This window comes from Streptomyces bicolor (assembly GCF_000719285.1).
GTDB classification, from domain to species: Bacteria; Actinomycetota; Actinomycetes; order Streptomycetales; family Streptomycetaceae; genus Streptomyces; species Streptomyces bicolor.
In genome coordinates this window covers 55,772-108,035 of record NZ_JOFS01000016.1, presented here as the reverse complement: position 1 = coordinate 108,035, position 52,264 = coordinate 55,772, and the positions used below count along the sequence as shown (strand labels likewise).

60 protein-coding genes and 2 pseudogenes (2 of these 62 cut by a window edge) are annotated in these 52,264 nt (G+C 70.2%); 25 read left to right on the top strand and 37 right to left on the bottom strand.

Translation table 11 applies throughout. The features are described from left to right. Nucleotides 1-228, top strand: partial view of an MDR family MFS transporter gene (locus IF78_RS0121850; RefSeq protein WP_031479032.1) — the final stretch only. The gene continues 1,029 nt to the left of window position 1, outside the view; only the last 228 of its 1,257 coding nucleotides appear in the window; its start codon lies beyond the left edge, outside the window; the stop codon is at nucleotides 226-228. Nucleotides 229-271: 43 nt separating this feature from the next. Here IF78_RS0121850 and IF78_RS0121845 read toward each other — a convergent pair whose 3' ends face one another. Next, entirely contained in the window at nucleotides 272-709 is a 438-nt protein-coding gene (locus IF78_RS0121845) for a DUF2000 domain-containing protein (RefSeq protein ID WP_031479034.1), read from the bottom strand. 49 nt (nucleotides 710-758) lie between these two features. On the opposite strand from IF78_RS0121845, the gene IF78_RS0121840 reads away from it, so the two are divergent. Then, nucleotides 759-1,580, top strand: coding sequence for a helix-turn-helix transcriptional regulator (locus IF78_RS0121840; protein ID WP_031479036.1), 822 nt, complete (start codon nucleotides 759-761; stop codon nucleotides 1,578-1,580). 4 nt (nucleotides 1,581-1,584) lie between these two features. Here IF78_RS0121840 and IF78_RS0121835 read toward each other — a convergent pair whose 3' ends face one another. Both IF78_RS0121835 and mshA read right to left on the bottom strand, forming a co-directional pair. Further along, a complete protein-coding gene (locus IF78_RS0121835) occupies nucleotides 1,585-2,085 on the bottom strand; it encodes a type III secretion system chaperone family protein (RefSeq protein WP_031479039.1) in 501 nt (166 codons plus the stop codon). Continuing rightward, on the bottom strand, nucleotides 2,078-3,397 hold the full coding sequence (mshA, locus tag IF78_RS0121830) for a D-inositol-3-phosphate glycosyltransferase (RefSeq protein ID WP_031479041.1): 1,320 nt from the start codon (nucleotides 3,395-3,397) through the stop codon (nucleotides 2,078-2,080). The genes IF78_RS0121835 and mshA overlap by 8 nt, the downstream gene beginning before the upstream one ends. 165 nt (nucleotides 3,398-3,562) lie before the next feature. Here mshA and IF78_RS0121825 point away from each other — a divergent pair, with 165 nt between their 5' ends. From IF78_RS0121825 to IF78_RS0121815, 3 genes are all read left to right on the top strand, one after another. Next, on the top strand, nucleotides 3,563-4,381 hold the full coding sequence (locus IF78_RS0121825; RefSeq protein ID WP_199921372.1) for a class I SAM-dependent methyltransferase: 819 nt from the start codon (nucleotides 3,563-3,565) through the stop codon (nucleotides 4,379-4,381). Nucleotides 4,382-4,548: 167 nt separating this feature from the next. Beyond that, nucleotides 4,549-5,640: a C40 family peptidase gene (locus IF78_RS0121820; protein ID WP_031479045.1), complete on the top strand. Its 1,092-nt coding sequence runs from the start codon at nucleotides 4,549-4,551 to the stop codon at nucleotides 5,638-5,640. Between the two features lie 285 nt (nucleotides 5,641-5,925). After that, nucleotides 5,926-7,227, top strand: coding sequence for a PP2C family protein-serine/threonine phosphatase (locus tag IF78_RS0121815; protein ID WP_031479046.1), 1,302 nt, complete (start codon nucleotides 5,926-5,928; stop codon nucleotides 7,225-7,227). 212 nt (nucleotides 7,228-7,439) lie between these two features. Here IF78_RS0121815 and IF78_RS0121810 read toward each other — a convergent pair whose 3' ends face one another. From IF78_RS0121810 to IF78_RS0121800, 3 genes are all read right to left on the bottom strand, one after another. Beyond that, nucleotides 7,440-7,772 (bottom strand): DUF2516 family protein, encoded by a 333-nt coding sequence (locus IF78_RS0121810; RefSeq protein WP_031479048.1) that lies wholly within the window; start codon nucleotides 7,770-7,772, stop codon nucleotides 7,440-7,442. Between the two features lie 141 nt (nucleotides 7,773-7,913). Next, complete coding sequence (locus tag IF78_RS0121805; RefSeq protein ID WP_031479050.1) at nucleotides 7,914-8,612, bottom strand: hypothetical protein; 699 nt, start codon at nucleotides 8,610-8,612, stop codon at nucleotides 7,914-7,916. 156 nt (nucleotides 8,613-8,768) lie between these two features. Beyond that, the gene (locus IF78_RS0121800; protein ID WP_031479052.1) at nucleotides 8,769-9,386 is read right to left on the bottom strand and encodes a helix-turn-helix domain-containing protein; all 618 of its coding nucleotides are present in this window, start codon (nucleotides 9,384-9,386) and stop codon (nucleotides 8,769-8,771) included. Nucleotides 9,387-9,751: 365 nt separating this feature from the next. On the opposite strand from IF78_RS0121800, the gene IF78_RS0121795 reads away from it, so the two are divergent. Together IF78_RS0121795 and IF78_RS49755 are read left to right on the top strand one after the other, a co-directional pair. Beyond that, nucleotides 9,752-10,492, top strand: coding sequence for a VOC family protein (locus tag IF78_RS0121795; protein WP_031479054.1), 741 nt, complete (start codon nucleotides 9,752-9,754; stop codon nucleotides 10,490-10,492). Between the two features lie 84 nt (nucleotides 10,493-10,576). Beyond that, nucleotides 10,577-10,708 (top strand): annotated as a pseudogene (locus tag IF78_RS49755) (ATP-binding protein); the annotation flags it as partial. On the opposite strand, the gene IF78_RS0121790 reads toward IF78_RS49755, so the two are convergent. Both IF78_RS0121790 and IF78_RS0121785 read right to left on the bottom strand, forming a co-directional pair. Beyond that, on the bottom strand, nucleotides 10,709-11,080 hold the full coding sequence (locus tag IF78_RS0121790; RefSeq protein WP_031479056.1) for a VOC family protein: 372 nt from the start codon (nucleotides 11,078-11,080) through the stop codon (nucleotides 10,709-10,711). A gap of 117 nt (nucleotides 11,081-11,197) precedes the next feature. Then, the gene (locus IF78_RS0121785) at nucleotides 11,198-12,031 is read right to left on the bottom strand and encodes an SDR family oxidoreductase (RefSeq protein ID WP_031479058.1); all 834 of its coding nucleotides are present in this window, start codon (nucleotides 12,029-12,031) and stop codon (nucleotides 11,198-11,200) included. Nucleotides 12,032-12,320: 289 nt separating this feature from the next. Between IF78_RS0121785 and IF78_RS0121780 the strand changes: the two genes are divergently transcribed. Further along, on the top strand, nucleotides 12,321-13,325 hold the full coding sequence (locus IF78_RS0121780; RefSeq protein ID WP_031479060.1) for an esterase/lipase family protein: 1,005 nt from the start codon (nucleotides 12,321-12,323) through the stop codon (nucleotides 13,323-13,325). Nucleotides 13,326-13,468: 143 nt separating this feature from the next. Beyond that, on the top strand, nucleotides 13,469-14,407 hold the full coding sequence (locus IF78_RS0121775; RefSeq protein ID WP_031479062.1) for an NAD-dependent epimerase/dehydratase family protein: 939 nt from the start codon (nucleotides 13,469-13,471) through the stop codon (nucleotides 14,405-14,407). A gap of 134 nt (nucleotides 14,408-14,541) precedes the next feature. Here IF78_RS0121775 and IF78_RS0121770 read toward each other — a convergent pair whose 3' ends face one another. Continuing rightward, the gene (locus IF78_RS0121770; protein ID WP_031479064.1) at nucleotides 14,542-14,889 is read right to left on the bottom strand and encodes a winged helix-turn-helix transcriptional regulator; all 348 of its coding nucleotides are present in this window, start codon (nucleotides 14,887-14,889) and stop codon (nucleotides 14,542-14,544) included. Nucleotides 14,890-14,939: 50 nt separating this feature from the next. Here IF78_RS0121770 and IF78_RS0121765 point away from each other — a divergent pair, with 50 nt between their 5' ends. Continuing rightward, nucleotides 14,940-15,845, top strand: coding sequence for an NAD(P)-dependent oxidoreductase (locus tag IF78_RS0121765; RefSeq protein ID WP_031479066.1), 906 nt, complete (start codon nucleotides 14,940-14,942; stop codon nucleotides 15,843-15,845). Here the strand turns inward: IF78_RS0121765 and IF78_RS0121760 are convergent. From IF78_RS0121760 to IF78_RS0121740, 5 genes are all read right to left on the bottom strand, one after another. Continuing rightward, complete coding sequence (locus IF78_RS0121760; protein ID WP_031479068.1) at nucleotides 15,814-16,344, bottom strand: HAD domain-containing protein; 531 nt, start codon at nucleotides 16,342-16,344, stop codon at nucleotides 15,814-15,816. The genes IF78_RS0121765 and IF78_RS0121760 overlap by 32 nt on opposite strands. A 24-nt stretch (nucleotides 16,345-16,368) precedes the next feature. Then, nucleotides 16,369-18,387: a HelD family protein gene (locus IF78_RS0121755; protein WP_031479070.1), complete on the bottom strand. Its 2,019-nt coding sequence runs from the start codon at nucleotides 18,385-18,387 to the stop codon at nucleotides 16,369-16,371. Nucleotides 18,388-18,503: 116 nt separating this feature from the next. Next, the gene (locus IF78_RS0121750; protein ID WP_031479072.1) at nucleotides 18,504-19,130 is read right to left on the bottom strand and encodes a TetR/AcrR family transcriptional regulator; all 627 of its coding nucleotides are present in this window, start codon (nucleotides 19,128-19,130) and stop codon (nucleotides 18,504-18,506) included. Nucleotides 19,131-19,162: 32 nt separating this feature from the next. Then, a complete protein-coding gene (locus IF78_RS0121745) occupies nucleotides 19,163-20,044 on the bottom strand; it encodes a hypothetical protein (RefSeq protein ID WP_031479074.1) in 882 nt (293 codons plus the stop codon). 83 nt (nucleotides 20,045-20,127) lie between these two features. Continuing rightward, nucleotides 20,128-22,281 (bottom strand): aminoglycoside phosphotransferase family protein, encoded by a 2,154-nt coding sequence (locus IF78_RS0121740; protein WP_051828067.1) that lies wholly within the window; start codon nucleotides 22,279-22,281, stop codon nucleotides 20,128-20,130. A 58-nt stretch (nucleotides 22,282-22,339) separates the two neighbouring features. Here IF78_RS0121740 and IF78_RS50900 point away from each other — a divergent pair. Next, a pseudogene (locus tag IF78_RS50900) lies at nucleotides 22,340-22,486 on the top strand (hypothetical protein); the annotation flags it as partial. Between the two features lie 53 nt (nucleotides 22,487-22,539). Here the strand turns inward: IF78_RS50900 and IF78_RS0121735 are convergent. The 3 genes from IF78_RS0121735 to IF78_RS0121725 form a co-directional block, all read right to left on the bottom strand. Further along, entirely contained in the window at nucleotides 22,540-23,385 is an 846-nt protein-coding gene (locus IF78_RS0121735) for a winged helix-turn-helix domain-containing protein (protein WP_234439764.1), read from the bottom strand. A 384-nt stretch (nucleotides 23,386-23,769) separates the two neighbouring features. Then, nucleotides 23,770-24,489, bottom strand: coding sequence for an HAD family hydrolase (locus IF78_RS0121730; RefSeq protein WP_031479080.1), 720 nt, complete (start codon nucleotides 24,487-24,489; stop codon nucleotides 23,770-23,772). Nucleotides 24,490-24,521: 32 nt separating this feature from the next. Further along, complete coding sequence (locus IF78_RS0121725; protein ID WP_107049987.1) at nucleotides 24,522-25,400, bottom strand: winged helix-turn-helix domain-containing protein; 879 nt, start codon at nucleotides 25,398-25,400, stop codon at nucleotides 24,522-24,524. A gap of 153 nt (nucleotides 25,401-25,553) precedes the next feature. Between IF78_RS0121725 and IF78_RS0121720 the strand changes: the two genes are divergently transcribed. Next, nucleotides 25,554-25,742, top strand: a complete 189-nt coding sequence (locus IF78_RS0121720; protein WP_031479084.1) for a hypothetical protein — start codon at nucleotides 25,554-25,556, stop codon at nucleotides 25,740-25,742. Nucleotides 25,743-25,796: 54 nt separating this feature from the next. Here the strand turns inward: IF78_RS0121720 and IF78_RS0121715 are convergent, their stop codons facing one another. Beyond that, on the bottom strand, nucleotides 25,797-26,714 hold the full coding sequence (locus IF78_RS0121715) for a GntR family transcriptional regulator (RefSeq protein ID WP_078662538.1): 918 nt from the start codon (nucleotides 26,712-26,714) through the stop codon (nucleotides 25,797-25,799). Between the two features lie 132 nt (nucleotides 26,715-26,846). On the opposite strand from IF78_RS0121715, the gene IF78_RS0121710 reads away from it, so the two are divergent. Beyond that, complete coding sequence (locus tag IF78_RS0121710; RefSeq protein WP_031479088.1) at nucleotides 26,847-27,026, top strand: hypothetical protein; 180 nt, start codon at nucleotides 26,847-26,849, stop codon at nucleotides 27,024-27,026. Nucleotides 27,027-27,187: 161 nt separating this feature from the next. Here IF78_RS0121710 and IF78_RS0121705 read toward each other — a convergent pair whose 3' ends face one another. After that, the gene (locus IF78_RS0121705; protein ID WP_031479090.1) at nucleotides 27,188-28,450 is read right to left on the bottom strand and encodes a GNAT family N-acetyltransferase; all 1,263 of its coding nucleotides are present in this window, start codon (nucleotides 28,448-28,450) and stop codon (nucleotides 27,188-27,190) included. 83 nt (nucleotides 28,451-28,533) lie between these two features. Beyond that, a complete protein-coding gene (locus tag IF78_RS0121700) occupies nucleotides 28,534-29,187 on the bottom strand; it encodes an RsiG family protein (protein ID WP_031479092.1) in 654 nt (217 codons plus the stop codon). Nucleotides 29,188-29,345: 158 nt separating this feature from the next. Here IF78_RS0121700 and dtd point away from each other — a divergent pair, with 158 nt between their 5' ends. Beyond that, nucleotides 29,346-29,771, top strand: coding sequence for a D-aminoacyl-tRNA deacylase (gene dtd / locus IF78_RS0121695; protein ID WP_031479094.1), 426 nt, complete (start codon nucleotides 29,346-29,348; stop codon nucleotides 29,769-29,771). 8 nt (nucleotides 29,772-29,779) lie between these two features. On the opposite strand, the gene ygfZ is transcribed toward dtd, so the two are convergent. The 6 genes from ygfZ to IF78_RS0121660 all read right to left on the bottom strand — a co-directional run bounded on the left by ygfZ (nucleotide 29,780) and on the right by IF78_RS0121660 (nucleotide 34,522). Continuing rightward, a complete protein-coding gene (gene ygfZ / locus IF78_RS0121690) occupies nucleotides 29,780-30,745 on the bottom strand; it encodes a CAF17-like 4Fe-4S cluster assembly/insertion protein YgfZ (RefSeq protein ID WP_031479096.1) in 966 nt (321 codons plus the stop codon). Between the two features lie 10 nt (nucleotides 30,746-30,755). Next, on the bottom strand, nucleotides 30,756-31,193 hold the full coding sequence (locus IF78_RS0121685; RefSeq protein WP_031479098.1) for a Fur family transcriptional regulator: 438 nt from the start codon (nucleotides 31,191-31,193) through the stop codon (nucleotides 30,756-30,758). A gap of 16 nt (nucleotides 31,194-31,209) precedes the next feature. Beyond that, nucleotides 31,210-31,785 (bottom strand): heme-binding beta-barrel domain-containing protein, encoded by a 576-nt coding sequence (locus IF78_RS0121680; protein WP_031479100.1) that lies wholly within the window; start codon nucleotides 31,783-31,785, stop codon nucleotides 31,210-31,212. 243 nt (nucleotides 31,786-32,028) lie between these two features. Continuing rightward, nucleotides 32,029-32,901, bottom strand: a complete 873-nt coding sequence (locus IF78_RS0121670) for a hypothetical protein (protein ID WP_031479104.1) — start codon at nucleotides 32,899-32,901, stop codon at nucleotides 32,029-32,031. Then, nucleotides 32,898-33,779: a hypothetical protein gene (locus tag IF78_RS0121665; protein ID WP_234439765.1), complete on the bottom strand. Its 882-nt coding sequence runs from the start codon at nucleotides 33,777-33,779 to the stop codon at nucleotides 32,898-32,900. Before IF78_RS0121665 ends, IF78_RS0121670 begins: the two co-directional genes overlap by 4 nt. Beyond that, nucleotides 33,776-34,522, bottom strand: a complete 747-nt coding sequence (locus tag IF78_RS0121660; protein ID WP_234439766.1) for a hypothetical protein — start codon at nucleotides 34,520-34,522, stop codon at nucleotides 33,776-33,778. Before IF78_RS0121660 ends, IF78_RS0121665 begins: the two co-directional genes overlap by 4 nt. A 154-nt stretch (nucleotides 34,523-34,676) precedes the next feature. On the opposite strand from IF78_RS0121660, the gene IF78_RS0121655 reads away from it, so the two are divergent. After that, entirely contained in the window at nucleotides 34,677-35,039 is a 363-nt protein-coding gene (locus IF78_RS0121655) for a DsrE family protein (protein ID WP_031479110.1), read from the top strand. On the opposite strand, the gene IF78_RS0121650 is transcribed toward IF78_RS0121655, so the two are convergent. From IF78_RS0121650 to IF78_RS0121615, 9 genes are all read right to left on the bottom strand, one after another. Continuing rightward, entirely contained in the window at nucleotides 35,033-35,419 is a 387-nt protein-coding gene (locus tag IF78_RS0121650; RefSeq protein ID WP_031479112.1) for a VOC family protein, read from the bottom strand. The two genes, IF78_RS0121655 and IF78_RS0121650, sit on opposite strands and share 7 nt — an antisense overlap. A gap of 10 nt (nucleotides 35,420-35,429) precedes the next feature. Beyond that, nucleotides 35,430-35,690, bottom strand: a complete 261-nt coding sequence (locus IF78_RS0121645) for a DUF3099 domain-containing protein (RefSeq protein ID WP_031479114.1) — start codon at nucleotides 35,688-35,690, stop codon at nucleotides 35,430-35,432. Between the two features lie 95 nt (nucleotides 35,691-35,785). After that, nucleotides 35,786-36,076 (bottom strand): DUF1416 domain-containing protein, encoded by a 291-nt coding sequence (locus IF78_RS0121640; protein ID WP_004000115.1) that lies wholly within the window; start codon nucleotides 36,074-36,076, stop codon nucleotides 35,786-35,788. A 64-nt stretch (nucleotides 36,077-36,140) separates the two neighbouring features. Continuing rightward, complete coding sequence (locus IF78_RS0121635; RefSeq protein WP_031479117.1) at nucleotides 36,141-36,980, bottom strand: sulfurtransferase; 840 nt, start codon at nucleotides 36,978-36,980, stop codon at nucleotides 36,141-36,143. 129 nt (nucleotides 36,981-37,109) lie between these two features. After that, complete coding sequence (locus tag IF78_RS50895; protein WP_350751515.1) at nucleotides 37,110-37,190, bottom strand: Ms5788A family Cys-rich leader peptide; 81 nt, start codon at nucleotides 37,188-37,190, stop codon at nucleotides 37,110-37,112. Nucleotides 37,191-37,388: 198 nt separating this feature from the next. After that, entirely contained in the window at nucleotides 37,389-38,126 is a 738-nt protein-coding gene (locus tag IF78_RS0121630; protein WP_031479119.1) for an LmeA family phospholipid-binding protein, read from the bottom strand. Nucleotides 38,127-38,296: 170 nt separating this feature from the next. Then, nucleotides 38,297-39,580 (bottom strand): hypothetical protein, encoded by a 1,284-nt coding sequence (locus IF78_RS0121625; RefSeq protein WP_031479121.1) that lies wholly within the window; start codon nucleotides 39,578-39,580, stop codon nucleotides 38,297-38,299. A gap of 2 nt (nucleotides 39,581-39,582) precedes the next feature. Continuing rightward, a complete protein-coding gene (locus IF78_RS0121620; RefSeq protein WP_031479123.1) occupies nucleotides 39,583-39,837 on the bottom strand; it encodes a MoaD/ThiS family protein in 255 nt (84 codons plus the stop codon). Between the two features lie 37 nt (nucleotides 39,838-39,874). Continuing rightward, the gene (locus IF78_RS0121615) at nucleotides 39,875-40,735 is read right to left on the bottom strand and encodes an alpha/beta hydrolase (RefSeq protein ID WP_031479125.1); all 861 of its coding nucleotides are present in this window, start codon (nucleotides 40,733-40,735) and stop codon (nucleotides 39,875-39,877) included. 171 nt (nucleotides 40,736-40,906) lie between these two features. On the opposite strand from IF78_RS0121615, the gene IF78_RS0121610 reads away from it, so the two are divergent. The 8 genes from IF78_RS0121610 (at nucleotide 40,907) to IF78_RS0121575 (ending at nucleotide 48,187) form a co-directional block, all read left to right on the top strand. Then, nucleotides 40,907-41,686, top strand: a complete 780-nt coding sequence (locus tag IF78_RS0121610) for a winged helix-turn-helix transcriptional regulator (protein ID WP_031479127.1) — start codon at nucleotides 40,907-40,909, stop codon at nucleotides 41,684-41,686. A gap of 126 nt (nucleotides 41,687-41,812) precedes the next feature. Continuing rightward, nucleotides 41,813-42,835, top strand: a complete 1,023-nt coding sequence (locus IF78_RS0121605) for a LacI family DNA-binding transcriptional regulator (RefSeq protein ID WP_031479129.1) — start codon at nucleotides 41,813-41,815, stop codon at nucleotides 42,833-42,835. A gap of 141 nt (nucleotides 42,836-42,976) precedes the next feature. Next, nucleotides 42,977-43,936, top strand: coding sequence for a serine hydrolase (locus tag IF78_RS0121600; protein ID WP_234439767.1), 960 nt, complete (start codon nucleotides 42,977-42,979; stop codon nucleotides 43,934-43,936). Between the two features lie 151 nt (nucleotides 43,937-44,087). Continuing rightward, nucleotides 44,088-45,152 (top strand): S1C family serine protease, encoded by a 1,065-nt coding sequence (locus tag IF78_RS0121595; protein WP_031479133.1) that lies wholly within the window; start codon nucleotides 44,088-44,090, stop codon nucleotides 45,150-45,152. Nucleotides 45,153-45,163: 11 nt separating this feature from the next. Further along, entirely contained in the window at nucleotides 45,164-45,352 is a 189-nt protein-coding gene (locus IF78_RS0121590) for a hypothetical protein (protein WP_031479135.1), read from the top strand. Between the two features lie 84 nt (nucleotides 45,353-45,436). Further along, the gene (locus tag IF78_RS0121585) at nucleotides 45,437-46,174 is read left to right on the top strand and encodes a response regulator transcription factor (protein ID WP_031479137.1); all 738 of its coding nucleotides are present in this window, start codon (nucleotides 45,437-45,439) and stop codon (nucleotides 46,172-46,174) included. After that, complete coding sequence (locus IF78_RS0121580) at nucleotides 46,171-47,601, top strand: sensor histidine kinase (protein ID WP_031479139.1); 1,431 nt, start codon at nucleotides 46,171-46,173, stop codon at nucleotides 47,599-47,601. Before IF78_RS0121585 ends, IF78_RS0121580 begins: the two co-directional genes overlap by 4 nt. A gap of 34 nt (nucleotides 47,602-47,635) precedes the next feature. Next, nucleotides 47,636-48,187, top strand: coding sequence for a hypothetical protein (locus IF78_RS0121575; protein ID WP_234439768.1), 552 nt, complete (start codon nucleotides 47,636-47,638; stop codon nucleotides 48,185-48,187). A gap of 48 nt (nucleotides 48,188-48,235) precedes the next feature. Here the strand turns inward: IF78_RS0121575 and IF78_RS0121570 are convergent, their stop codons facing one another. Both IF78_RS0121570 and IF78_RS0121565 read right to left on the bottom strand, forming a co-directional pair. Then, nucleotides 48,236-49,342, bottom strand: coding sequence for an ABC transporter permease (locus IF78_RS0121570; RefSeq protein WP_234439769.1), 1,107 nt, complete (start codon nucleotides 49,340-49,342; stop codon nucleotides 48,236-48,238). Beyond that, entirely contained in the window at nucleotides 49,339-50,067 is a 729-nt protein-coding gene (locus IF78_RS0121565; protein ID WP_031479145.1) for an ABC transporter ATP-binding protein, read from the bottom strand. The genes IF78_RS0121570 and IF78_RS0121565 overlap by 4 nt, the downstream gene beginning before the upstream one ends. Before the next feature lie 463 nt (nucleotides 50,068-50,530). Between IF78_RS0121565 and IF78_RS0121560 the strand changes: the two genes are divergently transcribed. Both IF78_RS0121560 and IF78_RS0121555 read left to right on the top strand, forming a co-directional pair. After that, nucleotides 50,531-51,415, top strand: a complete 885-nt coding sequence (locus tag IF78_RS0121560) for a hypothetical protein (RefSeq protein WP_037640937.1) — start codon at nucleotides 50,531-50,533, stop codon at nucleotides 51,413-51,415. A gap of 88 nt (nucleotides 51,416-51,503) precedes the next feature. Further along, on the top strand, nucleotides 51,504-52,264 hold the 5' portion of the coding sequence (locus IF78_RS0121555) for a pectinesterase family protein (RefSeq protein WP_031479149.1). 1,336 nt of this gene lie beyond the right edge of the window; only the first 761 of its 2,097 coding nucleotides appear in the window; the start codon lies at nucleotides 51,504-51,506; the stop codon falls past the right edge of the window.

The following is a 52,264-nucleotide window of genomic DNA, read 5'->3' as shown; positions in this document are numbered from 1 at the left end:
TACCAGGGCATGTACACCCTGTCCTGGTCGGTGGCGGCCCTGGTGGCGCCCCTCATGTCCGGATTCGTTATCGACCGGTTCGGTGCCGAGTGGCTGTGGGGACTGTGCGCGGTCGTCGGGACGGCGGCGGCGATCGGGTACGGCGCCCTGATGCGCCGGCTGCCCGCCGAGGCACCGGCCGCCGCCGAGACCCCGGCCGACGCGAAGCCCGAGGTCAGCGCGGCCTGAGCCCGTGCCGCCCTCGCAGCCACTCAACAGCCGTGGCGGGCGCTCACGGGTGCATGTGCGCCCCCTTCATCACCTTGTCCACCGCGTTCCGCGGCCCGTACACCGCCAGCCCCACCAGGTCCAGCTCGCCCGTGCCCACGGCCCGCACGGCCGCCCGGTTGTCACGGTCGTTGCCCGTCGCGAAGAGGTCGGAGGTGAAGACCGCGCGCGGGAGGGAACGCGACAGCACGCGCGCGTGGGCCGTCGTCAGCGTCTCCTTCGTGCCCTCGAAGACCAGCACCGGCTGGCGGAGCATCGGCAGGTAGGGCACGCCGCCCGCGTCCTCGTACGGCTCCCCGATCACCTCCGGAAGCTGCGTTCCCAGGCCGCTGACCAGGAACGCGGTGACGTTCAGCCGCTGCCAGGTCTCCAGGTCCTCGCGCAGCAGCACGGCGATCTTCGTGTCGAAACGAACAGGGGGTTCAGCACTCGTCTCACTCATACGACGAGACTGGCGGCCGCCGTACGGATCGGTCTTGTACGTTCTTTGCATGGCCACCCGGCAAGTCACCCGCCAGGCCACCCGGCAGGAAGTGACCGCGTGGCGTCCCCGTGTCCCGGGCGTCACCGAGGTCTTCCACGCCCACTTCACCGAGTACGCGTACCCGATGCACGTCCACGAGGCCTGGACGCTGCTCATCGTCGACGACGGCGCCGTACGTTACGACCTCGACCGGCACGAGCACGGCACCCCGCACGACACGGTGTCCCTCCTCCCGCCGCATGTCCCGCACAACGGCTCCCCCGCCACCCCGCACGGCTTCCGCAAGCGGGTCCTGTATCTGGACGGCACGCGACTGGGTGACGACCTGATCGGCCCGGCCGTCGACTCCCCCGACCTGCGCGATCCCGTCCTGCGGTTGCGCGTCGGCCAGTTGCACTCCGCCCTCGCCCACCCCGGCGACGAGCTGGAGGCCGACAGCAGGCTCACCCTCATCGGCGACCGGCTGCGCGCCCATCTGCGGCCCGGAGCCGGCCCGGACGCCCCCCGCCGCGACCCCGTCCTCGCCCGCCGGCTACGCGAACTCCTCGACGAGCGGGTGGTCCAGGGCATCGCCCTCGACGAGGCGGCGGCACTGCTCCAGGCCCATCCCGCCCATCTCGTACGGTCGTTCAGCACCGCGTACGGCATCGCCCCGCACCAGTACCTGATGTCCCGCCGCGTCGACCGCGCCCGCCGGCTGCTCCTGGAGGGCCGGCCGCCGGCCGAGGTGGCCGTCGCGACCGGGTTCCACGACCAGTCCCATCTCACCCGGCACTTCCGGAAGCTGGTGGGGGTGCCGCCGGGGCGTTACCGGAACAGCGCGCGCTGAGAACTCAGTCGGCGGGGCGCTGGGTCAGGTGAGTGAACGCGTCCAGGTTCCGTGTCGACTCGCCGCGCGCGACTCGCCACTCGTACTCCTTGCGGATCGCGGACGCGAAGCCCAGCTCCAGGAGGGTGTTGAAGGCTCCGTCCGCCGCCTCCAGGACCTGGCCGAGGAGGCGGTCGATCTCGTCGGGGGTGACGGCGGCGAGCGGGAGCTTGGCGGTGACGTAGACGTCGCCGAGCCGGTCGACGGCGTAACTCACGCCGTACAGCTTGAGGTTGCGCTCCAGGAGCCAGCGGTGGACGCCGGGTTCGTTCTCGTCGGGGTGGCGGATGACGAAGGCGTTCAGGGAGAGGGAGTGGCGGCCGACGAGCAGGGAGACCGTCGTCGACAGCTTGTGGGTGCCGGGGAGCTTGACGACGTAGGTGCCGGGGGCGGGGCTCTCCCACTCCAGCTCGGCGTCCTTCAGGGCCCCCTCGACGACCTGCGCCGCCTTCTGTGCGTCAGCCATGGTGGGAGCGTACGCGACGCCGGTGGGCGTGGCTCGCGGCCACATAGACGTCCGCCGTGGCGGCCGCCGCCGCGTCCCAGCCGAAGGACTGGGCGTGCCTGGCCGCGGCCTCGCCCATCCGTGGGGACAGATGGGGGTCGTCGGCGAAGGCGCCGAGCACGCGCGCGTAGTGGGCCGGATTGTGGCCCTGGACCAGGAAGCCGGTGTGGCCGTCCCGCACGGCCACCGGCAGGCCGCCCACCGCTGCCGCCAGCACGGGTGTGCCTGCCGCCTGCGCCTCGATGGCCACCAGGCCGAACGATTCGCTGTACGACGGCATCACCAGCACCGATGCCGCCCGGAACCAGTCCGCGAGCTGGTCCTGGCCGACGGGCGGGCGGAACCGTACGACGTCCGCGATGCCCAGGCGGGCGGCCAGCTTCTGCAGGCCCTCGGGCTTGGCGAGGCCGCTGCCGCTGGGGCCGCCGACGACCGGAACGAGGATGCGGGAGCGGAGCTCGGGGCGTTCGTCGAGGAGGACGGCCACCGCGCGCAGGAGGATGTCGGGGGCCTTCAGGGGCTGGATGCGGCCCGCGAAGAGCGGGATCAGGGCGTCCTGGGGGAGGTCCAGGCGGGCTCGGGCGGCGGATCGGCCGTCTGCGGGCGAGAAGCGGGAGAGATTCACGCCGGGGTGGACGACGGCGACCTTGCCCCGGTCGGCGTGGTAGTGCCGTACCAGTTCGTCGGCCTCTTCGGAGGTGTTGGCGATGAGGCGGTCCGCGGCCTCGACGATCTGCGTTTCGCCGATGACGCGGGCGGCGGGTTCGGGGGTGTCGCCGTCGGCCAGGTTGGCGTTCTTGACCTTGGCCATGGTGTGCATGGCGTGCACCAACGGGGCGCCCCAGCGCTGGGCCGCCAGCCAGCCGACGTGGCCGGAGAGCCAGTAGTGGGAGTGGACCAGGTCGTAGTGGCCGGGGCGGTGACCGGCCCAGGTCTGCATCACACCGTGTGTGAAGGCGCAGAGCTGGGCGGGGAGGTCTTCCTTGTTGAGGCCCTCGTAGGGGCCCGCGTCGATATGGCGGACGAGGACGCCGGGGGACAGCTCGACGGTGGGCGGGAGGTCGGCGGCGGTCGTGCGGGTGAAGATCTCCACCTCGATGTTGATCGCGGCGAGGCGCTGCGCGAGCTCCACGATGTATACGTTCATGCCGCCGGCGTCGCCTGTGCCGGGCTGGTGGAGCGGGGAGGTGTGCACGGAGAGCATGGCTACGCGGCGGGGGCGGCGATGGAGCCTCAGTCGGCTCACGTGGCGGTCCTCCTTGGCTGCGGGCATGCCGGACGGAGGGGGTGGGGCCCTCCACGGGGGTGCAACAGCGGAGGGAGGGGTTCCCATTCCGGGTGGGGTGGTTTTTACCCAGGAATTACCGGGGGTCGCTCAACTGTTCGGGGCTTGGGTGCGTGGCGGGCGGCCCGCTTCTCGCCGCTTACCCTCGTATGCATGTCATCCCGCGCCTCCGCCCGACCCGTGGGCACTGTCACGCGCGGGACCACCAATCCCAATCGGCTGCGCCGTATGGACCGGTGGATCGCCCATGTGCACGGGGCCGAGCTGCGGCGGGCGGCGGATCCTGTCGCCGTCGATCTCGGGTACGGGGCCGCCCCCTGGACCGCCGTGGAGCTGCTCGGGCGGCTGCGTACCGTGGCGCCACGCGCGCGTGTGGTCGGTGTCGAGATCGAACCGGCCCGGGTGGCCGCCGCCAGGTCGTACGAGCGGGAGGGCCTGGTCTTTCGGCACGGGGGGTTCGAGATTCCGATTCCCCAGCGGCCGGTGCTCGTGCGGGCCGCGAATGTGCTGCGGCAGTACGAGGAGGGTGAGGTCGCGAAGGTCTGGGAGCGGCTGTGTGCACGGCTCGCGCCGGCCGATCCGGTGTCGGGGGCTCGTGGCGGGCTGCTCGTCGAGGGGACCTGTGACGAGATCGGGCGGCGGCATGTGTGGGTCGCGCTCGGGCCGGAGGGGCCGCGTACGGTCACCTTCGCCACGCGGCTGGGGGCGCTGGAGCGGCCGTCGGATCTCGCCGAGCGACTGCCCAAGGCGCTCATTCACCGCAACATCACCGGTGAGCCCGTGCATGCCTTCCTTCGCGACTTCGACCGCGCCTGGGCCGCCGCCGCGCCCTACGCGTCCTACGGCGCACGTCAGCGCTGGATCCGGGCGGTGCGGGACCTCGCCGTCGACTGGCCGGTGACGGACGGGCCGGTGCGGTGGCGGCAGGGTGAAGTGACCGTGCGGTGGGAGGCGTTGGCGCCCCGGGCATGACCTGCGGGGAACGATCTCCACGAGTCGTTCGTCACAAAGGCGGGGAGAACGTCATGACGGGGAGGGAAAGGGGGGAAGCAGACCTCTGTCACTTTGCGCGCCGTCGTGGCACGATCCCCCGGACGCTCGTAGGTTACTGACGGGACATCAGTTTGGGGGCAACAGGTATGGGCTCGGGCAAGCGCGGCCTGATCGCATCGGCCGTGATCGTCGTCTGCGCGGTCACCGCACTGGCGGCACCAGGCACGGCGTTCGCGGCACCCACCCCCACCCCCACCCCATCGCCGGGCGCCTCATCCGCCTCGCCCCGGACCCCCGTGTCGAACAAGGACCTTGAGGAGGTCCGCCAGCGGCTCGAGAAGCTCTACCACGCCGCGGCCGTCGCCACCGACGAGTACAACGCCGCCGAGGAGGCGGCCCAGAAGCAGTCCGCCGAGATCGTCGAGTTGGCGAAGAGGATCGTCAAAGGGCAGGAGAGGCTCGCCGAGTTGAGGAAGCGGGCCGGTGCGGCGGCCGCGGCTCAGTATCGCGCCGGGGGTCTGCCCGACGAGGCGAAGCTGATGCTCAGTGACGACCCGCAGGAGTTCCTGGACGGCGCGGGGCGGGTGCTGCAGGGTGAGCGCGCGACCAAGGGGCTGCTGGGCGAAATGACCCGTACCCAGCAGGACTTGGAGCAGTACGCCAAGGACGCCTCCGCCCAGTGGCAGAAGCTGGAGGCGGGCCGCAAGGCCAAGGCGGCCGCGCAGAAGAAGATCGAGAAGCAGATCAAGGCCGCCGAACAGCTCGAATCCCAGCTGGAGAAGGAGGAGCGCGAGCGCCTCGCCGAGCTGGAGGAGGAGGCCGCCTACCAGGCGCAGACCGCCTGGCTGGACTCCGGCATCCTGAAGGACCTCGACACCAAGGCCTCGGAGCAGGGCCGCAAGGCCGTCGAGTACGCCACCGCCCAGCTGGGCAAACCGTACGAATGGGGCGCCGAGGGGCCGAAGACGTATGACTGCTCGGGGCTCACGTCACAGGCATGGGCGAGCGCCGGGAGCGGCATTCCGCGGACCTCGCAGGAGCAGTGGAAGCAGCTGAAGCGCATCGACGTCGCGGACATGCGCCCCGGCGATCTCATCCTCTACAACGACGATGCCAGCCATGTCGCCCTGTACATCGGCGACGGCGCCATCATCCACGCCCCGCGCCCGGGGCGGACGGTGACGGTCGCGGGGGCCGGCTCGATGCCGATCCTCGGGGTGGTTCGGCCCGATGCGTGAGGATTCAGGGCGGCTTGTGACTGCTGGGCCGTGACCCTCGCCACGTGACCCACCCCACGTCACATCGCTCCCAAACTCCGCGCTGACGTGACGTTCGTCATCCCCACGCCGCCCGCGGCCTGTCCAACTGCGGTACAAAACGCGGCATATGACAGGGGCTGGTGTCCAGGCGGCGTGCCTCACACCATTCCGTTGCGGCGCCGACTACCGCTATGGTCCCCGTCGGTGGATCGAGGTCCCTCGTTCCCACCAGTGCCCTCGGGGGGAGGGAAGGAACTCAAGACGATGCCCCTACCCATACCGCGGCAGAGAGCGATCCCGGCCGTGGAGAGTGGTCAGGCGCCGGCCGCGTCCCGAGGCGGCACCTCCAAGGAAGAGGCCCCGCGTAAGGAAGAGACGGTCGAGAACACCACCCACACCAATCTGACGCTGCTGCTGATCGAGGACGATCCCGGCGGCTCCGCACTCGTGCCCGAGCTGCTCGACTCGGCCGGCAAGCCGATCCGGGTGCGCACCGCCCGCAACCTCACCGAGGCCGAGCGGCTGCTCACCGACGACGTCCACTGCATCCTGCTGGACCTCTCGCTGCCGGCGCCCGGCCGGGCCGCCGACGACGACGAGCTGGCCGTGCTCAAGCACGTCCTGGAGCTCGCGCCCCGGCACGCCGTCCTCGCGCTCACCGCGTCCGGCGACGCCGAGCGCGCCACGGAGGCCGTGCGTGTCGGCGCCCAGGACTACCTCTTCCGGGACGAGCTGGACGGGCGGCTGCTGAGCCGCGCGATCCGGTACGCGGTGGAGAGGAAACGTTCCGACACGGCCGAGCGGCGCCTTGCCGAGGGCCGGATGCGGGCGCAGGAGAACCGCCGGCTGGAGCGCGGCCTGCTGCCGACGCCCCTGCTGCAGGGGTCGTCGCTGCGGTTCGCCGCGCGCTATCGGCCGGGGCGGTCGCGCGCCCTGCTGGGCGGTGACTTCTACGACGTCGTCCGCACCGCCGACGGCACCGTGCACGCCATGATCGGCGACGTCTGCGGGCACGGTCCCGACGAGGCGGCGCTCGGTGTGGAGCTGCGGATCGCCTGGCGGGCACTGACGCTGGCCGGGCTGTGTGGGGACGCTCTGCTGGGGACGCTCCAGCAGGTCCTCGAGCACGAGCGGGCCGACGACGAGATCTTCGCGACCCTCTGCACGGTGGACATCGCGCCGGACGGGCGGCGGGCGGGGCTGTGCCTCGCGGGGCATCCGTCGCCGCTGCTTGCCCGGCCCGGGCGGCCGGCGCAGTTGCTGCCGTACGACAACAACGGGCCCGCGCTCGGTCTGCTGCCGGGTGCGCGGTGGCCGCGCATGGAGGTGAAGCTGGGAGCGGAGTGGAGCCTGATGCTCTACACCGACGGGCTCATCGAGGGACGTGTCGGCGAGGGCCGGGAGCGGCTCGGGCAGGACGGCATGGTGGAGATGGTCCGCCGGCAGCTGGATGAGGGCCTGCGGGGAGAGGCGTTGCTGCGGGCCGCCGTCAATGAGGTCCGGGACCTCAATGGCGGGGAGCTGACGGATGACGTGGCCGTGTTGTTGCTGGACCGGGGCGTCTGAGCGGGGGCGCGCCGCTGGGTTGTGCGGGGGACCGCCGCTGGGCTGTGCGGGGGACCGCCGTGGGAGGGCGGCTGTGGTACGCCGTCTGCGGGTGCTCTGTGGCTGGTCGCGCAGTTCCCCGCGCCCCCAGGGGCGTTACCGCTCAGCAGTTCCCCGCGCCCCCAAGGGCGTTACCGCTCAGCGGCGTCCATCAGAAGGCGCCATTCCGGTGATCAGCGGCCGCCGTTCCAAGGGCCGTACGGACCGTCGCTGCTGGAGCCCTTTCTGCTGCGGCCCCCGCCCGGCAGCCCCTTGATCGCGGGCCTGACGTCCACCATGTACACGATCGTCGCGATGAGGCCGATGATCGGCAGGAACGACAGGATCGGGAAGAGCAGGTTCACCACAAAAGCGAGGCCGAGGATGATCAGCCAGAACGGCTTGGTCTTCTTGTCGGCCGCGCGGTAGGCGTCCTCGCGGCGCGTGGCCGCGTCGATCAGCGCGAAGCCGCTGAAAGCGATCAGGGCCATGCTCAGCAGCCACATGAACCCCGCGAAGCCCTGCATCAGCACAACGTCCACCACCCGAATCGGCTCGTATCTACGCGGTCACCGTACCCGCAACCGCAGGGCCGCTACCCGAACAACGGGCCGAGCACTCCGTGAGTGCCCGGCCCGAGGCGAACGGCCCCGTTTCACCCGTACGTGTTACTTGGCGGGCGGAGTCGTCTTCTTGGCGGTGGGCTTGCGTGCCGGGGTGGCCTTCTTGGCGGTGGTCGTCTTCTTCGCCGGGGCGGCCTCGGCGGCCGGCTTGGCCTCGACGGGCTTGGCCTCGGTCTTGTCGTCCTTGACCTCGACCGGCTCGGCCTTCGGCTCGACGGCGATCGCGAGCTCCTCGATCTCCTCGGCCGCCTCGCCGCGCCAGGTCTTCACGGCCTGCTCGCCGTGCTCGGCGACCTTCTCGTAGGTCTCGCGGGCCTTCACGGCGTACTCGGCGGCGACGCCGACACCGCGCAGCGCGAGGTCCTGGGCGGTCTCGCCGAGCTTCTTCAGGTCGGCGTCGAGGCTGCTGCCGAGCTTCTTGAAGTCGGCGTCCAGGTTGCTGCCGAACTTCTTGAAGTCCGCGTCGATGCTGCTGATGAACTCGTTGACCTTGGTCTGGATGTTCTCCTGCGCCTCCCTGGCCTTCGCGCCGGCCTCCTTGGCGCGGGCGGTGGCCTTCTCCTGGACAGCCTTCGGGTCGGTGTTGCGAACGGCCTCGAACCGGGCCGGCGCCTCGGTGCGCAGCTGCTCCACCAGGCCGGGCACCTTCTTGGCCTGCTGGAGGGCGAGGTCGGCGGTGCCGGCGGCGAAGTAGAGCGGGGTCGGGTCGCTGAGGGTCTTACGCAGGTCGTCGGCGATGGCCATGGTGATGGTCCTCCCGGTTTGCTATGAGGTGAGGGTTTTGGAACCGCAGGTCGGCCGGACAGGTTACGGCTACTCGCCGTCGCCTTCCCTCGCGTGCTCGAGCGTGCCCTCGCGTGCTGGGCGTGGCACGCGTACGGCGGTGCTCGGTCAGCTCGGTCAGCCGGCCGACTGCTGCGGGTTGGTCGGGTCCTCCGGGTCGGCGTCGCTGCCGTCGGAGGCACGGGTCGTGCGGGTCGTACTGTTCGTGCGGGTTGCGCGCGTCTTGCGGGTCGTACGGCTGCGGCGTGCGGCGGCGTCGCTGCCCTGCGCGTCCGCCGCGTCCGCGCCGTCGTGGCCGTCACTCTGCCGGGTGCCCAGGTCGGCCAGTCGAACCGCCTCGGAGGACTCGACCGCCTCGGCAGCCTCCCCCGCCTCCGGGGATATCCCGAACCCGTTCTCCTTGCGGAAGGATTCGTAGATCTGGAGTAGCACCTGCTTCTGCCGCTCGTTCAGCGTGGGATCGGCGAGGATGACGGCGCGCGTCTCCACCTCGTCCCGGTCCCGCTCGGCGTCGAGGATGCCGGCGCGCACGTACAGCGTCTCGGCGGAGATCCGCAGCGCCTTGGCGACCTGCTGCAACACCTCCGCGCTCGGCTTGCGCAGCCCGCGCTCGATCTGGCTCAGGTACGGGTTGGACACCCCGGCGGCGTCGGCGAGCTGCCGCAGTGACAGCTGCGCGTTGCGCCGCTGCTCACGCAGATACTCACCGAGATTGCCGACGTTGAGCGATGCCATGGCTCCACCTTGCCTCACCCCCGCTAACTATTGCAAGCACCCGCTTGCAAAAGTGCGCCATGCCACGCGAACGACTCAGCAGTTCGGTAGCCATGAGTGCGTGCAGCAGATCGAGCGCGTCGTCCACCGTCGCGGTCTCCAAGTGCCGCAGTGCGGCGCGTACTGCTCGCGGCTCCGCCAGGAACCTGCGGACCGTCAACGCCCTGACGGACCCGACGGTCCTCGAGCCGATGATCGCCGGTGTGACCGCGGGCTCACAGGGGCGGGCCGCCTCACCACCGAGGGTCGGACACGACCTGGGCAATCGATCTCTGCCTGGCGGCGCATCGGATGTCGCTGCAGAGCGGCTGCATAGGATCGCCGGCATGGCACTGCGACCTGCTCACGTGAACATAAAGGCTCTTGACGGCTTGGCGGTCGGCCGGTTCTGGGCGGAGGCGCTCGGCTGGCGTGCTTACAGCCCCGGCGTGACCACCTACGTCGGACCCGTCGGCGACCTCGTTTGGCCGCACCCGGTCGCCGTCGGCATCGACTTCGTTCCCGTCCCGGAAGCCAAGACGACAGCGAAGAACCGTGTGCACCTCGATCTCGCCACCACCTCCGCCGCCCATCAGGCGGAGTTGGTCGCGCGCCTGCAGGCTCTCGGTGCGACGCCCGCCCACGTGGGCCAGGGCGACGTGCCGTGGACGGTCCTCGCCGACCCGGAGGGCAACGAGTTCTGTGTGCTGGAGCCCCGGGAGATCCACCGGGACACCGGACCGGTCGCCGCGGTGGTGGTCGACTGCGTGGATCCGCGGGCCATGGCCCGGTTCTGGGGTGAGGCGATGGACTGGACCCTGCACGAGGTGACCGACGATCACGCGGTGTTGCGCTCCGCCAAGGGTGTCGGCCCGTATCTCGAGTTCCTCCGCACTCCCGATGTGAAGACCGTGCCGGACCGCGTCCATCTCGACCTGCTGCCGTACCCCGGCGACGACAAAGAAGCGGAAGTGGCCCGGTTGCGGGCCCTCGGCGCCACCGACCTCGACGTCGGCCAGGGCGACGTCCCGTGGACGTGCCTGTCCGACCCGGAGGGCCACGAGTTCTGCGTCCTCGCCCCGTCCTGACACGGAGCTTGACGACACGCCGACATAAGCGCGCTGTCCCGCTATGCCGACCAGCAGTTGGCCTGCAAGGCCCCGGGCGGCCCGTACTGGAGCCTCGCCCAACACGCCTTTCCCATACGGCACTTCGCCCTCCACGCCGACCAGGACACGCTCCGCGGCCGCATCGCCGAGGTCGTCGACACCACACATCTCACGCCCGCCCAGGCCGCCCTACGATCACGCCCCCCTGTCAGCCCTGACGATGCAGAAGGGATGCCCGGCCGGATCGGTGAGGACGCGCCACCTGCCCTCGTGCGGCTGGTGATCCGGCTTGCCCGCGCCCAGCTCCAGCAGCCGGGTCTCGGCCTCGTCCAGGTCACCCTCGACGTCGAAGCAGATGTGCAGCTGCTGGGGAACGGTCTGGTCGGGCCAGCTCGGCGCGCGGTGGTCGGCGACCCGTTGGAACCCGATGAGGAGTCCGTCCGGACGCTTGAGACCGGCGAAGTCGGCGTTCGACTCCGGGTGGGTTTCGAGGCCGGTGGCCTGCTGGTAGAACGCCGCCAGAGCCAGCGGGTCAGGGCAGTCGAGGGTGATGGCGCTCAGCTTCATCCGCACGGGCAGGTCACCTCCGGGTCGCTGGTGGATCTTCCCGACGCCCACCCTAGAGGCGGTCGACCAGGGTGAAGTCACGCCCCTGTTCAGGCCGTTGGTTCGGGTGGCGAGGTCTCAGCGGAAGGCGGCGCCGTTGTCCGAGGCCCATTGCCGGAACGATCTGGCGACCGCCCCGGTGACCCGGAACACGGTGTCGTGCACCGCCAGCAGTGCGTCGTTGACGTCCCCGCCCATCAGGTCGAGGACCGCGTCCGCGGCCTCGTCTCCCATGAGGGAAGCCATCTGCCGGTGGGCTTCCTGCCGGCCGATCTCGACGAAGGGCACCGCCCGCCCCAACACCGCGCCGCTGGCGGCGAGTTGATCTCGGACGGTGACACGTTCCGGCCCGGTTAGTACGTACGTCCGCCCCTGGTGGCCCGGCTCGGTGAGCGCCACGCGGGCAACCGCCGCGATGTCCGCGGGGTGGATGGCGGGGAGCCCGATGTCCGGGTACGGCGCCCGGACCACGCCCCGCTCGCGAATCTCCCGCGCCCACCACAAGGTGTTCGAGGCGAACTGCGTCGGCCGCAGGATGGTCCAGGCCATGCCGCTGTCCTTGAGCAGCCACTCGACGGCAAGGTTCTCGCCGGCCGCCGGCAGATGCGGATGGGTCTCCACCGTGATCGACGACACGAGCACCACATGCTCCACGCCAGCCCGCCGGGCGGCCGCCAGGATCTCTGCTTCCGCACCCATGCCCGACAACAGGAACAGCGAGCGCGCTCCCGCCAACGCGGCCTTCAGAGAGTCCGCCCGCGTGAGATCGCCCTCGACGGCTTCGATCCCCTCGGGGAACGAGGCGTGCGCCGCGTCACGGGTCAGACCTCGCACGGGTGCGGCACCGGCCAGGTGCAACTCCTCCAGCAGAGCGCTTCCGATGTTTCCGGTCGCGCCGGTCACCAGGATCATCGTCATCTCCTCCTGTCGTCAGCCGGTGATCACGCCCACGGCACGCTAGGACCTCAACTTTGCTCGAGGTCAAGGGAGTGAATCGCGGCCCGTGACGGCCCCGGCCCCGGTCCCCGGCACGGAGGCGGTTTTCGCACCTCCTGGTATCCCGCACGTAGGCCGTGGGCTGGACGGATGAAAGCGGTCTGCTCCATAAGTGGTGCCGCGAGCGGCTGTTGGGCACTGTGCGGATCCGCTCCTCGATCATCTTCGCGTCGGCGCTCGGCCGACCTGAGGCGAGGAGTGGCGCGTGTCGGATCGGAATGTTTCCCGGAGACGGTCGAACCGGCTGCGCGCCAGGTGGGCCGCGGTCTGTGCCGGGCTCGCCCTGGCGCTGACCGGAGGGCTGCAGGGCGGGGCGGTCGCGGCCGACACCCCCGAGCCGCCGCGACCTCCGGGGCGGCTCCTCGCCGGCCCGGCGGCGCTCCTCGGCGGCGCCGTCCACCCGGAGGCGTCGCCGGCCGGGGCCAACGACTTCAGTTGCCGGCCCACGCGTGAGCATCCACGCCCGGTGGTACTGGTGCACGCGACCTGGACGAACGCCTTCTCCAACTGGAGCATGCTGGCCCCGTGGCTGAAGGAGCAGGGCTACTGCGTCTTCGCCCCCAACTACGGTGGCACGCCGGGGAGTCCGTTCAAGGCCAACGGGCCGATTCCGGCCTCCGCACGGCAGATCGCCGACTACGTCGACCGCGTGCTCAAGGCCACCGGAGCCCGCCAGGTCGACCTCGTCGGGCACTCCCAGGGCGGCGGTGTGACGCCCCGCTGGTACCTGCGGTTCGAAGGCGGCACGGATCCCGCGCACCCGAAACGGAACAAGGTGCGCCGCCTCATCGGCCTGGCCCCGTCCAACCACGGCACGACCGCCCTGGGCCTCGGCACACTGACCACCGAGCTGGGTCTCAACCCGGCCGTGTCCGCCGTGGTCGGCCAGGCATGGCCGGATCAGATGGTCGGCTCGGAGGTGAACCAGAAGCTGGACCGGGACGGGGACACCCAGCCCGGGGTCCAGTACACGGTCATCGCCACCAAGCTCGACGAGGTCGTCACCCCCTACACGCAGCAGTTTCTGACCGCGGGGCCGGGCGCGTCCGTACGGAACATCACGATCCAGGACGTCTGCCCCGAGGACCTCTCGGAACACGTGTCGATCGCCTACGACACCAACGCCGCCCAACTGGTGCGCAACGCCCTCGACCCCGCCCACGCCAAGCCCGTCCGCTGCGGCCTCTCCCTGCCCGTACTCGGCGGCTGAGGCCAGGCGCACGCCACGACCGGGGAGCAGGCGCCCGCCGCCTGCTCCCCGTGCCCATGCCCATGCCCCGCCATGTCACAAAACGGGCGAGTCGGCTCGTCCTAGGTTTCACAGACGACTCCGGAATCGGGACGGTGAGTGTCATGCGGGTGTTCGTCGCAGGTGGGACCGGCGTCATCGGGCGGCGGCTGGTGCCGCGGCTGGTGGAGCGCGGGCACCAGGTGACGGCCACGACGACCAGCGCGGCCAAGCTCGACCTGGTGCATCGGATGGGCGCCGAGGGCGTCGTGATGGACGGGCTCGACGGCAGGTCCGTCACCGCGGCGGTGGCCGCGGCCAGGCCGGACGCGATCGTGCACCAGATGACGGCGATCTCCGCGCCGCACTCCGGCAAGCCGGACATCAGGCACTTCGACCGCTGGTTCGCCACCACCAACCGGCTGCGCACCGAGGGCACCGACCACCTGCTGGCCGCCGCGGAGGCGACCGGCGTCCCCCATGTCGTCGCGCAGAGCGCCGCCATCTGGAACGGCGTCCGGGAGGGCGGCTGGGTGAAGACCGAGGAGGACCCGCTGCCCGTGGAGACGGGGAGGCTGCGCGCGCTGGGGGAGGCGATCCGGCACATCCAGGACGTGGTCCTCAAGGCCGACGGGACGGTCCTGCGCTACGGCGGTTTCTACGGGCCGGGCGCCACCGACGACCAGGTCGAGCTGGTCCGCAAACGGCAGTTCCCGCTGGTCGGGGGCGGTACCGGCTACTTCTCGTGGGTGCATCTCGACGACGCGGCGAGCGCCACCGTGCTGGCCGTTGAGCAGCGGGCGCGGGGCGTGTTCAACATCGTCGACGACGAACCGGCGCCGGCCAGTGAGTGGCTGCCGTATCTGGCCGCCTGTGCGGGGGCGAAGCCTCCGCTGCGCGTTCCCAAGTGGCTGGCCCGGCTGCTGGCCGGGGAGGTGGTGGTGACGATGATGACCGAGGGGCGGGGGTTCTCCAACGCGAAGGCCAGGCGCGAGCTGGGCTGGGAGCCGCGTTATCCGTCATGGCGGGAGGGATTCCGGGAGGAGCTGGCGGGGCGGTCGTAGCCGCCGTCGCGGGCACCGGCGTTGCGGCGCCCGCCGCCGTACCCACTTATTTGTGCGTACTTGGCAGCGATCCGCCGCCGTCGCACCCTGGATGCGGGTGATCGACGAGGCGGCGGACGGAGGTGGCGTACAGGTCAGGAGGCCGGCTGGACCCCGGTCATGCGCTCCAGGCGGCGGTGGCCCCAGTCGGAGAGCGGGCCGAGGGCCTCGGCCAGGTCGCGGCCGAACCCGGTCAGGGAGTACACGGTCTTCAACGGCAGCTCCTCGTACACCTCACGGTGCACCAGACCGTCCGACTCCATCTCACGCAGCGCCTGGGTCAGCACCTTCTCGCTGAGGCCCGGCAGCTGGCGGCGCAGCTCCGCCGGGCGGTGCGGGCCGGACTCCAGCAGCCAGAGCAGCGACGTCTTCCACTTGCCCTCGATCACCGTGATCGCGGCGGTCACTCCGCAGACGTTCGGGTCATGGCGCCGACGCGTCATATCCCACCCCTTTTGTCATCAATTCTTGCCACTCTACAGGGAGTTGAAGCATGTCCACCCACGACCACGATTCCGCCGTCACCGTCACCGTCACCGTCCTCGGACTCGGCCCGATGGGCCGTGCGCTGGCAGGGGCGTTCCTGGACGCGGGGCTGCGGGTCACCGTCTGGAACCGCACCCCGGGGCGGGACCGCGAACTGCTCGACCGCGGTGCCACGGCGGCCGCGTCCCCACAGGAGGCGGTCGCCGCCAGTCCGCTGACCGTCGTCTGCGTGGTGAACTACGACGCCGCCGACGCGATCCTTCGCCCCGACGCCGTCACCGACGCGCTCAAGGGCCGTACGGTCGTGAACCTGACCGCCGACACCCCGGCCCGGGCACGGGACACGGCGCAATGGGCGGCCGCGCACGGCATCCGCTATCTGGACGGCGCGATCATGACGCCGACCACCACCATCGGCACGGCCGACGCGGTGTTCATCCACAGCGGCCCCGAGGAGCTCTACCGCGAGCACCGGCCCGTCCTCGACGCGCTGGGCGGCACGCACACCCACCTCGGCGAGGAGATCGGCCGGGCCGCCGCCTACGACGTCGCCCTGCTGGACATCTTCTGGACGGCGATGGCCGGCTATGCGCACGCCGTGGCCATGGCCCGGGCCGAGGGCATCACCGCGCGCGAACTGGCCCCCTTCGCGCGGGGCATCGGCGCGATCCTGCCGCCTCTCTTCGAGGAGTTCGCGGGCGACGTCGACGACGGCACCTACTCCGGCGAACTCAACCCGATCACCTCCGCCGTCTCCACCATGTCCCACGTCGTCGAGGCCTCCGAGGCCCACGGCATCGACGCCGGCGTGATGCGCGCCGTCGAGGGCCAGGCCCGCCGGGTCGTCGCCCTCGGCCACGGCACGGACGGCTTCATGCGGGTCACCGAGCTGCTGGGCGGCCACCGGCGGTGATCCACTCCTCCAGGACGGGGAGGTCCCGGGCGGTGAGGCCCTCGCGGTGATCGACGCGGTGGAGCAGGGCGGGCGCGGGGTGCGAACCGGCCACCCAGGCGCGGTCGGCGTCGGAGATCTCGTCGTCGACCCAGAGGAAGGGGCGGCCGGCGGCCCACGCCACGAGTGCCTTTGTCTTCGAGTGCGGTCTGCGGGGCCCGAGCCGGGGTTCCTCATCCTCGTCCGGCCAGTCCACCACTGGCAGTGGGGGCAGACCGAGCCAGGGTGCGACAGCCGCGTTCGCGTCATCCATCCAGGTCGTGGCCCACACGAGCTCACAGCCGAGCTCGGCGAGCCGGCGCAGACGGGTGCCGAGGGCGGGGTCGATGCGGTTGAGGAGGGGGTGGGCGGCCGTCTCGGGCAGGGGGTGGGGCGGTTCGTACAGCGGATACGGCCGCTCCGCCCCGAAGGGGATCAGCGTTCCGTCGACGTCCAGGAAGAGGAGGGCGGTGGGAGGCATCGGTAAGAGGATCTCCCTCGCCCCTCAGAACGGCAACGCCCTCCCGTGCACCACCTCCAGCCCCGCCACCGCCCGGGTCACCACCACATACAGCCGGTGCAGCCCCCGCTCCTCCGCCTCCACGATCGCGGCCGGCTCCACGGCGACGACATGGTCGTACTCCAGCCCCTTCACCACACTCGCCGGCACGACCGCCACCCGCGCCCCCAGCTCGTCCGCGCCCCCCGCCTCGATGCCGGCGGCCCCCAGCGCCTCGCGCACCCGGGCCACGTCCCCGTCGGCGGCGACGACCCCCACGGACCCCTCCCGGCCCAGCGCGTCCCGTACGGCGTCCACGACCGCCCCCGGCAGATCGCCGTCGGCCTGCCGAAACCGCAGCTCTCCGTCGCCGCGCAGCGAACGGGCCGCCGGCACCTCCACGTCCAGTCGCTCCAGCAGCCGGTTGGCGAGTTCCAGCACGGCCCCGGGCACCCGGAACCCCGTCGTGAGCGGTACGACCACCGCGTCCGGCTTGCCCAGATGCCGCAGCACCGTCTCCCACGACCGCGCGGCCCAGGGTGTCGTCGCCTGGGCCAGGTCCCCCAGCACGGTCAACGACCCGAAGGCCGCCCGTCGTGCGATCGCCCGGCACTCCATCGGCGACAGATCCTGTGCCTCGTCGACGACGACATGGCCGTACCCCCGCGGATGCTCGATGAGCCCGGCCACCTCGTCGAGCAGCACCAGGTCGGCGGCCGACCAGCGCGCCGACTTCCACGACCGCGGCGGCTTCGCCCACAGCAGGGCCTTCTGCTCGTCGGCGTCCAGCACCCCGTCGGCGGCGGCCGCCAACACCTCTGGCTCACCGAGCAGTCGGGCCACGACCTCCTCGGGCCGAACCCGCGGCCATACGGCGTCGACGTACTCCCTGACCGCCCGCGCCCCGGAGACCTTCCGCACCCACGCGTTGCTCCGCGGCCCGGCCCGCCGCTCGGCCTGCTGCCGCACACGCCGCACCACCCGCGTCCGCACCCGCTCCCGCCCGACGGCATACGGCGGCTCCTCGCCCCGCACCCCCGCGACGATCCGCTCCAGCTCCTCGGCCGAGACCCGCCACCGGTACGAACCGTCGGGTACGACAAGGGAGTCGGCCACCCCGGCGCCGCCCGCCACGCGCGCGTACAGCGCGCGCCGCAGCACCTCCGCCATCCGGACGTCATGCTTGACGACGGCCGCCCGCTCACCGTCCACCCCACGCGCCGGGTACCGGGCGATCTCCTCCCCCAGCGTCGACTGCCGGACGCCCGTCTCGCCGAGGGCCGGGAGAACCTGGGAGATGTACGACAGGAAGGTCCGGTTGGGGCCGAGGATCAGCAGGCCGCCGCGGCGGATGCGCTGCGGGTGGGTGTAGAGCAGGTAGGCGGCGCGGTGCAGGCCGACGGCGGTCTTGCCGGTGCCGGGCGCGCCCTGCACGCACACCGACAGGGCGAGGTCTCCTCGTACGAGATCGTCCTGCTCGGGCTGGATGGTGGCCGCGATGTCCCGCATGGGCCCGACGCGGGGCCGCTCGATCTCCCGGGCGACGATCTCGCTGGCCCGGGACTCGCCCCGGTCGAGGTGCTCGTCCTCGAGCCCGGTGAGGTCGGCGGAGTCCCCGCGGCTGCCGGGTGCCCAGCCGAACCGACGCCGTACGGCCACGCCCTGCGGGTCAGGGGCGGAGGCCTGGTAGAAGGCCCGGGAGACGGGGGCCCGCCAGTCGACGACCAGGGGCGGGTCGGCCGGACGCTCGGTGATCCGCAGCCGCCCGATGTGCAGGCTCTGCCGATCTCTCTCCAACCGCCCGAAGAACAGCGGCCCCTCGGGCAGCTCACGCATCTCCTTCGCGCGACTGCGCAGCTGATACCCCAGCACCTCGGCGTCGGCACCGGAGGCGGAGACGTCCTCACCGGTGACGACGTGTTCCTGGGCCCCGTCGACCATGGCGGCGAGGGCGGCGCGGCAGCGGTCGTGGTGGGCGCGTTCCTGGCGGAGGGCGTGGTGCAGGGCAGGGTCGGTCGACGTCATTCCACGAAGCGTACCGAAAACTCGTAACCGAGTTAAATATTTTACCGAGCCTCACAACCGCGCAGCCGCTCAGCGGAGGCCACCGACTGCCCGCGAGCGCCCCTCCCCCCTCGGCTTCACCGCACGGTCAGCCCCGGCAACCCCGCCTCCAACTGCCCGAACGCCCGCTCCGCCGCCGCCACCGCCTCCCCGCGCACCTCGGCCGCCCGCTCCCCCGCCGCCATCCGCCGCCAGTTCTCCAGCGCGAGGACCCGCTGCACGGCGACGATCTGCCCGGCGGCCAGCCGCGCGTCGAGCCCTCCGCCGAGCGCCTCGGCGAGCGCGGCCTCGGAGCGTTCGAGGTAGCCGTGCAGGCGGGCGGCCAGCGCGGGAGTCCCGTACAGCATCGACTGGTACGCGAGGACATGCGGATCGTCATTGAGCCCGGTGATCGGGTCACACCGCTCCAGCCCGTCCAGGAAGTGCCGCCGCAACGCCTCGACGGGCGAGGGCCCCTCCCGCACCACCCGCGCGGCCTCGTCCTCATGGTCGGCGAACCGGTACAGGACGAGATCCTCCTTCGTCGGGAAGTACCGGAAGAGCGTCGGCTTCGAGATCTCCGCGGCGGCGGCCACCTCGGCCACGGAGACGGCGTCGAAGCCCTTCTCCAGGAAGAGGCGGATGGCGGTGTCGGACACGGTCTGGTACATCCGCTGCTTCTTGCGCTCACGGAGGCCGGTCTCGGTGCTGCCTGGCTTACTCATGGCGGCGAGCCTACGCAGCCGCGGAACCTTCCTCAGGGCGCCGTTCCCCTTCGCCACTGCGGAATCAGCGCGAGTTCCCACAGGTCGTCGAAGTGCTTGATCCAGGTGGAAACGGCTTGGTCGGCAGCAGCAGTGCCCTCCCGGGACCAGACATTGAGGTCGGTTCGGTAACCCTTCGGGTCGTAGTACTCCTCGCCCCTGTGGTGCATCCGCACGGACAGGTCGTACAGACCGTGCAGCACCTGGACTCGGTTGAATATGCAGATCTTGTCGCGCGGAATGCCCAGGTAGCAGCGATACTCGCACTCCACGACCAGCCTGCCGGTGGCGGTGAGCCGCTCGGCGATGTCCGACAGCTTCTCCTCGAACTCCTGGCACCGCGCGGACATGCGGTCACGGAACGCCGGGTCGTCCACCGGCCGGCCGTCGGCGCCGACCATGGAGGGCACGATCATCTCCTGCTCGAAATCTGGCACGAGCATCCGGACCGAAACTCTCCGGATCGGCCCGCGATTGTCGAAGAGGTCCTCCAGACGGTGGTAGAGCTCGTGATAGAGCGTCTCGCCGGTGTAGCCGAGGAAGCTGATCTCCACTTTCCGGGCGTTGAACGCCTCACTGACGAAACTGCCGAGCTGACGTGAGTTCACGAGCGACCGCGACGGAACCCGCACCAGGGACGACAGCTCCTTCACGGCGTCGTACAGCACATAGCCGACCAGGCTGAGCAGGGCACCGCCGAGGTAGGCCTTGCCCTGCAGGGCGTCGCCGACCGGCTTGACGAACTGCGCGGTGAGTCCGGTGGCGAAGACCCCCAGGAAAAGAGCCCGGGTCACCACGGACTCGAAGCGCTCCTGGTAGCGCCTCAACCGCCGAACGACCCCACCCTCGGCCGAACCGCTTGCCCGATCGGACATGCGCGCCGCCCTCCACGTCGCAGAACCCGACGGAGCGTCATATGCCCCTGGATGGGCCGCCCTTCGGTGGAGTCATGGTCCTCTTATGCCAGGGCGCGGGCAAGATAGGGATTCACGGTCGGGCGGATCGGCAGACCGAGGGATCCGATGGCGGCAGCCAGCGTCATCGCGTACGAGTCCACGGCCCGACGCACGTTGGGCGCGTCCAGGCTGGCTCCGGTAACCAGGCGGTCGAGATCCACGTACGCCGACCGCACGATCTCGATCCACCGGTAGACACGCCAGTCCCGGCGCCATTCGGCGGTGTACTCGGGGGCCAGACGCCCCTCCCAGCGACGGAACATACGGTCGCGGATCTCGGGCCGGGTAGGCGTGAGGTGCATGTGGCGGACCAGGTCGTAGAGGGGGTCGCCGACCACCGCCATCTCCCAGTCGATGATGGTCAGCGCCAGGCGGTCGTCCCGGCGCACGAGGTTCCACGGGTTCAGGTCGCCGTGCAACAGGGACGGCTCACGGTGGCTCACCTCGTGACGGGACAGGATCAGCTGCAGACGCTCGGCGTCGGGAAGCCCCAGGAGGCGGGCAAGCTGCTGCGACTCCTTCGGCAAGTCTCTGACCAGATCGACGAGTTGGTTCCTCAGCCACTGGAAGAACCCGCCTTCGCCGGCGGCCGGGTCGACTTGTTTGTAGTCCACGTCCGTCAGCGCGCAGAGCTGGTCGACGAGTCCGTCCGCCTCGTGCGGAAGCAGACCGTGCTCGGGGTGGCTCGGCGGCCCGTCGATGTCGCGTTGGCCGACGTACGTCTGAATGGAGAAGGGGTCGCTCTGGTAGCCCTCGCCGAGCGCCAGGATCCTGGGCACCGCCACGTCGACCTGCGACTTCTCGATCGCCTGGAGCACGGCGTGTTCACTGAGGAAGCTGCGCTCGCGCCGGCAGACGTCCGTCAGCTTGCGCCGGACCACGACGGGGAATCCGACGCCCGGCACCCGGACCACCGTGTTGAGGTGCGCGGTTCCCTTGAACACCCGTCCAGCGGGCGCAGCGCCTTCCGCGCGCAGGGCTTTTCGCACGGCGGAGGCGGGAAAGTCGGGGTGCTCGGGGACCCGGCGGTCCGGCTTCCAGTCGAAGGCCTTCGCGATCAGGCCACGACCGCGGATGTCACGTTCGCTCCGCGAGGCAAGCCAGCGGAAGAGCGCCCCCTCGATCTCCGCCTTGCTCGGAACGTTTCTGAGCCGAAGCGGTCCCTGCGCCGCCATCAGCGCCCGATGCACCTCCGCGGTCGCCTCGTCGAGGCGCTTCTGGGTGAACGACTCCTCCAACGACCGCGCGGCGCGCATCACGTCCGGGTACACCGACTGGGCTTGCTCGAAAGCGACGTAGTGACGCAGGTCCTTGGCCACACCGCTGACGGCGGCGGGCCGGATCTCCCGCATGGCGGCCACCCACGCCTCGACCACCTCGCCCCACTGGTCCGAGGGGTACTGCATCCGTACCAGGTGCGTCGCGAGGTCGTGCAGGGGGTCCCCGTAGGTGGCCAGCTCCCAGTCGACGCAGATCAGGGGCGGGTCACCGCCATAGGACACGATCAGGTTGTCGCGGTGGAGGTCGGCGTGCAGCAGGCTGTACGGCCGCCGGGCCATTGCGGGGACCCGTTCGGCGAGCCGGATAAGAGCGTCCTCGGGGATGCCCAGCGCCGCGAACAGTCCGCCGAAGGTGAGCCAGTTGGGCCGGCGGATCTGCCGGTCCGCCATCTGGGCCAGCGTCTGGAGGAAGCCCTGGCTGTCCATGTCGTTGCGTGGCCAGGCGGCCGGCAGCGGAGGCAGCGCCCCGCGGCGTACCTGCGACATCTGGGCGAGCAATTCGGCGAGTGCTCTGATCAGGAGGGTGTCGACGGGTTTGCCGTTGCCGCAGACGCTGGACAGCGGAACGCCCTTCACATAGCTGTGAAGGGCGAACCCGTCTCCCTTGACCAGGCACTCCGGCACATGCGGCAGGACGCCCTTGATCGCGTCGAGGATCTCGGCCTCGTTCTCCCAGGTCCTGATGACCACGGGCAGCGCGTCGGCCCGCCGGACACGTACGGTCACGGAGGTCCCGGCCTCCCGCCCCACCAGCCATGCCACGTTCTCCGTCAGCGGGAACACGTAGTTCTGGTTGTGATGGCCCTTGGTCGCCTGTCCCAGCAGCGTCGCGTTTCCTACGAACTCCCGGTAGGTGCCGTCGGGCGTGGCTCGCACCCCGTGAAAGGGACGGGGACGAGGAGGTGCGTCCACTGGCCGCTCCGGAACGAGACGAGATCGCTATGGCAAAAGTAAGCACGCACAAAGCCCCCCGCGACCAGAATGTGGCTGGAGTGGCGACTACGGGTGGTTTGCCACTCTTTTGCGTGAGGCCGGTGCGAGGAGGTTCGAGATTGACGTGTTGGCCATCTCATACGTATGAATGTGAGCGGTTGCTCAGTCGGTGCGGGCATGCTACAGCACTGAACTCAGGCCTCATTGGGCGCCCGACGCACCACTGCTCGAGAGCCGCACCCAGACCGAGTCGAACCACTTCTGCATGTTGTCCACGAAGACCGAGCCCGGCGACGTCGGGTCCGAGTCCTTCAGATGGTGTGTGAGAGCGGCGCCGTAGCCCAGCACGTCCAGCGCCTCGATCACGTCGCCGTTGTCCAGGACCACGGGCCGCTCGATGACGTCGTACAGCCCGTGCAGCACCTCGGCCCTGTTGATGACATAGACCTTGAACGTCGGGGTCAACGGTGTGCGCCGGATCTCCAGCTCGACGGACGACACCAGATTCTCCGCCTTCAGACTGCCGAGCACCCGATGCAACGACGTCTCGTGCTGCGCGGCGATGCGCTTGAGGCGCTCCCGCAGGAGCGGATCGGACGGGTCACCCTTGACCTGGGGATAGGGCAGCTCCAGATAGTCGGAGGGCAGGAGCATGCGCAACACGATCCGCCGGGGCCTGATGGCGCCGGTCATGATCCGCTCTGCCTGCATCTTGATGTGCGCGTCCAGGGACTCCGACGTCAACGTGTAGACGTCCAGGGTGACTTCGTCGCGCTCGAAGGCCTCGCTGATGAACGGGCCCAGCGTCATCTGCTGACGCGACCGGGTGGCCCTGGCCGTCGGGGAGTGAACACGCTGGTTCTTGATGACACGCGCCCGCCTGCCCTGCTGCGTGTCGATCAGGCCCTCGTTGCCCAGCTCCTGCACCACGCGTTGGACGGTGTCCCGCGAGACGTCGAACTCCTCGGCAAGCCGGCGTTGGGACGGCAGATGGGCGTCCAGCGAGTACGTGCCGTCGGCGATCCGCTCCCGAAGCGCCTCGGACACCTTCCGGAATGCCTGCCCGTCACTACTCCCCTTACCGGTCACACAGCGTAGGTACCTCTTCCGGCCGACAAGCAAACCAGTTCAGGCCAGGCAACCCATCCAGTCAACTCCACGGTTACTGGATCTAGTTGACCGGGCATGCCTGAAGTTGACCGACAACCAGGCAAGGACATAGTCCAGTTGCCGGATTCGCCGCAAGCGGCGGGGAGGGGGTGAAGGCCGTGGTCATGCAGCTATCCGGGGGCACTTGGGAACTCGGCGACCTGGTTCAACTTGCCGGTATGGCCGCCGGGCTGGCCGGATTTGTGGCCGCCCGGCTGCGCAGGCGGGCCGCCGGGCGGGCGGGCAAGGACGGGGCGAGCAAGGGCCGGGAAGGCGACGCGGCTAGCCCGAACTGCGGGCGATCCGCAGCAGCGGCTCCAGCGAGGACACGACCAGCTCGGCTCCGGCTTCGCGCAAAGTCTTGGCTTTCCTTTCGTTACGCGCGAAGCCCAGGAAGGGCACGCCGGCCTGCAATGCGGCCGAGTGGTCCGAGGGCGTGTCGCCGATCATCAGAGCGGTTGAGGGGGCGGCGCCCATCGCGTTCAGGGCGCGGTTCAGGCAGTGCGGATGCGGTTTGAGCAGATGCAGCTCCTGGGTCCGGCCGTAGATGTGGGGCGCGAAGCAGGAGACCAGGCCGCGGCTGGTGAGGTACGTGCGGACCACGCGGGGTGAGTTGTTGGTGGCGATGGCCATTCGGGGTCCGACCGCACGCCAGGTGCGTATCAACGGGTCCGCGTACGCCGTGGGCATCGCCGAGGACGTCGCCCGCAGTTCCTCCTTGGTGAGACGTTCCTCCAGCTCCGCCACCAGGTCACTGCCGGGATGCCGGCGGTCCACGGCGCGCAGCACGATGTGCGGGTCCAGGGACTCGCGTTCTGCCTCCGTCAGCAGGCCGTGCAACCCCCGCCCCTCGAGCCACTCCACCAGATCGGTGGCCACCCGCTCCGCCGAGTGCCCGGCGAACAGCCGGCAGATCGGGCCGTCGAAGTCCCAGAGCACGATGCGGGCATGGGTGATCAGTTCGCGGAGCTGTTCCGTGTCGTTCTCGGTCTCAGCGGTCACCGGTTCAGTCTGCTGCTTCGTATCAGAAGTCACTAGGAGAGTGTCAGGTCAGTGCTGATGGTTTCCCAGAGGGCGTCGAACCACTTCTGGGATTCCTCAACGAACGCGGCGTCGCGCTGACCGGCCTGCTTGACGAAGGAGAACAGCAGGGACTTGGAGCCGAGGGCGTCGTACATCTCCAGCGTCTGGCTCTCGTACTCCTCCTGGCGTTCGGTGAGCACGTAGTACCCGATCAGCGCTTCCTCACCGTTGAGCAGGTAGAGCTTCACCGGCGGTGTGAACGGCAGTGCGCGGAACGCGACATGGACCTCGATGCCGTGCGTGGAGCGGACGGCCTGCAGGTTGTGGCGCAGTACCTGCGCCTGGGCGTTGCGCATCGCCAGCCAGCGCTTGTGGACCGGATCGTCGTCCCCCCGGCCCTCCACCAGCACCGGAAAGGCGAGATGGATGTCCCGCGACGGCAGCAGCACCCGGACGTCGATCGACTCGGGGCGGATCGAGCCCTCATGGATCAGGCGGAGGGGTTCACCGAGGGCCAGCATCAGGGTCTCGGAGGTGTGGCATACGACGTCGACGCGGACGTGCGGCACGGCGAAGGCCTCCGTCAGACGGGGTGCCAGGCTGACCATCGTCGGCTGGGGGGCGCCCCTCGTGGGAGCCGGGAGGGCGATGCGCGGCGGGCTGCCCTTGCTGACGTTGGTGAGGAGGCCGTCCTCCTGGAGCGCGCGCAGCGCCTGGCGTACGGTGCCTCGCTCCACGCCGAACTCCTCGGCCAGCTCGGCCTGGGTGGGCAGGCGGTCGCCCGCCTTGAGCTCTCCGACGCGGATCCGTTCCCGCAGGATGTCGGCGATCTCCTGGGGAGAGAGTCTCCTGCTGCCGTTCACTGCCACGTTCTCCTGAGTCACGACCAAACGTTACAACTCTCATCCATCTGGAGGGAGTTGTTTGTAGCTTGTTTCAAAGTAGAGGCCAAGTGGGGACAACTTAGTCAGAGTTGGCATCTAGTTGGTTGAGTTGGCGGAAGTAATCCTTCCATCCCCAGGAGCCCGAAGGAGGAAACACCGATGCCCGTCCTCGCACTCCTCTCCGCCGTCTTCGTCGTCGGCGTCGAGCAGACCCTCCAGTGGAAGTACGGCACCACCGGCATCATCGGCCTGCTGCTGCTCACGATAGGCATCAAGGCGAAGAGCCCGGCCGTCAGTTCGATCGGGGCCGTCGTCCTCGCCGTCCTGGTCTCGGGGCCCGCCCTATGAGCAGTGCGCCCCACTGCAGCGACGAACAGACAGGTCAAACGTTGTGGGGGACGATCAGCTCGTGAGCACCAGCTCCGAACTGATCGTCTCCCACAACGCGTTGAACCACACATGCGACTGCTCCACGAACGTCGTGTCCCGCAGCCCGGCCCCCTGCTCGAAGGCGAACAGCGTCGACTGGATGCCCGGGGCGTCGTACATCTCCAGCTGCTGGTGGTCGATCTCCACCGGGCGGCGCGTCAGTGTGTAGTAAGCGAAGAGCGCCTCCGTGCTGTTGAGCAGGTACAGCTTCACCGGCGGAGTGAACGGCAGCGCACGGAAGCTGACCTGCACATCGATGCCGTGCGTGGCCCGCAGCGCCAGCAGATTGTGCTGGAGCACCTGGCCCTGGGCGTTGCGCTGGGCGAGCCAGCGCCGGCGCAGCCGCTCGTCGGCGTCGTCGGCCGAGGTGTCCACCGGCGTGGGGAAGGCGAGCGAGATGTCGCGGCTCGGCAGCAGGACGCGGACGTCGACCTTGGCCGGTTTCAGTTGCCCGGCGTGGATCTGGCGGAGCGGTTCGCCGATGGCGAGCGTGAGGGAGACCGAGGTCATGCACAGGGCGTCGATCTCGACCTGCGGGGCCGCGAAGGCGGCGGCGATGCGCGGGGCGAGGGCCACCATGGTGGGCTGCGGCGGGGCTCCCGGGCCGGTCAGCGCCTTGCCGAGGTCGGGGGCGACGGTCGCAGGCGCCCCTTTGGACACGTTGGTGAGCAGGTGCTCCGACTGCAGGATGCGCAAGGCCTGCCGTACGGCTCCGCGCTCTACGCCGAACTCGTCCGCCAGCTTGGCCTGCGTGGGCATGCGCTGGCCGGGCCGCAACTCGCCCGAGGTGATCCGGGCGCGCAGCTCGTCGGCCACCTCCCGATGTGACTTCTGTGGCCGCTGTGACCTCTTCCGCCCATTGACGGAGGCGTGTTTCGGCTCCACGACCAAACACTACAACTTCCCGCCATCTTTAGGCAGTTCCGGGGATGGTGGTTATGAGACGCGTCCAAGCGGTCATAAGTACAGTGAAGTTGGCTGCCAACTTCAACAACATGGTCAAACTTCAGGAAGGTTGGCCGCATGCCGCTCATCTACCTCGCCGTCGCCGCGCTGGCCATCGGATTCGAGCAGCTCGTCCAGTGGAAGTACGGACCGATGGGCATCGTCGCCTTCCTCGCGCTGTCCATCGGCATCAAGGCCAGGAACACCATGATCGGCGGCATCGGAGCGGTGATCCTCGTCCTGCTGCTCGCCCACTAGGAACCAGGTTCGGCTGGTCGGGCTCCCTTCCGGAGGGGAGCCGGGAGCCCGGTCAGTCTGCACAGTCACAACTGAACAGCGACAACTGAACATCGATCGCACAGCCACAACTGAACAGCTCGCTACGGATGAGCAGACCTGTCGCCGACGGAGAGGAGGGTTCAGAAGATGTCCGGGCACCACGGTCGCCTGGACGTACGCAGCAGGGCGTCGGCCACCCGGGCGGCGCCCGCTCGTTCTTCCCGCACCAGCCCCAGCGCGGCGAGCCGCACGGCGGACTCGTCGCCGAGCCACAGCCGCGCCAAGTCGGCGATGTCGAGGACGAGTTCGGCGGTGGCCGTGGTCGGCGTGCAGGACGCCCCGTCCGCGGCCGCCTCCAGCCGGTACCGCCCACCCGCCAGGCCGGCCCCGTCCACGACCTCCAGCACCAGCGCGCCCTGCCCGTCGTACGTACGCGCCTGAAGAGCCCGTACGACATCCAGGATCCGCACCCACAGCCAGTCCGCCGACGACGTGGCCCCGGCGGCACGCGGATCGGGCAGGAAGAAGGGCAGCAGGTCGTCGGGGGCCCGCCAGCCGCTCTTCACCGTCGTGATCCAGTCGATCGAGCACAGGTAGCGCCACAGGGCGCGCTCGGCGTCCGGCGTCGTCGTGATCAGCCACTTGACGCTCGCTGTGTTCAACGGCTGCTTCTTGCCCTCGCTCCAGTGGTCGTCCGCCGTGTACGCCACCAGCCCCTCGACCTCACCGCCCGCCGAGCGGTACACGGCGAAGAAGGGCTCGGTCCACGGGGACCGGTCCAGGTGCAGCACCCCCGTGTTGACCAGCCACCACCGCTCGTCCCGGTCGACGGCACCCGGCTGGGCGCGGCGCACCCGCTCGTAGAGCTCCGGGCCGATCTTGCGTACGTCCGCCCCGTCCACGATGTCGATACGGCCGCCGTCCTCGGGGCCGGACCACCTCGGGTCGAGGCCGGTGCGGGGGACGTCGATGGTCCACTGGGTGGTCCAGGTGGCGGGGCCGAAGCCGTAGCGGCCGTAGATCGGGTACTCGGCGGCGATGAGCGTCGCCACGACGTCCCCGCGGTCCTTCGCGGCGGCCAGGTCGTGGGCCATCATCCGGGTGAGCAGGCCGCGGCGGCGGTGGGTGGGGGTGACGGTGACGTTCGAGATGGCGTCGGCGGGGACGGTTTCGCCGCCGACGGTGGTGAGTTCCTGTGGGAAGGACCGGAAGGTGGCCACGCAGCGGCCGGCGTCGAAGGCGCCGAGGGTGCGGGACGGGAGGATGTACGACGCGCGGTCCGCGATCTCCGTGTCGGCGACGCTGGGAGTGCGCAGGAAGCCGGTGTTCAGGGCCCGGATCCAGTCGGGGATGTCGGCCTCGGTGACCGGGCGGACGTCGATGTGGGGTTCGGGGCGGGTCATGGGGCCACGGTAGGTGGGCCGGCGCGGGGGTGTCGCCGCCTTTTCCTCGCCCCCGCCGCCCCTACCCATCCCCTGTGCGTCGGCTACGTCAGCAGGTCGTCCACCTGAGCCTCGCCCTCCCGGTACCGGCGGGTGATCTCGGCGCTGCAGTCGTCGGCCGTTCGCTGGAGCCCTTGGCGGCGGTGGGAGACCTGCTGCTCGTACCGTACGAGGCGCCCCATCGCCGTGCTCAGCTCGGCGTCCGTGCGGGCCTCGAGGTCCGAGAGTTCCACCTCGGCGAGCATCTCCGCCGCCAGCCGCCGGTACTCCTCGCTCTGCGGGGTGCCCAGCGTCACATGGCGGGCCGAGGAGCGGTGGCGGGCCGGGGCGTCGGTCAGGATCTCCGAGAGGCGGTCCACGACGGACGCCGCGCCCGCCGGGGAGCGCCGGGCCAGCTCCGCCCGCAGGATGTCGATCCGGCCCTGCAGCAGCCGCCGTACATAACTCAGGTCCGCCTCGTCGCTCTGGGCGTCCCGGCGCAGGGTGCGCAGCTCGGGCAGGCTGAGTACGGTCAGGTCCTGCTCGGGCAGGCTGAGCACGGTCAGGTCCTGCTCGGGCGCCTCCGCGGCCAGCGGCGCATGCGGGCCCGGGCCCGGATCGTCGGCGGTGCGCTGCGTCGGCGGCCGGATTCCGGCCGGCTGGTCCGCGTGGCTCAACACGACAGCCCCAGGGGGCTGCCCGGTACTCGGTGTGCTCATGTGCCTCTACCGTCCCCTCGACCGGCGTGTGGAAGCATGGTGCCATCCCAACTGGCCGCTATGTGACCGAGTGCCCACGAACAGCCCCAGATGGGGGGTTAAGCAGCTATAAAGAAGCCCCTTACGAGGCACTTCCCCGCACACGGCATGATGGCGGCATGCGAGCTGTGGTGCAGAGAGTGGACGGCGCGAGCGTCGTCGTGGACGGTGAGACGGTCGGGGAGATCGTCGGCGAGGGGCTGTGCGTGCTCGTCGGCGTCACCCACGAGGACACCAAGGAGAAGGCGGCCGGGCTCGCCCGCAAGCTCTGGTCGATCCGCATGCTGCACGACGAGAAGTCCTGCAGCGACATCGACGCCCCGCTCCTCGTCATCAGCCAGTTCACCCTCTACGGCGACGCCCGCAAGGGCCGCCGCCCCACCTGGAACGCCGCCGCCCCCGGCGATGTCGCCGAACCGCTCGTCGACGAGGTCGTCGCCCAACTCCGCGCCCTCGGCGCGACGGTGGCGACGGGCCGGTTCGGCGCGAAGATGCGGGTGTCGCTGACGAACGACGGCCCGTTCACCGTGCTCGTGGAGATCTAGGACCTGTCCTAGGGCTCTACGACGACCTCCTGCGCCGCCGCCGTCGTGTCCGCCACCAACCGCGCGTCCACCGGCACGTTCCGCTTCACCAGCGCCAGCGCGACCGGACCGAGCTCGTGGTGCCGTACGGACGTCGTGATGAAGCCGATCTTCCGGCCGTCGGGCCCGTCGTCCGCGAGCCGGATCTCCGCACCGTGCGTCGGCAGGTGCACCTCGCTGCCGTCGAGGTGCAGGAAGACCAGCCGGCGCGGGGGCTTGCCCAGGTTCTGGACGCGGGCGACCGTCTCCTGGCCGCGGTAGCAGCCCTTCTGCAGGTGCACGGCGGTGCCGATCCAGCCGAGCTCGTGCGGGATGGTGCGGTGGTCGGTCTCGAAGCCGAGGCGCGGGCGGTGGTGCTCGACGCGGAGGGCTTCGTACGCCAGGATCCCGGCCGCCGGGCCGGCCTTCTCCGCGTACGACTCCAGGTCCGCACGCGGGAGGAACAGGTCACGGCCGTACGCCGTCTCGCGTACGACGACACCGTCCGGCACCTCGGCGATGGACCCGGCGGGCAGGTGCACGACCGCGAACTCGTCGGTGCGGTCGGCGACTTCGACCCGGTAGAAGAACTTCATCGACTCCAGGTACGCGATCAGCGCCTCCTGGGTGCCGGGCTCGACATGGGCCCAGACCGTCGCACCGTCGTCCACGAGATACAGCGCGTGCTCGATATGGCCGTGCGCGGAGAGGATCAGCGCCTCGGTGGCCTCGCCGGTCGGCAGGTCGCTGACATGCTGGGTGAGCAGCAGATGCAGCCAGCTCAGCCGGTCCTCGCCGGAGACGGAGACGACTCCGCGGTGCGAGAGGTCGACGAAACCGGTGCCGTCGGCGAGGGCACGCTGCTCGCGGAACAGGTCGCCGTAGTGGGCGGCGACACCTTCGTCCACGCCCTCGGCGGGCACGGCGCCGGGCAGGGTCAGCAGGGGGCTCTTCATATGACTAAGCCTACGACTCGGTAGTTGAACTCTTCAGCGCACAGTCCTTGCACCGGCCGAAGATCGCGAAGTGCTTCATGTCGGTGTCGAAACCGAACTCCTGCTGGAGCTTCGCGGTGAACTCGGCGGCCACCGACACGTCCGCCTCGATCACGTTCGTGCAGTCGCGGCAGACGAGGTGGATGTGGTGGTGGCGGTCGGCCAGGTGGTACGTCGGCGCGCCGTGCCCCAGGTGCGCGTGGCTGACCAGCCCCAGCTCCTCCAGGAGCTCCAGGGTCCGGTAGACCGTGGAAATGTTGACCCCCGACGCCGTCTTCCTCACTTCCACGAGGATGTCGTCGGGGGTCGCGTGCTCCAGGGTGTCCACTGCTTCGAGGACAAGCTGGCGCTGCGGCGTCAGCCGGTAGCCGCGCTGCCTGAGGTCGCTCTTCCAGTCGGTGCTCACCACACCGACGAGTCTAGAACTACTTGAAGAACGCGATCCCGTCGTCCGGCATGTCGTCGGGCAGGGCCTTGGCCCAGCGCTCGACCTCCTCCGGGGTGACGACCTTCTTCAGGTGCGCGGACATGTAGGGGCGCAGCTCGACCTCGGGGGTCTGCTTCTCGCCGACCCACATCAGGTCGCTCTTGACGTAGCCGTAGAGGCGCTTGCCGCCGGTGTACGGGCCGGCGGCGGCCGTGCGGGCCACCGCGTCCGTGGCCAGGTCGATCTGCGGCTTCTTGTCGGCGAGCTCGCCGTACCAGACCTCGACGACCCCGTCGTGGCGGACCATCGTGACCTCGACCTTGCGGTCGGCGTCGATGCGCCAGAAGCCGTGCTCGGACTCCAGCGGCTTCACCTTGTTGCCGTCGTTGTCCAGCACCCAGGTGTGGGACCGGTACTCCAGGAAGTCCCGGCCGTCGTGGCTGAAGCTGACCTCCTGCCCGAAGTTGCACTTCTCGGAGCCGGGGAAGTCGTGCACGCCCGCGCCCGCCCAGTTGCCGAGCAGGAAGGCGAGGGGGACGAGGTCCTTGTGGAGGTCGGACGGGATCTCGATCATGAGCAGCTCAGAAGTCTCGTACGTCGGTGATGGCGGTCAGCGCTGGCCCTGGTACAGCTTCTTCACGGTCAGACCGGCGAAGGCGAGAACGCCGACGGCGACCAGGACCAGCAGGACTTCGAAGAAGATCTCCACGGGGTGCTCCTCGATTGGGCGCGGGGTGCGGTACATGTACACAGGGCCGGGCCCCAGCTTACGCGGCCGCGGCCCGGCCCTCTGTGTGAGGTAGGCCCATGAGCGGGCTCAGCCCAGCAGCTGGCTCTGCAGTACGACCGTCTGCTGGAAGGGCACCGCCCTCGCACCGCCCTTTCGGGACTGGACGATCACCCCGAGGACGTCACCGGCCGGGAGGTACGCCTGCCGGACCTCCTCGTCGCCGTACGGCTCGACCTCGGCGTAGACGGAGGGGCTGATCTCCCCGATCTGCCGGGCCTCCTCCGGGAAGTCCTCGTCGTAGACGGCGGCCTCGGCGCCCCGCAGCTCGTAGCGGGGGCTGCTCATCGTGGCGAGGCCGTCGGCGAACAGCCCGTCCACGACCGCCGCGGTGTCGAAGCGGAGCAGGTAGATCCTGGTGTGCGTGCCGTCCTGGGTGGTCCAGCCGCGTGCCGCGATGTGCCGGAGGCCGTAGTCGACGAGCTGCTGCCCGAACTCGTCGCGGTCCTCCTTCTGCCCGTACTCCGCCAGGAAGTCCTTCGTCGCGAGCCAGCCGTCGTCGCCGCGCAGCGCCTTGTCCGCGGTCGCCCCCTTCGGTGCCGGCAGGACGAGGGCACGCAGGTCGGCGTGGTGGGTGCCGGACTTGTTCGTCTCGGCGAAGGGCCGCGGGCTGCCCGACGGCAGGGGCGGCCTGGTGAGCGTCGGGTAGTCCCAGCGCCCGTCCGACTCGGTCGCCAGTCCCGGTACGTCCGTCCGCTCCATCCCGGTGATCCCGTACGCCGCGCCCGCCCCGACCGCCGCGCAGACTACGACGGCGGCGGTCCAGCGCAGGACGGCACGCAGCACACGGCGGTCCTTGGGCGCCGGAGGCTGCACCGGGGCCTGGGGCGGTATGGGTGGTGCCGCGGGGAGGAACTGCTCGGTCTGCTCGACCTGCTCGGCCTGCTCCGTCTGCTCGCTCATACCGCCTCCCCCGGCTCGGCGATGCGGTCGAGCTGCGTCTTGAGCAGCATCGCGGCCCCCTTGGTGTCGAGTGGCTTGACGCCCTCCGCGGTCGCGGTGACCAGGACGTCGCCCACGTAGGCGGAGCAGTACATGGTGTCGAGGGGCTCCTCGGCGTCCTTGGGCGGCAGGAAGCACTTGGCCTCCTTGTGGCCCTTGATCGCCGGGCCGTCGCGGAGGATGTCCAGGGCGCCGAGGAACCCGTTCTGGAGCGTCGACAGGTCCCGTACGGCCGCCTGGCTCTCCATCTGGCTCAGCACGATGCTGACGTTGTAGATGCCCCGGGCGGCCTCCTCGCTGAGGTTGCTGCCGTTCCCGTTGAAGTAACTGCGCATCGCTATGCCTGTGATGCGCTGCTTGTCCATCCACTTCTCCAGCTGGCGCCGCTGGGAGCGCGGCAGATCACGCAGCGACTCCTTCTGCAGAGCCATGGCCTGGGCGCCGCTGAGCTGCGCGTCCGACCCGAACTCCCTGAGGTCCGGCCCCCGCACCCAGCCGTCGGTGCCGTACGGCACGAGCATCCCGGCCAGCCCGGAGGCGGTCGGCTCCTTCTCGTCGCCGGCCTTCTCCGCCGGGAACTCCCACACCGGCGCCCCGGCGCCCCGATCGGCGTCCCGCACGGTCACGACGGTGTACCCGACGCCGGCGACGAGAGCCCCGACCAGCAGCACGGATCCCGCGACAGCGGCGATACGGCCACGACGGAGGGGCTTCTTGGCGGGCTCGACAGGCGCGGCAGGACCGACAGTCGCGACAGTCGCCGCAGGATCGACGGGCGGCGTCGGCACGGCAGGCTCAACGGGCGGCGTCGGCACGGCGGCGTTCTGGTTCTCGTTCACAGCCGCTCCATCTGCCGCTCGGCCAGGTCCATGATCCTCTTCTTGGTGATCGGCTTGGAGTCGTAGACCCAGATCTCCATGGCGATGTCACCGCGCCAGGCGTACGCGTCCGCGCTGTACAGCGGCATGTAGCCGACCTCGGTCTCGGGCTCGCTGTGGACGTGCGCCATACCGTCTCCGGTGCCCGGGACCGGCCAGCTCTCGGTCGACGCGTTCTCCCCCCAGTACAGGTTCTTGTCGCCGATGTCGTCGGCGGCGACGGCCTCCTCCTGCCGGAACTGCACCAGGCGGATCTCCACCGTGGACGAGCCGGACTGCCAGCCCGTGACGGCGGCCCGGCGGAACTCGTCGCTGACGAGGTTGGCGAAAATCTGGTCCGCCCCCTCAAAGGTGCCGGCGTACCCGGCCAGGTCCATCCAGCCGTCCAGGCCCTCCAGCCACTGGGCGTCCTTCGCCCCGGCCGGCTTCTTCAGCAGCAGCTTGCGCAGGTCGCCGTCGGTCTTCACCCGGCGGTCGCGAGCGGCCGACAGCGGCTCGGGCGCCTCGCCCGCGGACTGCTTCAGGGTCGGCTGGGAGAGCGGGGGCAGCTTGGTCGGCGCACGGTCCGCCTGTACGAGGTAACCGGCACAGGTCCCGCCGACGAGCCCGATCACGGCGGCAGCGCTGATCAGCAGCGCCGTACGCCCACGGCGACGGGGCCGGGCCGCGGCGCGCGCCTCGGGCACCTCCGCATGCCCGGGCACGACCGGAGCGGCCGGCGTCGCCCCCGCTCCTACTTCTTCGGGTACATCCAAGACGTCCCCCCAACAGAACGTGAAGCCCGCATTCCGTATGCGTGCGCACAGGAGACTCATGATCGACAGCCCGGGTTGTAGGGCGGTTGATTACGATTCGACCATGGCGAAGAAGCTCGTGATCAAGGTGACGGCGGGGGCGGACGCCCCCGAGCGCTGTTCGCAGGCGTTCACGGTGGCGGCGGTGGCCGTGGCGAGTGGGGTCGAGGTGTCGTTGTGGCTGACCGGTGAGTCCGCCTGGTTCGCGCTGCCCGGCCGCGCCGCCGAGTTCGAACTGCCGCACGCCGCCCCGCTGCCCGACCTCCTCGACTCGATCCTCGCGGGCGGCCGGCTCACCCTGTGCACCCAGTGCGCGGCCCGCCGGGACATCACGGAGAAGGACGTCATCAAGGGCGTACGGATCGCCGGCGCGCAGGTGTTCGTGCAGGAGGCGCTGGGGGACGAGACACAGGCGCTCGTCTACTGAGACTCGCCCACCCAGAGGCAGAAGGGGTGCCCGGACGGGTCGAACAGCACCCGTACATCGCCCTGGGGCTGGTGGCCGGCGAGTCGCGCCCCTTCCCGCACGGCCCGCGCGGTCTCGCCCTCCAGGTCGTCGACCTCGACGTCCAGGTGCATCATCATCTGCTGGTCGCCGGGCTTGCGCGTGGGCCAGACGGGCGGGGCGTACTCGGGTTCGGTCTCGAAGGCGAGGGACAGGCCCTCGGTGCCGGGTGGCGGGCCGATGAGCACCCAGTTCGGCTCCTCGGCCCGCACGGAGTACCCGAGCAGGCGCAGATAGAACCCGGCGAGCTCGTGCGCGTCACGCGCGTCCAACGTCACGGTCGACAGCTTCGCGGTCGGCATGCACGCCTTCTTACTGCCGCCGCTTCTTGCCGTCCAGCTCGTCCCACCACTCGTCGGACTGCGGGTCGCCGGAGGGGTCGTCCCACCAGCGGTCCTCCGGCCCCCGCCGGTTGGCGACCATCGCGGCGAGCGGCGGGATGACCATGGCGACCAGGCACATGCCGACGGCCACCGGGGTGGACCAGATGCGCACGACGCCCCAGGCCAGGACGAAGAGCGTGACGCAGGTCCCCATCATGGCGAAGTACAGGTGCCGTCGCCGTGCGTACATGCGTCCAGGGTAGGCCCGTGCGGCACGGGCAGGCAGAAGGGCCGCACCCCAGGCGTCCAACCCGCGGGGTGCGGCCCTTCGGCTGCCGATCTCGCTCAGACCGCGATCGCGACCTCGGCGAGAGCGCCCTTCTCGGCGACGACGACCGTACGGTCGGCCGTGGCGCCGGGGACGAGCGCGCGTACGGTCCAGGTGCCCTCGGCCGCGTAGAAGCGGAACTGGCCCGTGGCGGAGGTGGGGACCTCCGCGGTGAACTCGCCGGTCGAGTCCAGCAGACGGACGTAGCCCGTCACCGGCTCGCCGTCGCGGGTCACCTGACCCTGGATCGTGGTCTCACCGGGCTTGATCGTCGAGGCGTCGGGGCCGCCGGCCTTCGCTCCACACATGTCTTTCTCCAGAAGGGGTCTGACCGGAAGGAAGGCCGGTCGGGGATTACGAGCGGGTTGGGTCTTACTTGTTGGCGCCGAGCTCGATCGGAACGCCGACCAGGGAGCCGTACTCGGTCCAGGAGCCGTCGTAGTTCTTGACGTTCTCCACACCGAGCAGCTCGTGCAGGACGAACCAGGTCAGCGCGGAGCGCTCACCGATACGGCAGTAGGCGATGGTGTCCTTCGCCAGGTCCACCTGCTCCTCGGCGTAGAGCTCCTTGAGCTCCTCGTCCGACTTGAAGGTGCCGTCGTCGTTGGCGTTCTTCGACCACGGGATGTTGCGGGCGCTGGGCACGTGGCCCGGGCGCTGCGACTGCTCCTGCGGCAGGTGGGCCGGGGCGAGCAGCTTGCCGGAGAACTCGTCGGGTGACCGGACGTCGACCAGGTTCTGCGAGCCGATCGCGGCGACGACGTCGTCACGGAAGGCACGGATGGAGGTGTCCTGGGCCTTGGCCTTGTACTCGGTCGTCGGGCGCTCGGGCACCTCCTCGACCAGCTCGCGGGCGTCCAGCTCCCACTTCTTGCGGCCGCCGTCGAGAAGCTTGACGTTCTCGTGGCCGTAGAGCTTGAAGTACCAGTAGGCGTAGGACGCGAACCAGTTGTTGTTGCCGCCGTAGAGGATCACCAGGGTGTCGTTGGCGATGCCCTTCGCCGACAGGAGCTTCTCGAAGCCCTCCTGGTCGATGAAGTCGCGGCGGACCGGGTCCTGCAGGTCCTTGGTCCAGTCGATGCGGATCGCGTTGCGGATGTGGTTCTTCTCGTAGGCGGACGTGTCTTCGTCCACCTCCACGATCGCGATGTTGGGGTTGTCCAGGTTCTCCTGGACCCAGTCGGCGTCGACGAGGACGTCGCTGCGGCTCATGCTCTTCTCTCCTCCGGGGCAGTTGCGGCGGCGGGGCGTGCGAGTGCGTGGGGTGCGCGCGCTCGTGCCGAGACGGCGCACCTGTGCCCTGGTCAGGGCGAGGGAAAACGCGGAAGTCGGAGCTTCCGCTCAGAAGGGGCGACAGAGCATGGCGGCAACGCGGCACAGGTCTACTGCCCGCCGCTTCGTGAGATCCGCCTGTCGCTTCATGCCGTCGATCGTAGGGACGGACAGGCGGGCGTGTCACCGGTGTGTCGCATTCTGAGACACGATCGTCCGGGATGTGGGAAGGAGAGGCTGTCGGGATCGCCACCGCGGGGCTTTCGGAGGCATGCGTCCCGCGCCACATCTGCGGTACGGACTACGCCGTCTCGCCCATTGGACGCGGCACGTCCACCGCTCGCGGTACTACCCGGCGAGGCGGACGTTCGAACCCTTCACCGTGATCTCGACGCCGTTCTTCGCCGCCTGGACCTTGTCGAGCTGGATGCCACCCGGGAGGCCGTCGATCTTCTGCTCGAAGTCGGTGATCGCGCGGACCCGGGACTCGGCGATGTCGACGCCGCCGAAGCTGGGCAGGTTGTCCGCGTGCACCCGGACGGTGTCGCCCTGGGCGGTGACCGAGCTGAGGACGTAGACCGGCTCGGGCAGCTTGTTGCCGAGGACGGTGGCCTCGACGGCGACCTTGATCTTGCCGTTGCCGCCATCGGAGAGGCCGACCACGTTGGCGGTGACGCCGGGGGCGACCTGGGTGGGCTGGGACTCGGCGGTCTTCAGCAGCTCGGCGTAGGTGACGGACGCGGTGCCGGTGGCGGTGGCCGCGGTGGCGGAGCTGTAGTCGCCGCTGAACTCGACGCCCTTCATGTTCGCCGTGAGGTCGTCGATCCGGAGCGTCCCGCCGTCGGTGCCGGTGGCGGCCTCGTAGTCCTTGATGCCGACCTCGACGTCGTCCAGCGTGCCGCTCGCGACCTGAGTCAGGAACGGGAAGCCCTTGATGGAGACATCCGGGGCGGTGGCGAGGTTCTCGGTGGCCTGGAGCCTGCCGGCCGCCTCGTCCTCGGCGAACCCGACGGCGAGCCGGTCGGCCAGCACGAAGAGGCCGCCGAGTATCACGACGACGATCAGCAGTATTCGCAGGGCGCGCATGTTGTGGTGTTCCCCCCACCTCGGCGGTCGTCAACGACGACGGTCACGACGTCGACGACGGGTATGACGGTCATGACAGCGACGGACGACCGGGTGGCCGTCCAGCGCGAGAGTAACCCTGCGGTGGCGGTGACCGGCGGATTGTCGATCATCTGTGACAGGCTCTGCCCTCAGGCCAGCGCCCGCCCCAGCACGTACACCGCCGGTGCGGCCGCCGCCAGCGGCAGGGCCACGCCCGCCGTGAAGTGGACGAAGCGCGAGGGGTAGTCGTAGGCGGCCACCCGATGGCCGATCAGGGCGCACACCGCCGCGCCCGCCCCGAGCATCGCCCCACTCGCGCCCAGCCCCGTCATCGCGCCCCCGGCGAGCCCCGCACCCGCCGCCGCGAGCAGCGAGACCACGACGGAAGCCGGCGTCGGCAACGGCAGCGCCCGCGCCAGAACGGCGACCGCGACCGCCGGCGCACCCACGGTCACCGCGTCCGCCTCGGCCGCGAGATACCCGGCCGCGATGATCGCCAGCGCCGCCGAGGCGACCGTCGCCATCAGGCCGTACATCCGCTCGTCGGGATCGGCGTGCGAACGGAGCTGCAGCACCAGCGCCAGCAGCACCCAGACACCCAGCGTCCCGAGGATCGCCGCCGGCGCGCGGTCGGCCGCGAACAACGCCACGTCCGCCGTCAGCGCGCCCGCGAAGGCCAGCGCGATGCCCTGGCGGGCGGGCCACATGCCGTTCAGCCGGAACCAGCCCGCCGCCGTCACGGCCTGTAGGAGGACGAGGGGCACCACGAGGGCGTACGACCCGATCGCCGCCGCGCCCGAGAGCAGCAGCCCCAGCAGCGCCGTGAGCGCGGCCGGCTGCATTCCCGGGTCGATGATCGGGGAACGGCCCTCCAGACGGGCGCGCTGGGCGTCCGTGATGCGGGAGTTGCCGCCTACGGTCGCGGGACCGTAGGCGGGGCCGTCGCCGTCGACGGGCTGTGCATCCGTGCCGGGCGTGCCGGGCTCGGGGGCCTGGGTCCGCGTCCCGCTCTGCTGCTGTGCGGGGGACGGGAACTGGGTCTGGGGCTGGAACTGGGCGTGCGGGTGGGCCTGCGGCTGCTGGCGCATCTGCTCCTGGGGGTGGGCCTGTGCCTGCGGCGCACCGTCCCAGCCACCCTGGCCCGTCTCCCCGTACCCGGCATACGCCGCCGCTCCCTGCGACGGCAGATACGCCGTCTCGGCCGGGGAGGCCGCAGACGCCGTACCGCCCGCGGAGGCCGGCGTCACCGGCGCCTGCACCTGCGTCTCCCAGGTCTGCCCCTGCCACTGCTGGGTGTACTGCTGGGCGGCCTGTGGATCGTCGTGCGGCTGCTGCCCGGGCCACGCCTGCGGCGCGGGCTGCTGATACGGGTCGTACCCGTCGTAGCCCTGCCCCTGGTGTCCCTGGTGTCCCTGATACGGCTGGTCGCTCATCGTCACCCTCCTGCGAACGGCGGGAGCACCTCGACCGTGCCGCCGTCGGCCAGCCGTACCGTCTCATGTTCGCGGGTGCCCACGGGGTCACCGTCGATGAGGAACGAGCATCGCCGCAGTACGCGCGTCAGTTCCCCGGGGTGTCGCTCGCGCACCGCGTCGAGCGCCTCGGCGAGGGTGGCCGCGTCGTACGGCTCCTCGGCGATCCCGGCCGCGGCCTTCGCGGCGGCCCAGTAGCGCACCGTGACCTTTGGCATCCGGTTCCTCAATCAATCGGCTGTGTACCCAGTCAGGCTAGCCGCCCTGGGAGACGGCCCAGTGCCCGATGCGGTCCAGCAGTGCGTCGCCGGCCGCGTGCTCGGCGTGGCCCATGCCCGGCTCCAGCCAGAGTTCGCCGTGGTCACCGGCCGCCTGGGCCAGCATGCGGGGGTGGTCGAGGGGGAAGTAGCCGTCCCGGTCGCCGTGCACGATGAGCAGCGGGGTCGGGGCGATCCGGGGGACCGCCTCCACGGGGGACATCGGTACCGGGCTCCACTCCCGGTGATGGATCCGCGTACGGAATCCGTAGCGCCCCACCAGACGTCCCTCGGGCCGGGTCACCAGCCAGTGCAGGCGGCGCATGCGGGGTGTGCCCCGGTAGTACCAGCGCGCCGGCGCACTCACGGACACCACGGCGTCCGTACGCGCCCCGGCCGCGTCACCGCCCCCGCCGTAGATCGCCGCGTGCCGCAGCACCACCGACCCGCCCATGGAGAAGCCGACGGTCACCACGCGCGCGTGCCCGAGTCCGCGCGCCCACCGCACCGCGGCCGCCAGGTCCAGCACCTCGCGGTCGCCGACCGTCGAGCGACCACCCGACGCGCCGTGCCCCCGGAAGGAGAAGGTGACGACGGCTCCGTGCCGGACGAAGGCCTCCGCCACCCGGCGGACGTGCGGCTTGTCGACGTCCCCGGTGAAGCCGTGGGCGACGACGAACACCACGTCACCGGCAGGTGGACGGAAGGAGTCGTATACGACCGCACCCGGGTCGTATACGGAATCGATCGTCACCCCGTCGTCGGTGTGCAGAAACGTCCGCAAAGGTGTAAGTCTGGCCGTCTCAGAGTTCGGACGAACCGTCGATCGTGCCACATGACCTGCCGGACCATTGCTCATGTGGGCTATTCTGCTGGGCAGAGGACTCGGGCAGCGTAGCCCCCGGGTCCTTTTGTGCTTTCGGAAGCGTTGTATACGACGCGGGAAACCGCAGGTGTACGGGGCCTTCGGGATCGCAGAGCAGTTCCGCACCGAATATGTCCTCGCAGGGACCGAGGAGGAACCAGACGTATGAGTTCTCTGCTGCTCCTGACCAATGCCCTCCAGCCGTCGACGGAGGTGCTCCCCGCACTCGGCCTGCTGCTGCACAACGTGCGCGTGGCCCCGGCGGAGGGACCCGCCCTCGTCGACACCCCGGGCGCCGACGTCATCCTCATCGACGGCCGGCGTGACCTGCCGCAGGTCCGCAGCCTGTGCCAGCTCCTGCGCTCGACCGGCCCCGGCTGCCCGCTCGTCCTCGTCGTCACCGAGGGCGGCCTCGCCGCCGTCACCGCCGACTGGGGCATCGACGACGTACTGCTCGACACCGCCGGCCCCGCGGAGGTGGAGGCCCGGCTCCGGCTCGCGATGGGCCGCCAGCAGATCGTCAACGACGACTCCCCCATGGAAATCCGCAACGGCGACCTCTCGGTCGACGAGGCGACCTACTCCGCGAAACTCAAGGGACGGGTCCTCGACCTCACCTTCAAGGAGTTCGAGCTCCTGAAGTACCTCGCCCAGCACCCGGGCCGTGTGTTCACGCGCGCGCAGCTGCTGCAGGAGGTCTGGGGCTACGACTACTTCGGCGGCACCCGGACGGTCGACGTCCACGTACGACGACTGCGCGCGAAGCTCGGACCCGAGCACGAGTCGCTCATCGGGACCGTACGGAACGTCGGTTATCGATTCGTTACTCCGGAGAAGATCGACCGGGCCGCCGAGGAGGCGAAGGCCAAGGCCGGCCGCGCAAAGCCGGAAGATGCGGACGAGGCGGACGCCCTGGACGGCGCCGAGGTCCGCGCCGAGGCGTAGAACGGCACGGCGGACGCTCGGGCAGGGCGCACCGGCGTCGCATTCGCACATGCGGGTGGCGGCCGGGCGGCAACGGAGCTCCTTCACGCCCTGCCCAGAGCGGGTCCATCCGCGTAGACTCCGCGCGTGGCCAAGGTGACTCGCGATGACGTCGCGCGACTGGCAGGGACATCCACTGCCGTCGTCAGCTATGTCATCAACAACGGACCCCGGCCGGTCGCCCCGGCCACGCGCGAGCGTGTCCTCGCCGCGATCAAGGAGCTGGGCTACCGGCCCGACCGGGTCGCCCAGGCGATGGCCTCGCGGCGCACGGATCTCATAGGCCTGATCGTCCCGGACGCCCGCCAGCCCTTCTTCGGCGAGATGGCGCACGCGGTCGAATGGGCCGCCGCCGAGCGCGGCAAGATGGTTCTCGTCGGCAACTCCGACTACGTCGGCGAGCGCGAGGTCCACTATCTGCGGGCGTTCCTCGGGATGCGCGTCTCGGGGCTCATCCTCGTCTCCCACGCCCTGAACGACCTGGCCGCCGCCGAGATCGAGGCCTGGGACGCCCGGGTCGTCCTCCTCCACGAGCGGCCCGAGGCCATAGACGACGTCGCCGTCGTCACCGACGACCTGGGTGGCGCCCAGCTCGCCGTACGCCATCTCCTGGAGCACGGCTACGAGTACGTCGCCTGTATGGGCGGCACCGCGGAGACCCCGGCGGTCGGCGACCCGGTCTCCGACCACGTCGAGGGCTGGCGGCGGGCGATGGCCGAGGCGCGGATCCCGACGGAGGGGCGGCTGTTCGAGGCGCCGTACAACCGGTACGACGCGTATCGCATAGCGCTGGAGATCCTCTCCGGGCCGAACCGCCCGCCCGCGATCTTCTGCTCCACCGACGACCAGGCCATCGGTGTGCTGCGGGCGGCGCGGGAACTGCGGATCGATGTGCCGGGGGAGCTGGCTGTCGCCGGGTTCGACGACATCAAGGAAGCGGCGCTCGCGGATCCACCGCTGACGACCATCGCGTCGGACCGCTCGGCGATGGCCCGGGCCGCGGTGGATCTGGTCCTGGATGACGGACTGCGGGTTGCGGGGTCACGGCGTGAGCGGCTGAAGGTGTTTCCGTCCCGGCTCGTCGTGCGGCGCTCTTGTGGGTGCGCCTGAGGTTTCGGGGTTTCTGCCGACTGTTCCGGTGTCCCGGGTGTCAATCGCCGCCTTCACCTCCGACGTGTCCTATTTTTCTGATTGATCACTTTTTCGGCCTGCACACCGCCGCTCCCCGGAAACACCGAGGCCTGACCCGCCATGCCCGACGGACAGAACCGGACGAACACGACGCGCCGCCTCCGGGCGTACATGCTGAGGGTCTGCGTCGCCACCGCGGTCGCGGCGTCGCTCACCGCGTGCTCCGCCACCGGCACGCCCCACGATGCACGGACGCCCCTGGCCCGGGCGAGCGCGCCGAACCCGGGACCGGCGGCACAGCCGCGCCTGAATCGCGGCGCGACCCTCGCGCGGGCGCTCAGGCCCCTCGTTCCGGGCGGCGACACCCGGCTGGCGGTCGCGGTGCTCGACCTCGACAGCGCCGACCGGGAGATCGCCTCGTACGGGAAGGGCGCGAGGTTCGAGACGGCGAGCATCATCAAGGTGGACATCCTCGCGACGCTGCTGCTGCAGGCGGCGGACGAGGACCGCGAGCTGACAGCCGCCGAGCGCCGCGACGCCGCGGAGATGATCCGGACGAGCGACAACGACGCGACCAACGTCCTGTGGCGGGCGATCGGCGAAGCGGAAGGCCTCGACGCCGCGAACGAACGGTTGGGGCTCTCCTCGACGGAGGGCGGCCCCGGCATCCGCTGGGGCCTCACCCGGACCACGGCCACGGACCAGGTCAAGCTGTTGCGTGCGGTCTTCACCCGAGGGCCGGCGCGCTCCGCCCGCGCGCACGCACGGCTCAACCAGGAGTCCCGTGCCTACATCCGGCACCTGATGGGCCAGGTCGTGCGGGACCAGGACTGGGGGATCTCCGCGGCCGGCTCCCCGGGCTCCGGATGGGCCCTCAAGAACGGCTGGCTGCGGCGGGACTCGACCGACCTGTGGATCATCAACAGCGTCGGCCAGGTCACCGTGCACGGGCACCGGTACCTGGTCTCGGTCCTCAGCGACGGCAACCCCACGATGGAAAGCGGGGTCTCGCTGGTCGAACAGGCGGCGAGAGCGGCGGTCGGCGCGGCCAGCACACACGTCCGCCCCTGGCCGCTGTAAGCGGACCTGAGGCTGCCAAGCGGATCTGAAGGTTCTCTGAGAGGCCCCGCCCAGCCGCCAGTACGGGCTTTATATCGGGCATACGAGCTTCTGCCGGGCTTCTCAGGGAGCGCTCAGGAAGCTCTCATGGTCGGGCGACAAGCTCTTTTCCATGACCGAGAGCTTCCGCCGCAGCGGCGACTACGACAACCCGTACCCGGGCGCCCAGCAGCACGCCTCCTCCCCCGTGAACCCGGAGTGGCCGCCCCCGCCGGCGCACGAGCCGACGGTCCAGGCGGGCGGCGCCGCGGGCGCCCCCACCGCTCTCCTCACCGAGCCCGTCGCCCAGCCGCCGAGGACGCGGCGCCGCAACCGCGGTCCCGTCGCCCTCCTCGCGGCCGTGGCGATCGTCGCCGCGGCGATCGGGGGCGGTACGGCGTACGGCATCCAGGAGCTGACCGGCAACGACACCGTCGCCGCCGCCGGCTCCACCAGCACCAACGTCATCCCCTCCAGCCAGAAGGGCACGGTCTCCGGCGTCGCCAAGGCGGTCAGCCCGAGCATCGTCGAGATCAACGCGACCTCGAACGCCGGGTCGTCCACCGGCTCCGGCGTGATCATCACCGGTGACGGCGAGATCATCACCAACAACCACGTCGTCTCCGGCGCCTCGTCGGTCAAGGTGAGGACCAGCGACGGCAAGGAGTACACCGCCGAGGTCGTCGGCACCGACAGCAGCAAGGACCTCGCGCTGATCAAGCTGCGGAACGCGTCCGGCCTGACGGCGGCCACCCTCGGCGACTCCGACGGTGTGCAGGTCGGCGACGAGGTCGTGGCGATCGGCTCGCCCGAGGGCCTGACCGGCACGGTCACCAGCGGCATCGTGTCCGCGCTCGACCGTGACGTGACCGTCTCGACGGACGAGAGCCAGGGGCAGCAACAGCAGGGCGGGGGCGGTGGGTGGCCGTTCGAGTTCGGCGGTCAGCAGTTCAACGGCGACACCGGGTCGTCGACGACGACGTACAAGGCGATACAGACGGACGCGTCCCTCAATCCCGGCAACTCCGGCGGCGCGCTGATCGACATGAACGGCAACATCATCGGCATCAACTCGGCGATGTACTCGGCCTCCGGTTCGAGCTCGTCCGACGCGGGCAGCGTCGGCCTCGGCTTCGCCATCCCGATCAACACCGTCAAGTCCGACCTCGCCAAGCTGCGCTCGGGCTCGCAGAGCTGAAGGAGTACGTGATGATCCAGCAGGTTGAGCACACCGAGACCGGTATCGGCGCAGCCGACTTCGCCCTGGCCCTCGAGGTCGCCGACGCCCTGCACGCGCCGACTGCCCCGTCCCGGGCGCCGGAGCTGGCGACCGTCGGCCTCGGCGCAGGCCGCAGGACCACCGCGGCCCGCTCCCGCCGCCGTACCGTACGAGGCTGAGAACGTGCGAGGCTGAGAGCGTCCGAGCCAGCTCAGCCCGCCCTTCCAGCCCCCTCTCCCACCGCACGCGAGGACCCCGAGCCCATGAGCCCCGCCGAAGGCGACCGTGACCCCCAGCGCATCCTGATCGTCGACGACGAGCCCGCGGTGCGTGAAGCACTCCAGCGCAGCCTGGCCTTCGAGGGGTACGACACGGAGGTCGCGGTCGACGGCGCCGACGCCCTGGAGAAGGCGACCGCCTACCGGCCCGAGCTGGTGATCCTGGACATCCAGATGCCCCGCATGGACGGCCTCACCGCCGCCCGCCGTATCCGCGGCGCCGGCGACACGACGCCGATCCTGATGCTGACCGCCCGCGACACGGTCGGCGACCGCGTGACGGGACTCGACGCCGGGGCCGACGACTACCTGGTCAAGCCGTTCGAGCTGGACGAACTGTTCGCCCGGGTCAGGGCCCTGCTGCGGCGCAGCTCGTACGCGGCGGCGGCCGGTGCGGGCCCGGCGGAGGACGACGAGGCGCTGACCTTCGCCGACCTGCGCATGGACCTCGCGACGCGGGAGGTCACGCGGGGTGGGCGGCCGGTGGAGCTGACCCGTACGGAGTTCACGCTGCTGGAGATGTTCATGGCGCATCCACGCCAGGTGCTGACCCGGGAGCAGATCCTGAAGGCGGTGTGGGGCTTCGACTTCGAGCCGAGCTCCAACTCGCTGGACGTGTACGTCATGTACCTGAGGCGCAAGACCGAGGCCGGTGGTGAGCCGCGGCTCGTGCACACGGTTCGGGGTGTGGGGTATGTGCTGCGGCAGGGTGGGGCGGAGTGAGGAGGGTTCTTCGGCGGTACCGGTCGCTGCCGATTCGGTCGCGGCTGGCGCTGTTGGTGGCGGCGGCGGTGGCGTTCGCGGTGGCGGCGGTTTCGGTGACCTGTTGGTTCATTGTGCAGGGGAAGCTGTACGACCAAGTGAACGCCGATCTGGAGGAGATGGCGCGGAGGCCTGGCACCGTCAGCGCGCTCCTTCAGAGGTGCACGCAGACTCCGCAGGAGAACGCCCAGTTCTTCCACCGGAATGACTACGTCCAGGCGATCAAGGAGGAGGGCGCGCCCTGCGTCGACCCGAACTCCCCGAGCACCGTCAACGTCACCGCCTCTGACAAGGACGTGATCAAGGGCGCGGACAGGAGTAAGGGCTTCTTCCGCAACGGCACCGACGAGAACGGCAACGCCGTACGCGTGCTGACCGTGTACCTGGGCGTCGACCAGAACGACTCACAAGGGGTCGCCCTGCAGCTCGCGACCCCCCTCAAGAGCACCCAGTCCACCCTCAACGAACTCGCCCTCATCCTCCTCCTCGTCTCCGGCATCGGAGTCGTCGGCGCCGGCGCGGCGGGCCTGGCGGTGGCCCGAGCGGGCCTGCGCCCCGTAGACAAGCTCACCGACGCCGTGGAACACGTCGCCCGTACCGAGGACCTGAGCGTCCGCATCCCGGTTGAGGACGAGAGCGAGGACGAGGTCGCCCGTCTCTCCCGCTCCTTCAACTCCATGACGTCGGCCCTGGCCAGCTCCCGCGAGTTGCAACAGCAGCTCATCGCGGATGCCGGCCACGAACTCCGTACCCCGCTCACCTCCCTCCGCACGAACATCGAACTCCTCACCCGCAGCGAGGAGACGGGCCGCCCGATCCCCGAGGCGGACCGCAAGGCACTCCTCGCCTCGGTGAAGGCGCAGATGACCGAACTGGCGGCCCTGATCGGCGACTTGCAGGAACTGTCCCGATCGGAGAGTCAGCGAGGCGAGCGCGTCCAGGTGCTCTCCCTGGAGGACACGGTCGAGTCGGCCCTGCGCCGCGCCCGCCTCCGGGGCCCCGAGCTGACGATCACCGCCGACCTCCACCCCTGGTTCGTCCGCGCGGAACCGGCGGCGCTGGAGCGCGCGGTGGTCAACATCCTCGACAACGCGGTGAAGTTCAGCCCCGAGGGCGGCACGATCGAGGTCGCCCTGAACGAAGGCGTCCTCGCCGTCCGCGATCACGGCCCCGGCATCCCCGCCGACGAACTCCCCCACGTCTTCGACCGCTTCTGGCGCTCACCGAGCGCGCGAGCCCTGCCGGGCTCGGGGCTTGGCCTGTCGATCGTGGCCCGTACGGTCGAGCAGGCGGGCGGCCAGGTGACGCTGGCCCGCGCGGAGGGCGGCGGGACGGTGGCGACGGTACGGCTGCCGGGGGCGGCCACTCCTCCGCCGGAGACGCCGTAGCCGCCTATGCCGTAGCCGCCAATAGGGTGGCCAGATGACCAGCGCGAGCCATGCATCGTCCCGTCTGACTGCGACGGTGGACGCCCTGCGGACGGCGCTGGCTCAGAGCCCGGACGTGCTGGGCTTCACGCTCGGCGGGACGATTGACGCGGAGACGGCGGCCGACGCGGAGACGGACGGGGTGCCGCGGGAGTTCCTGGACTTCTGCCGGGTGCTGGACGGTGTGAGCTGCGGGCCGAATGTGCAGCTCTTCGGCCTGGAGGAGGCCGAAGAGCACCAGTTCTACTGCGGGCCGGTCGACTCCCCGCTGGAGCTGTCTCCGGAGAAGCTGTTCTGCATCGGGTTGATCGGCGACACACCGGTCTTCCTCGACCGCGCGGGCGGCGGTGTCCTCGGTATCCCGGACGAACATTGGGAGTGGGTCGACGCTGAGCGCTTCGAGCCGCTCGCACCGAGTGTTGAGGCGTACTTCCTGGAGCGGCTGGTCACTCCCGCCGAGTACGCACGGCTTGAGTCGATCGACGACGAGCTGTGGGAGTACAACGATTGGCTGAAGCTGCTGCGGCGGGCCGGTCTCACCGGCTGAACCGCCGTACGGCCGCAGAGGATCGCGTCGCCGCCGGCGGCACGCCGGTCACGCCTCGTCCCAGCGGAACAGGCGGGCGGCGATCAGCGTCAGGACGGCGGCGAAGGCGAGCAGACCGGCGATGACGGGCAGGGCCGTGGACCAGCCTTCGCCTCGGGACAGTACGCCCTGCATCGCCTCGCCGAGATGCTTGAGCGGCAGGAACTGCGACACCGTGCGAAGCCACTGCGGTGCGGAGTCGAGCGGGAAGAAGGAGCCGGAGAGGAAGGCCATCGGGAGGATGACGATCTGGGCCATCCCGTTGGCGGCCTCCTCGGACCTGGCCCAGGCGCCGACGACCAGCCCGATGGACATGAAGGCCAGCGTGCCGCTCAGGATCAGCGGAAAGGACAGCCACCAGTAACCGGTCAGCCGCAGGCCGAAGTAGGGCAGGGTGGCCACGCCGAGGAAGATCGCGGTCTGCGCGAGGGCCAGCGTCAGATTCACGCCGATACGGGCCCCGATCACCGAGCCGGCGTTGACAGGCGCCAGCCACAGTCGGCGCAGGATGCGCTTCTTGCGCCAGTTGACCAGGTTGAGCGCGGTGCCGAACACCGCTCCCATGGCCACCGCCCAGCCGAGCAGGCCGGGCGTGAGGAACTGGATCGGCTTGGTCGACTCGTCCTCGACCTGCCCGGACGTCAGCGTGTAGGCGGGCGGCTGACCGGTCGCGGCCTGGTTGGCCCGCTGGACGATCGAATTCAGGATGCCCTGCACGTTCCCCGCCCGTACCAAGTCGGCCGCCGAGAAACGCAGTTCTATCTCTCCGCCGGTCTGGGTGACCGCGGCGTCGGCGTCGCCCTTGCGGACCTTCTCCAGGGCGTCCGCGCGGGCTGCCGCCGAGCCGTCCGTCTTCTCGATCCGCAGCACGTCACGGAGCTGTTCGCGTTCCTCGTCGGGCATCTCGTCCAGGACCGCGACATCGCCGACCTGGATCACCTTCGACTCGGAGACACCGGCGTCCTTGAGCAGGGTGCCCAGCAACACCAGGAACATCAACGGGAAGACCAGCATGAAGAAGACCGCTGTACGGTCGCGCAGCAGGCCCAGCGTCATGGCCTTGGTGAGACTGCGGAAGGACTGAACGCCCGCCCCCGTCCCCTTCCTTGTCCTCACTCGCGGTACTCCCGTCCGGTCAACTGGAGGAAGACGTCCTCGAGGGAGGCCACCCCCAGCTCGCCTATCAAGTCGCTGGGCGGGCCGACTCGTAGGACTCTGCCGTGGTCCATCACCGCCACCCGGTCGCACAGCGTCTCGGCCTCGTCCATGTAGTGCGTGGTCAGGACGACGGTGCGGCCCTCGGCGTTGATGCCGCGCAGGAGATCCCACAGGTTCCGGCGCGCCTGCGGGTCCAGGCCCGTGGTCGGCTCGTCGAGGAAGACCAGCTCCGGGTCGTGGACGAGCGCGCAGGCGATGGAGAGCCGTTGCATCTGGCCGCCGGAGAGCCTTTCGGCGCGGACGCCGGCCTTCTCGGTCAGGCCGACCTTCTCCAGCATCGCGTCGGCGTTTGCCCCGGGGACGCCGTAGAGCGAGGCGAACGTGTGGATCTGCTCGCGGGCGGTGAGTTTCTCGAAGAAGGCGGACGACTGGAGTTGGACGCCGATCCGGGGCAACAGGGTCTTGTTGCGCGGCCAGGACGCCTCGCCGAGCACGGTGACGGTGCCCTCGTCGGGCTCGCGCAGTCCCTCGACGATCTCCAGGGTGGTGGTCTTGCCCGCGCCGTTCGGTCCGAGGATGCCGTAGAACTCGCCGCGCCTGGCCTCGAACGAGACCCCGTCGACAGCCTGTACATCCCCGTACCGCTTGCGCAGCCCTTCGACTGTGATCGCATCGGTGGCCATAACGATCGACGCTATCCCGGAATGATCGGCTCAGGTCGGGCCCGGAGAGGGATTACGCGGTCTCCTTCACGCCGCGCACGAAGGCGGACCAGGAGGCGGCCGAGAGGGGTCTTCTGTTACGCGGACGGGAATGGGTGTCGCGTTGCCCCTGACCGGTCCGTCCACCACTCCGGTGAACGGGACCTTCGCACGGAAGACGGCGGCGCGATCGCGACGATCCGGTTGGTGGGCGTGCCCGGGCTGTCGCCGAGAACGCCCTGACAGGGCGGCCGGGCCCCGGCAGACGCCAGTCGGCACCGTAGTTCTTTCAGCCAGGCCCGGGCTGCCGCAAGTTGCCAAAACTTCAACTACCCCTGTTATCTTCCGATCACTTCTGATGCGGCTGGGTCCCCTGTGACGCCTTGGTGCTCACTGCGGCCGGCATCGCCCCCCACTTCACGATCAGAAGAGCAGGAGCATGCCCATGAGCCGTGCGCTCAAGTCAGTCCTGAAGAACCGTCCGAGGAAAGGCGCCTGGAAGAAGGGCGCCCTGGCCACCGCCTCCGCCGCCCTCGCCCTGACCGCCGTCGTGACCGGCGCCGGCACCGCCCAGGCCGGACCGGCCGGCGCGCAGAACATCCGCGGCGTCGACCCCGGCGACACCGACCGGATGCTGGACCGGCTCTGCAGCCAGGAGAACAGCCTGACGGGCGTCTACGGCGCCCTCAACGTCGAGACCGGAGAGTTCAAGACCCGCGACGAGTACCTGGACGACGTCGTCCCGCTCTGGGAGCCCATCGGCCCGTGGGAGACCTTCCGCGGCTGGTGCGGGTACGCGCAGTCCTCCACGTGGTCCATCAAGGGCGAGCCCGTGCGCACCTCCGAGTGGACCGGCAACCACGGCACGACGGAGGACAAGGTGACCTTCGTCAGCGGCTACAGCACCAAGACGTCCGTCAAGAAGAGTGTCGGCGCCAACATCAGCCTCTCCCTCGCCAAGAGCATCTTCTCGGGCACCGCGGGCGGCAGCTTCAGCTACGAGTGGGGCTGGGAGAAGACGTCGTCCTTCGAGCGCCGCAGCGAGAAGTCCATCCCGCCGTGCACCCAGGTCGCGACGACCTGGACGCCGTACCAGCGCGTGGTCCGCGTGAACCCCGTGTTCTACGTCGAGGACTACGAGTGGAACAAGACCGGCGACGACCGCGTCACCACGCACACCTGGCGCGGCCGGGACGCGAGCTGGAAGACGGTCTACTCGTACGGCTACTACATCGACGGCATCTCCGACAAGCTCCTCCCCAACGGCCAGCCCGACGGCCGTGAGGACAAGTGGCAGGAGAGCCTCGACCCGAAGTCCTGCGCCAAGTAGGGACTTTCGGCCCTGGAGGGGCGGCAACCTTTCCGTGCGGGGCGGCGACCGGTCGTCGGACCACCCCCCGCACGGAACGGATCGCCGCATGCGTGAACAGCACAGCAAGCCCCGTCACCGCAGAAGCCGGAGGGCCCTGGCGGTCGGGATACCGCTCGCCCTCACCGCCGCAGGCACCCTGGCCTACGGCATGGACCTCGGTCTGCTCGGCGAAGACGCGCAGCGTACGGCGTCCGCCGCGACCGCCGCCGCCCCCGCCTGGGCCACCGCCACCGCCGACGGGTTCGCCTCCGTCAACTCTCTTGGGCAGAACGGGACTTACGGTGGTCGCGACGGTCAGATCGTCACCGTGAGGACGCAGGCCGATCTGGAGAAGTACGCGACCACCGCCGAGCCGTACGTCATCGTCGTGGCCGGGACGATCAACATGAACCCGGTCGGGAAAGAGATCAAGGTCCAGTCGGACAAGACCATCGTGGGCTCCGGGACCTCCGGGCACATCGTCGGCGGGGGCTTCTTCCTCGGCCAAGGGGTCCACAACGTCATCATCCGGAACCTGACCATCCGGGACTCGTACCAAGGCGTCTGGAACGACAAGGATCATGACTTCGACGCCATCCAGATGGACGGCGCGCATCACGTCTGGATCGACCACAACGATCTGCGGCACATGGCCGACGGGCTCATCGACGTCCGCAAGGACAGCACGAACGTCACCGTGTCCTGGAACAAGTTCAGCCAGAACAACAAGGCGTTCGGCATCGGCTGGACCGAGAACGTCAAGACGGACATCACGATCCACCACAACTGGATCCGCGAGACCGAGCAGCGCAACCCGTCCACGGACAA

What these genes read in the sequence shown, in the direction of transcription:
- IF78_RS0121845 (WP_031479034.1), bottom strand. Translation starts at nt 709, where the DNA reads ATGAGTGAGACGAGTGCTGAACCCCCTGTTCGTTTCGACACGAAGATC.
- IF78_RS0121840 (WP_031479036.1), top strand. Translation starts at nt 759, where the DNA reads ATGGCCACCCGGCAAGTCACCCGCCAGGCCACCCGGCAGGAAGTGACC.
- IF78_RS0121835 (WP_031479039.1), bottom strand. Translation starts at nt 2,085, where the DNA reads ATGGCTGACGCACAGAAGGCGGCGCAGGTCGTCGAGGGGGCCCTGAAG.
- mshA (WP_031479041.1), bottom strand. Translation starts at nt 3,397, where the DNA reads ATGCCCGCAGCCAAGGAGGACCGCCACGTGAGCCGACTGAGGCTCCAT.
- IF78_RS0121825 (WP_199921372.1), top strand. Translation starts at nt 3,563, where the DNA reads ATGTCATCCCGCGCCTCCGCCCGACCCGTGGGCACTGTCACGCGCGGG.
- IF78_RS0121820 (WP_031479045.1), top strand. Translation starts at nt 4,549, where the DNA reads ATGGGCTCGGGCAAGCGCGGCCTGATCGCATCGGCCGTGATCGTCGTC.
- IF78_RS0121815 (WP_031479046.1), top strand. Translation starts at nt 5,926, where the DNA reads ATGCCCCTACCCATACCGCGGCAGAGAGCGATCCCGGCCGTGGAGAGT.
- IF78_RS0121810 (WP_031479048.1), bottom strand. Translation starts at nt 7,772, where the DNA reads ATGCAGGGCTTCGCGGGGTTCATGTGGCTGCTGAGCATGGCCCTGATC.
- IF78_RS0121805 (WP_031479050.1), bottom strand. Translation starts at nt 8,612, where the DNA reads ATGGCCATCGCCGACGACCTGCGTAAGACCCTCAGCGACCCGACCCCG.
- IF78_RS0121800 (WP_031479052.1), bottom strand. Translation starts at nt 9,386, where the DNA reads ATGGCATCGCTCAACGTCGGCAATCTCGGTGAGTATCTGCGTGAGCAG.
- IF78_RS0121795 (WP_031479054.1), top strand. Translation starts at nt 9,752, where the DNA reads ATGGCACTGCGACCTGCTCACGTGAACATAAAGGCTCTTGACGGCTTG.
- IF78_RS0121790 (WP_031479056.1), bottom strand. Translation starts at nt 11,080, where the DNA reads ATGAAGCTGAGCGCCATCACCCTCGACTGCCCTGACCCGCTGGCTCTG.
- IF78_RS0121785 (WP_031479058.1), bottom strand. Translation starts at nt 12,031, where the DNA reads ATGATCCTGGTGACCGGCGCGACCGGAAACATCGGAAGCGCTCTGCTG.
- IF78_RS0121775 (WP_031479062.1), top strand. Translation starts at nt 13,469, where the DNA reads ATGCGGGTGTTCGTCGCAGGTGGGACCGGCGTCATCGGGCGGCGGCTG.
- IF78_RS0121770 (WP_031479064.1), bottom strand. Translation starts at nt 14,889, where the DNA reads ATGACGCGTCGGCGCCATGACCCGAACGTCTGCGGAGTGACCGCCGCG.
- IF78_RS0121765 (WP_031479066.1), top strand. Translation starts at nt 14,940, where the DNA reads ATGTCCACCCACGACCACGATTCCGCCGTCACCGTCACCGTCACCGTC.
- IF78_RS0121760 (WP_031479068.1), bottom strand. Translation starts at nt 16,344, where the DNA reads ATGCCTCCCACCGCCCTCCTCTTCCTGGACGTCGACGGAACGCTGATC.
- IF78_RS0121755 (WP_031479070.1), bottom strand. Translation starts at nt 18,387, where the DNA reads ATGACGTCGACCGACCCTGCCCTGCACCACGCCCTCCGCCAGGAACGC.
- IF78_RS0121750 (WP_031479072.1), bottom strand. Translation starts at nt 19,130, where the DNA reads ATGAGTAAGCCAGGCAGCACCGAGACCGGCCTCCGTGAGCGCAAGAAG.
- IF78_RS0121745 (WP_031479074.1), bottom strand. Translation starts at nt 20,044, where the DNA reads ATGTCCGATCGGGCAAGCGGTTCGGCCGAGGGTGGGGTCGTTCGGCGG.
- IF78_RS0121720 (WP_031479084.1), top strand. Translation starts at nt 25,554, where the DNA reads ATGCCCGTCCTCGCACTCCTCTCCGCCGTCTTCGTCGTCGGCGTCGAG.
- IF78_RS0121710 (WP_031479088.1), top strand. Translation starts at nt 26,847, where the DNA reads ATGCCGCTCATCTACCTCGCCGTCGCCGCGCTGGCCATCGGATTCGAG.
- IF78_RS0121705 (WP_031479090.1), bottom strand. Translation starts at nt 28,450, where the DNA reads ATGACCCGCCCCGAACCCCACATCGACGTCCGCCCGGTCACCGAGGCC.
- IF78_RS0121700 (WP_031479092.1), bottom strand. Translation starts at nt 29,187, where the DNA reads ATGAGCACACCGAGTACCGGGCAGCCCCCTGGGGCTGTCGTGTTGAGC.
- dtd (WP_031479094.1), top strand. Translation starts at nt 29,346, where the DNA reads ATGCGAGCTGTGGTGCAGAGAGTGGACGGCGCGAGCGTCGTCGTGGAC.
- ygfZ (WP_031479096.1), bottom strand. Translation starts at nt 30,745, where the DNA reads ATGAAGAGCCCCCTGCTGACCCTGCCCGGCGCCGTGCCCGCCGAGGGC.
- IF78_RS0121680 (WP_031479100.1), bottom strand. Translation starts at nt 31,785, where the DNA reads ATGATCGAGATCCCGTCCGACCTCCACAAGGACCTCGTCCCCCTCGCC.
- IF78_RS0121670 (WP_031479104.1), bottom strand. Translation starts at nt 32,901, where the DNA reads ATGAGCGAGCAGACGGAGCAGGCCGAGCAGGTCGAGCAGACCGAGCAG.
- IF78_RS0121655 (WP_031479110.1), top strand. Translation starts at nt 34,677, where the DNA reads ATGGCGAAGAAGCTCGTGATCAAGGTGACGGCGGGGGCGGACGCCCCC.
- IF78_RS0121650 (WP_031479112.1), bottom strand. Translation starts at nt 35,419, where the DNA reads ATGCCGACCGCGAAGCTGTCGACCGTGACGTTGGACGCGCGTGACGCG.
- IF78_RS0121645 (WP_031479114.1), bottom strand. Translation starts at nt 35,690, where the DNA reads ATGTACGCACGGCGACGGCACCTGTACTTCGCCATGATGGGGACCTGC.
- IF78_RS0121640 (WP_004000115.1), bottom strand. Translation starts at nt 36,076, where the DNA reads ATGTGTGGAGCGAAGGCCGGCGGCCCCGACGCCTCGACGATCAAGCCC.
- IF78_RS0121635 (WP_031479117.1), bottom strand. Translation starts at nt 36,980, where the DNA reads ATGAGCCGCAGCGACGTCCTCGTCGACGCCGACTGGGTCCAGGAGAAC.
- IF78_RS50895 (WP_350751515.1), bottom strand. Translation starts at nt 37,190, where the DNA reads ATGAAGCGACAGGCGGATCTCACGAAGCGGCGGGCAGTAGACCTGTGC.
- IF78_RS0121630 (WP_031479119.1), bottom strand. Translation starts at nt 38,126, where the DNA reads ATGCGCGCCCTGCGAATACTGCTGATCGTCGTCGTGATACTCGGCGGC.
- IF78_RS0121625 (WP_031479121.1), bottom strand. Translation starts at nt 39,580, where the DNA reads ATGAGCGACCAGCCGTATCAGGGACACCAGGGACACCAGGGGCAGGGC.
- IF78_RS0121620 (WP_031479123.1), bottom strand. Translation starts at nt 39,837, where the DNA reads ATGCCAAAGGTCACGGTGCGCTACTGGGCCGCCGCGAAGGCCGCGGCC.
- IF78_RS0121615 (WP_031479125.1), bottom strand. Translation starts at nt 40,735, where the DNA reads ATGAGCAATGGTCCGGCAGGTCATGTGGCACGATCGACGGTTCGTCCG.
- IF78_RS0121610 (WP_031479127.1), top strand. Translation starts at nt 40,907, where the DNA reads ATGAGTTCTCTGCTGCTCCTGACCAATGCCCTCCAGCCGTCGACGGAG.
- IF78_RS0121600 (WP_234439767.1), top strand. Translation starts at nt 42,977, where the DNA reads ATGCCCGACGGACAGAACCGGACGAACACGACGCGCCGCCTCCGGGCG.
- IF78_RS0121595 (WP_031479133.1), top strand. Translation starts at nt 44,088, where the DNA reads ATGACCGAGAGCTTCCGCCGCAGCGGCGACTACGACAACCCGTACCCG.
- IF78_RS0121590 (WP_031479135.1), top strand. Translation starts at nt 45,164, where the DNA reads ATGATCCAGCAGGTTGAGCACACCGAGACCGGTATCGGCGCAGCCGAC.
- IF78_RS0121585 (WP_031479137.1), top strand. Translation starts at nt 45,437, where the DNA reads ATGAGCCCCGCCGAAGGCGACCGTGACCCCCAGCGCATCCTGATCGTC.
- IF78_RS0121575 (WP_234439768.1), top strand. Translation starts at nt 47,636, where the DNA reads ATGACCAGCGCGAGCCATGCATCGTCCCGTCTGACTGCGACGGTGGAC.
- IF78_RS0121565 (WP_031479145.1), bottom strand. Translation starts at nt 50,067, where the DNA reads ATGGCCACCGATGCGATCACAGTCGAAGGGCTGCGCAAGCGGTACGGG.
- IF78_RS0121560 (WP_037640937.1), top strand. Translation starts at nt 50,531, where the DNA reads ATGAGCCGTGCGCTCAAGTCAGTCCTGAAGAACCGTCCGAGGAAAGGC.